This is a genomic window from Acinetobacter gyllenbergii (assembly GCF_001682515.1).
Taxonomy (GTDB): domain Bacteria; phylum Pseudomonadota; class Gammaproteobacteria; order Pseudomonadales; family Moraxellaceae; genus Acinetobacter; species Acinetobacter gyllenbergii.
This window is the reverse complement of the sequence record NZ_KV575263.1, coordinates 230687-288357: the sequence shown is the minus strand read 5'-3', so window position 1 is coordinate 288357 and position 57671 is coordinate 230687. Positions and strand designations below refer to the sequence as shown.

Below are 57671 nucleotides of genomic sequence, written 5' to 3'. Positions count from 1 at the left end.
CTGGACAAACCCACTCATTCGCAAAACCTAAAGCAGTCTCGCTAATGATCGCCAATGCACCTGCATCCAAAGCATTTTGTGCAAATTGGCGGGTTTTTTCAGGTTGGCTATAACTACTCAGTGCAATAAAAATCTGCCCTTGTTCAACCTTGCGACTGTCTAGACAAAAGCCTTGAAAAGGCTGTGTATACCAAGCCGCATCGATGTTGATCGGATGTATCTGTTGAAAACGAATCGACATAATCTACCTACGGATTGGATTTTATAGAAGTATCAAGGGGCTTATCTAAAGGTACGTTCAGTAAACGTAAGGACTCTTGCATAATACGTGCAAATACGGGTGCTGCCACCAAACCACCGTAGTAGCGACCTTGTGGATTTTCAACCACCACAATCATGGCTAAACGAGGATCACTGATCGGCGCAACCCCTGCAAATAAAGCACGATATTCGCTGTTTGAATAGCCTTTACGGTCGGCACGTAATTTATGTGCCGTCCCTGTTTTACCGCCGACACGATAACCGGGGATTACCGCTTGTTTCGCGGTTCCGCCTGGCATGGTTACTTGTTCAAGCATGGTCAGTACTTGATCCGCAATTTTAGGGGCTAAGACTTGCGTACCTTCAGGGGCTTTGTCTAACTTACGCAAGCTCAAGGGCATTTGCACACCATGATTCGCCAACATGGCATAACCTTGTGCGACCTGCAAAATGGTCGCATTCAAGCCATAACCATAGGCCATGGTCCCTAATTGAGACGGATTCAGCTTATCGCCTGAATAGAGTAAACCTGCACTTTCACCCGGGAATTTAACCGCCGAACGATGCCCAAAGCCCGCACGTCTAAAGAAAGACGGTACCGTATCTTTAGGTAAAGAGAGTGCAATCTTGGCCGAACCGACGTTCGAAGATTTAATAATCACGCCAGAAACTGTTAAGGCACCATAGTTATGCGTATCACGAATGGTATGCCAACCTAAACGCATTGAACCTGGTGACGTGTTAACGATGGTATTTGGGGTATATTTACCACTTTCCAACGCCGCAGCCACGGTAAAAGGTTTCATGGTTGAGCCTGGCTCAAACATATCAATCGCGCCACGGTTACGCATCGCATCTTTGTTGCTAAGACCATTTTTATCATTCGGGTTATACGATGGCCAACTGGTCATCGCCAAAATTTCACCCGTTTTGACATCCACCGCAATCGCCGTTGCTGAGCGGGCATTATTGGCCACACCTGCCGCAGTCAATTCACGGTACATAATATATTGCAAACGCGAGTCGATACTCAGGGTGACATTTTCACCCGACTCGACTTCTTTAATGACTTCAGAAACTTTGAGGCGGTTGCCCTTTTTATCCCGAATAATTTTTTGCTCGCCATCAACACCTGACAACTGTTTATTCAGCTGCATTTCCAAACCTTCAATCCCCACCCCTTCACTATTGGTCAACCCAATAATCTGAGCATTCGGTTGTGGCTGCGGATAGTAGCGCTTATAGCTTTTCTCTGCATAAACACCTTGGAAATTACGCTTAGTGATCAAGTCCGCTTGTTGCGGTGGAATTTCTTTTTGTAAGACCAAATAGCGTGAGCGTGGACGCGCCTGCATTTGTTTTTTCAAATCTGCACGATCAACCCCAACAGCATCTGCCAACTCATCAAGATTCAAGTTTTTATCAGGCAATTGGCGTTTTAATTTACGGTTATTCGGATCTTTTTTCAGCTCCGCGGTAATTTCATCAAATTGCTGTTTCGTGTCCCAATAATCTCTCGGGTCAATCACAATTTTCATGATCGGCGTACTAATCGCCAAAGGTACGCCGTGACGATCACTGATCACGCCACGCATCGCCTCCAATCGCTCCGTCCGCAGAATATTGGCATTGGCTTTATTTTGCAGAAAGTCTTTATTGACCACCTGCACATAGAAAGCACGCGCAATCAGCACCACAAAGCACAGCAGCACAGTGCCCCAAAGCAAGTAAAATCGCCACATATCTAAAGTAAGGGTCGGTCTTTCAGAAATGGACTGCTGTTTTTTTCGTATTGGTTTGCTTCGCTTATCTGCCATACAGCATGCCTTATTTATCTTGCTTTGAAGTCATAGGTAAAGAAATCACAACCGTCTGTGTCGCTGGTGGTGAGAACATACGGAGTTGCGTCACTGCGCGTGAACCGATCTGGGCGGTTGCCCCAAAGGTTTGCTGCTCAATCAATAAACGCCCCCATTCTGCGTTTAAATCATCTCGTTCACGCATATATGCACTCAAGTCACGATAATCATGACGATATTCAAATACCTGAAATACCACCATCATTGCACTGGTGAACACCAGTGCAACGAGTACAGCATAAACAGCAACCTTTTTCAGTCCCTTTCTGCTACTTGATATCACGTCATCATCATTGTTGTTGTTCATTCTCAGCCTTTTTGCTCTAAACGCTCTGCCACACGTAGCCACGCACTACGTGAACGAGGATTTGCTTTTACTTCTGCTTCACTCGCACGAATACGAGAGACTTTCTTTAAACGTCGAGTATCCACCTGTGCTTGAGGCATGCCCCAACCCGAATCTTCAGGTAAGCTCGATTCTTTTTGGATAAACTGCTTAATTAAACGATCTTCCAAAGAATGAAAGCTAATCACGGCCAATTGCCCCGTTGCTTTTAACAAACTGACAGCTTGCGGTAAAAAGCTCTCGATATCATCAAGTTCTTTGTTAATGGCAATACGAATCGCTTGGAAGGTTCGTGTGGCAGGATGCTTATGCTTTTCCCACTTTGGATGTGCTGTTTTGACCACCTCTGCCAGTTGTGCCGTTGTGGTCATTTCCCCTGCCAGTTTAATCGCTTTGGCAATACGGCGGCTATAACGTTCTTCACCATATTGGTAAATAATATTTGCGAGTTTTTCTTCTTCAATTTCAAGTAACCATTGTGCAGCTGTTGGGCCTTGCGAATTGTCCATACGCATATCCAGTGGCCCGTTTTGCATAAAGCTAAAACCACGTTCTGCCTGATCGAGTTGTGGTGATGAAACCCCAAGATCAGCCATGATCCCATCCACTTCAGTAATACCAATGTTGGCAAGTTCTGTTTGAATATCGGCAAAACTGGCATGAATGATTTTAAAGCGCGAGTCTTCTTGTTCTAATTGTGCTGCAACTTCAAGAGCTTGTGGATCTTTATCAAAGGCATAGACACGTGCATTGGCATCTAATTTAGACAGTAATAGCTGGGTGTGTCCGCCACGACCAAAGGTCGCATCAACAAAAATACCAGTATCGCGACCTGCCAATACGCCATCAACGGTTTCATGAAGTAAGACAGAAATATGCGACATAAGAAAAGAATCAACAGCTGAAAATGTAACTGCACATTATCACCTTGTTTTATGCCAGTACCAAACGACTTTTTGTAGAGAATTCTTAACTTTTCATAGATAAAACCGTTTTCTTATCATTTTTCAGTCAATAAAAAAGCAAATACAGTTGGTATTTGCTTTTTCAATTTTTGCAATATGTTGAGTACGGATCTGGTTTATGGTTTTTCCGCATAAATCTGATCAAATATCGCACCATTTACAAAATGGGTTTTTTGCGCCTTTGCCCACCCACCAAACACGTCATTAATTTTGAACAATTGAATCTTTGGAAATTGTTGTGCATATTTTGCCGCAACTTGAGGATTACGCGGGCGGAAATAATATTTCGCAGCCAAATCCTGCCCTAATGGTGAATAAAGGAAATTCAAGTAACCACGCGCTAGCTGACGGTTGCCATTTTTATCGACGGTTTTATCAACAATCGCAACTGAAGGCTCTGCCAAAATCGAAATTGATGGATACACAATTTCATACTTATCTTTACCTAAGCCTTGAGTTGCCAATAAAGCCTCATTTTCCCAAGACAACAGCACATCACCAATACCTCGCTCAGCAAAAGTGGTTAAGGAGCCGCGCGCACCTGAATCCAAGACTTTGACATTTTGATAGAGCTTTTTCACCAATTCACGGGCTTTCGCATCGTTACCACCCGGTTGTTTAAGTGCATAACCCCATGCCGCCAAATAAATCCAGCGTGGCGCTCCACCTGTTTTCGGGTTCGGGGTAATGATTTCAACACCTGGCTTGGTCAAGTCATTCCAATCACGAATATTCTTTGGGTTGCCTTTACGCACCAAAAACACCACTGTTGAAGTGTATGGTGCTGAGTTGTCTTTAAATTGTTTTTGCCAGTCTTTACGAATTAAACCTGCATTGGCAATTTCATCAATATCATTGGCCAAGGCCAAGGTCACCACATCCGCTTGCAAGCCATCGATGACTGAACGGGCTTGTTTACCCGAACCACCATGCGACTGCTTGAAATCAACCTCTTGCCCTGTTCTTTTTTTCCAGTACTGACCAAATGCCTGATTATATTCTTGATAAAATTCACGTGTCGGATCATAAGACACGTTTAAAAAAGTGGTTGCCGCTTGCGCCACACTATTTAGACCCAGCGCCAGCAATGCCGCTGCAATAACTGTTTTCATTTATTCTTTCTCATTTCGCCCCGTTTGTCACCACTATATTTCTTTAAAAATAATTTACAATCATATAGTTATATCAATTAATTTATTACTATTCTGTTTTTAAGATATAGCCACAGCCTGTATTTCCTGCATTAAAAAAATACTCAAGCAGTTATTTTTATGTCAAAATGAGAAAAATTATCATTCTCCACTTTTTCTACACATTTGCTTGCTAAATTCCACTTGTATACAAAGTAGTCGTTTTGCTATAAATACATGGCAGCATGTGTCAAATTTTAATATTTTTGTAAAAAGTGTGACGTAGTTATACTTTTTTATTAAGATTTATGTTTAAATCGTATTATTAAAGCAATACTATAGTTGTTTGGTTAGTCTTGTAGACTCAAAATCATGAAGGGGATGTGAGCAATGCGAGCATTAAAATTGAAAAAAGCACTGAGCCTAAGCATATTTCTAGCAGCGTCTGTTCAAATGGGACATGCAGCGGCAATTAAAGAAACGAATAACATAAAAACCATTGATAAATCTTCTTCGAGCCTGATCGTAAAAGCGCTTGATCAGCAAAAACGTAATACCAGCATGTTGCCATCGACAGATGATGAATTAAAAATGCTGAATACAATTCGTACCACACCGACACAAACCTTCTTTGCCAGCCAACATGAACGTTTTTCCCGTTTCGTTCAAACTATATTCCAACCGCATACCTCTTAAATTTTAAATATGTGCCCCTTCACATATTTAAATCAAGCCTAGTCATGCCGTGACTAGGCTTTTTCGTTATAATCATTTCAATTTAAATTTAAGCTCCGATCATTTATGAAAGTTCGTACCCGTATTGCGCCGTCTCCTACTGGTTTTCCACACGTAGGCACAGCTTATATTGCGTTATTTAATCTATGTTTTGCCAAGCAGCACGGCGGTGAGTTTATTTTACGTATTGAAGATACGGATCAACTTCGCTCAACACCTGAATCTGAAAAAATGATTTTAGATTCTTTACGCTGGTTGGGTTTGAATTGGTCAGAAGGTCCAGATGTAGGTGGTCCACATGCCCCTTATCGCCAATCTGAACGTATGGGAATTTATAAACAGTACGCTTTGGAATTGGTTGAAAAAGGTCATGCTTTCTATTGTTTTGCAACCGCAGAAGAACTTGACCAAATGCGTGCTGAACAACAAGCGCGTGGTGAAACACCGAAATACGACGGTCGTGGATTAAAACTCTCACAAGAAGAAGTACAACGCCGTCTCGCTGCTGCTGAACCGCATGTGATTCGTATGAAAGTGCCTGAAGAAGGGATTTGCAAAATCAATGACCTACTGCGTGGTGAAGTGGAAATCCCTTGGGCACAAGTGGATATGCAAGTGCTGCTCAAAACGGATGGTTTACCGACCTATCACCTTGCCAATGTGGTCGATGACCACTTAATGGAAATCACCCATGTCTTGCGTGGCGAAGAGTGGTTACCCTCTGCACCGAAGCATCAATTGCTGTATCAATATTTCGGTTGGGACATGCCAACGCTGTGTCACATGCCATTGTTGCGTAACCCAGACAAATCGAAACTGTCTAAACGTAAAAACCCAACCTCAATCAATTACTATCGTGATATCGGTGTTTTACCAGAAGCCTTGTTGAACTATCTCGGTCGTATGGGCTGGTCAATGCCTGATGAGCGTGAAGTATTCACCCTAGAAGACATGATCCAAAACTTTGATGTACAACGTGTTTCTCTGGGTGGACCAATCTTTGACGTTGAAAAACTCAACTGGCTCAATGGTCAGTGGATCAAAGGATTGACACCTGGACAGCTTTTAGATCGTTTATTGGCATGGAAAAGTGATCGCAAAACCCTTGAAGATATTGCTGCTGCGATTCAACCGCGTATCAATTTACTTTCTGAAGCCGTGAATTGGGCAGGTTTTTACTTCAACCATATGCCACAAATCAGCAAAGAACAGTTTGAAAGCAAAAAATTGACCGAAGAGCAAGTGCGCCAGAGCCTACAATTTGCGATTTGGCGTTTAGAAAGTCAGTTTAGTTGGAATAATGACACGGTTAGCCAAACCTTGATGGACTTGGCTAATCAAATGGAAATCAAATTACGTGATTTCATGCCAGCCTTCTTTATTGCGATTGCAGGTTCAACCAGTTCAACGCCTGTGATGCAAGCGATGGTCACTCTCGGCCCTGATTTGACTTTTGCACGTTTACGTCATGCCCTAGAACTTGTGGGTGGACCAAGCAAGAAAGAGCTGAAAGTTTGGGAAAAGCTAAATGAATCACTAAAATTGCCGAAAAATGATGCAAATAGTGAGACTTAATCCAGTTTAGTGATTGACGTGTGAGCGCATTCCCCCTAATATTGCGCTCACACATTCTGGGGTCATAGCTCAGTTGGTAGAGCGCTACAATGGCATTGTAGAGGTCAGCAGTTCGATCCTGCTTGGCTCCACCAGATTCTCGAAATCACAACACGTGACCGAGATGAAGTTAGACTTTTAGTCATTTGTGTGTTGCCTCATCTGTCCCTATCGTCTAGAGGCCTAGGACATCGCCCTTTCACGGCGGTAACCGGGGTTCGAATCCCCGTAGGGACGCCATATTCTTATCTAATAATTATATTTTTCTCACAATCTTTCTCAATCAGATTGCACATTTTCGAATTTTCCATAAAATAGCCGCTTCTCTATGCTTGGACAAATTGTCGTATGCAATCTTCCAACTCGAATACGCATTCAGAATCAAAAACATTAAAACGTGCCATGAGCACTCGCCATTTAGTTATGCTTTCTTTAGGCGGTGCAATCGGTACAGGTTTATTTTTAGGTTCTGGTGAAGTTATCGCTCAAACTGGCCCTGTGGGCGCAATTATCGCCTATGTGTTAGGTGGTTTAATTGCCTATATGGTCATGCTCTGCTTAGGTGAGCTTGCTGTACACATGCCTGTTGCTGGATCTTTTGGTGCATACGCTCAAAAATATATTGGTCCAGGCACAGGTTATATGATTTCTTGGGTCTATTGGCTCACGTGGACGGCAACCCTCGGCACAGAATTTACCGCTGCGGCATTGCTGATGCAGGAATGGTTTCCACATATTTCGATGTGGATTTGGACCATTATCTTTGCAGTCACCATTTTAGGACTCAACCTCACTTCAACCCGAATGTTTGCCGAATCCGAATTCTGGCTGGCACTGGTTAAAGTCGTGACCGTGATTGCCTTTATCATTTTAGGTTTGTTGGCAATTTTCGGTTTGATTTCATTCAATGGTTATGAGTCAGCACCGTTATTCCATAACTTGACCGCACACGGCTGGTTCCCGCAAGGGCTAATCCCCATCTTTACCACCATGCTGATTGTGAATTTTGCCTTTTCAGGTACAGAGTTAATTGGTGTGGCTGCAGGTGAAACCAAAGATCCAGCTGAAAATGTGCCAAAGGCCATCAATGCCGCAATCTGGCGTTTATTGATTTTCTTTGTGGGGACCATCATTGTGATCAGCGCCCTACTGCCATTCCAAGTCGCTGGCTTAGGGGGAGAAGGGGTAAGTAGCAGTCCTTTCGTCACGGTATTTAACTACATTGGTATTCCTTATGCCGATGATATTATCCGTTTCGTGATTATTACCGCACTCCTGTCTGCTGCCAATTCAGGTCTCTATGCGGCATCACGCATGATGTGGTCTTTGTCAGATCAACGCCAGCTCCCAAGTGTTTTCTCACGCTTATCAAAAAGTGGTACACCGATTATTGCATTGGTCGTGACCATGTTTGGCGCGATTCCAGGTCTGTTATCAGAGCATTTTGCGCCTGAGACGATTTTTAAGAACTTATTGGGCGTTGCGGCATTTACCATGGTCATCGTGTGGATGAGTATTTGCTGGAGTCAATTTAACTTCAGACGCCAATGGTATAAAGCGGGTCATACAGCAAAAGATTTAAAATTTGCTGCTCCCCTTTATCCGATTGTACCGATCTTAGGCTTTATCTTCTGTTTTATTACAGGTTTAAGTATGGCAGCAGACCCTGAAATGCAAGCGGGCTTTATTGGCTGCTTATTATTTATCGCAGCTTGCTATTTAAGCCATTACGTTTTTTATCGTCATCGTAAATAAGCAATACGCAAAAAAATGCAGCTTAGACTGCATTTTTTTATGTCTGTTAAAACCCCCATTTTCTCGGTATTTTTTGCTTAACTGCTTATTTTTGATTATTTATTCCGCAACATGTTTTATTTTTAGACACTTATCCGCTTTTTTTAGATTTTCTTGAGAAAAGTGTTTGACACCCTATCTAATTCACCCTAATATACGCCCACCTCTGAAACGTCCCTATCGTCTAGAGGCCTAGGACATCGCCCTTTCACGGCGGTAACCGGGGTTCGAATCCCCGTAGGGACGCCACTAAATTCGAGGAAAAGCAAAGACAAAATCTTTGCCGAGAATTTAGGCCTAGCGATCAATATGTTTTACATACGACGCTCAGGTAAATTTCCTCAGATATGTCCCTATCGTCTAGAGGCCTAGGACATCGCCCTTTCACGGCGGTAACCGGGGTTCGAATCCCCGTAGGGACGCCAAATTCAAATCTACTGTAATCCACGGTAGTACACAAACCCTTGAATTCATTAAGTTCAAGGGTTTTTTGTTGTCTATAGCTATTCACAATATTTCCCCCAAATCTACGATTCTAAGCGGTATATTTAACGGTATATCTTAATACCGTTACGATACCGTTAAGGGGAAACAGTCATGTCGAGAGCAATAAATAGACTAACAGCCTTGAAAGTAAAAAATTTAAAATTTGATGAATCTACCAGTAATAAGTATACCGATGGTGATGGTTTATATTTACAGATCAATAAAAACGGTAGCAAATATTGGCGTATGGATTACACCAATCCAATTACTAAAAAGCGCAATACACTTGCTCTAGGCGTTTATCCAACGATTGCATTAGAACAAGCTAGAAAGCGTCGTGATGAAGTAAAGCTACAACTTGCAGAAGGTAAAGACCCAGCCAGCGAAAGAGATAGCAAACGAGAACAAGCTAAATTAAGCATGGTTAATGCGTTTAAGCTTATTGCTCAAGATTGGCTTGAACTAAGAGAAAAAGAAGGCAAAAAAGATAGTGAAGTTATACGACGTTTAAACAAAGATGTTTTACCTTTTATAGGAGATATGCCCATATCTCAAATTTCACTTGAGATTATTGAAAGTGAGGTAACAAACCGTATTGTAGAGCGTGGTGCGCTTGAATTAGCCCGTAAGGTTCTCATTTCAGTTAAGCAGATACTTGAGTACGCTAGACGTAAAAAGCTCATATTGATCAATCCAGCACATGACGTGATACTCCCCAAACCCATTAGTGGAAACTTTGCAGCAATTACAGAACCTACTGCCCTTTCAGAACTCATCAAAACCGTATGGGATGAGACTGATACTCGAATGACATTCGTTACCCGATGTGCAGTCAAAATATCTTTATTTATTTTTTCACGCCCAACTGAAATTAGAACAATAAAATGGTCTGACTATAACAAGAAGGATGGAACACTCAACATTTACCCTTTAAAGCAAGATGCAAGCAAGCCTAAAAGCTATTTGATTATTCCCTTACCAACACAAGCTATTGAACTTTTAGAACAACTCAGCTCACATACTGGACACCGTGAATACATATTCTCAAGTAATCGAGGTGAAGAGCCATTCATTAGTGAAAGTACAGTGAATGAAGCAATTAAACGTATTGGATTTAAAGGTGAACAAACTGCTCATGGCTTTCGCGCTACAGCAAGAACGATACTTGAGGAAGAACTTGATATTGAACCTGTTTGGATTGAAAGACAGCTTGCACACAGAGTGAGAGATGCTAACGGAGAATCCTATAATCGCACTAAGCATGTGAAAAACAGAAAAGCTATGCTACAGATATGGGCTGATTATCTAACCCAAACATTACTTGAATAGATGGTGATAACTGTAATCAAAAAATATCCACTTTCAACTATCATTCATCGTTACGAACAACAGAAATATAAATAGAGTGACTTAAAAACAGAGTAACGCTGAATGATAGTATCCAACCGACTGCATGATATTAGGTACACAATGAAAGTAACAGAGGGCGTGGAGTATGGTTATCCATGAATACGATTTAAGCCTGAAGTGGATACTCGACCATAAATAACTCCCCCTTAAAACGGAGTATATGAGGGTATGGGGGCAAAAATCAGGTATCTCCCGTGTTCATTACTCATACACTTAGGCTATATCATACTAGGGCTTTAACCCAAAAAATATATCATACTCTATATTACTCTCATTTCACTTTAGAGCAATTTAAAAATAATGGCATGAATGATATATGAAACATTACTAAATGGCTGTATGAAGCTTATAGTACTCACAACATGCATATTAGTTACCACTCTTAGTTGATTACAAAAATTCTATCAATTTGACATCCCCACGCTACTAATATATATTAAATATTAATAAAAATAACTCCCTATGATTTCACATCTTCTATTATTCCAACATCATTATCTTAAAATACCCCATACCTCAGTTATTATAAAAACTCATTCAACACTATAAAAACCCCACCATATATGATTTTTATAGTAGTACAGCTATGACGTGTATTATATAGATATATATACTTATATCTATTCCTTCTACACCTCATCACCTTACCAACAAACTAATAATTAAGAGAAATGAAAAATGATTAATCCAAAATACTTATTAAAAACCACAACATTTAAAGGCTATGAAGTAAATCCATATTACTCACTAAGAAAGAGTTCATTAGAAACCATACACTCTTCAATGCTTTGGTCTTTAAAGAACATATCAAAGCCTAGAGCAATGCACATCACTATAGGACTTACAGATAAAGATACTTTTAGTATTGAGAAATTTAACCGTCGTCTAAAATCTAACTTTAAAGATGAAGGCTTAGTACACCTCTATAGCTTCGAACTATCAGAGAATGACAACCATCACCTACATTGCATGTTCATCTACAATGCTGAAGCACATCGTAGCTACTACACTGTTTATAAGATGATACATGAGTGTGCTATGTTGGATGGAGTAAGAAAAGAAGTAGTAGCAATAGAACGGAAAAGCTGAAGAAGTCAGATGGACTATTGCTTATCAAGAAGGTAAGAACTTTCCTGTACATTACCTCAGAACAGAAGAACAATTCATTGATGCAATGTACAGATATAGTTATCTAGCTAAGGTTGATGACAAAGAAGGCATAAGACATAAAGGTTTTGGAGTCATTAAAGTTTCAACTAAATCAAGATAAAATGGTTATTTGATTGCTTATAGTACTTATGCACTCTCTATAATTAGAAGGTGTATGCCTTATAAATCCATCTTTATTTTTTTTGTAATTTTATCCACATCATCATTAAGTTTTGTCAGATACTTTTGTGACATAAAACTAGGAATTTCTATACCATCAAGAAATAAAGTTTCATCATAAACATATCTTAATTGTACAAATCTTATTTTAAAAATATAGTTATCCATTAATTCAGAATATTTCTTCTTATTTAAATAAGCTATTAACACACCCTTAGTAAAGGCAATATAATATCATTAAGTTTAAAACAAATTTTAAAATATTCATCACTTACAGATTTAAAAGGATCATCCGTATAACCTGACACCAAATATAATGCTGTTATTTTTCTATCTAGCTCATCAAAAACTACTGTTAGGTTATCAACTTCTCTTTTAAACTCCTCTCTTCTAATGTTTAGTAGATCTTGAAAATTAACATCCTTATAAATCTTATGAAGTATCGTATAATTATTATTCAATTTCAATCTCATAATTGATCTATGCAACGCAGAAAATGAAGATCGTACTTCTATCAGTAAATCTAATGACTTCTCATGATGGGCTTGAGCTTTCCAATCAGTAAATAATATAATTGCTGCATAAGGAGCTAAGATACTCATTACTATTGAAAATACATCCTTTACGAAAGAAATATTTATGCTATTTCTCTCCCACACATAGGCAACTCCACAAATAGTAATACTTACAATCATGCAGATGACAAATGCTACTAAAATTTTATTGATTAGCTCTTTTTTCATAAAATAAAACTTGCTACAAGGATGCCCATTTGAATCTATGAGATCACACATTGAATTAGTATTGATATATCATTTTACGAATATAAAAACATAAAATCCAATAATTTAACTAATTTTCAAAACCTTATACCAAAACCACATCTTTACATTAAAGTTCAATGCCATTCATATATCGTATATCAGTAGTATTTTTTTAGTAAATACCTGCCTTCTTATCGGAAATAATCAAGCACTATTTTCAATGTACTAAACTTATTAGTTACATATAAACTATTTTTTAGTTTGATTTATTTTTGTTATTCTTATGCCGAAAATTAAAACAGGAACCATAATGACAAACCCTATTTTTCTACAAGACCTTCCTATTGAGCAATTAGAAAAGCTTTCAGAAAATGATATCCAACAGATTTCAAATGCTGAACAACTCTACTGGAACAACAAACCTCATACGATCTACTATGTAGCTGTACATGGGGCAAAATCCCAAAATGGTGGCTTAGTCAATACATCTTCTAATACAGTAAAACTTAGCGGGTTACCTATTGCTCGTGTCGGTGATGAAGTCATTTATGCAGATGGTACAATCTCCAAAATTACTTCTGGTGCTGGCACAGCATGTATTGTTGATGGATCACCAGTTGCTTTAGTTGGTAGTCACATAGAAAATGGAGATGTGATTATTGAAAGCCCAAATACTACTATTGCTATTAGAATTTACAAGGATCAACCAATACCTGAAAACTTTTTAAATCATGAATAATTTTTAAGAGCTGCTTAGAATGAAAGGTTTCGCTATTCATAATGCACCAACTAATCATGGTGGTATCATTCCAGCCACTCAAATGCAAAGTTCACAAATGGGAAACTTATTTGTGCGTGCTGGAGATGGGCATTTTTGTCCTAAATGCAAATGCTGGTCGACAGTCATTAAAAGCCATGATCATGTGATTTTTGATGGCAAGCCCGTGGCGTATGTCGGGGATAAATTGACATGTGGAGCGACTATTCAACCACAACAGTCCCATGTTGTAGGAGAAAGTGGTAGTTCTTATAGCCAATCATCAAATAATACAAATACTTCTAATTTTGCCCCCACTCTTCAATATGGTCAGAGATTCTTATTGCAAGATGAGGTAACAGGAGAACCTTTGAGTAATGTATGTTACGAAATTGAGAAAGGTGGAAATATTATTCATGGGAAAACGGATGCAAATGGCTTTACAGATTTAATTACTAGCGAGAATAAGGAAGAAATCCAGATTCATATAATATATGAGGAGCATGACCATGACTGATATTTTTAAAAATAAGTATGAAATTGATACTCGTGAAAAAATATTTTCAATGAGTGAAACCTTAGAGGAAATAAAAAAGAATGGGCCAGTGCCAACAAAAACAATAAATATTGTGGCAAGAAGAAGACTAACTGACAGAGAAATTATAATGTGTAAATCAGTCTTTAAAGATTCTATTGACTATAAAAAAATTTGGATCGTTATGGGAGGTTTCGTACAGAGTTTATCTGGTAACGCTATCACCCCTTTTGGATATTTTATTACACTACCAAGGCAGGATTATATAAAAATTAAGGACTTTACAGAAGCACGACCTGAACTAAAACACTGGTTTATGCATGAAGTTACACATGTCTGGCAGAATGTATTAGGCTTTCAAGGTATGAGTAAAGTAAAACGTGTTTGCCGTGGTGAATATTTTAAAACCGTTAAATCTCCTGATGCGAGTAGCGGTGAAGATATATCACCATATGCAACAGATTTAAGAGGTAGAGACTTATATAAAAAATTTAATGAATTTAACTATGAACAACAGGGCCGTATTATAGAGCTTTATTTTGATGCTAAGTTTTTAAAATACTCAGATCCCCACAGACCACATCATCGGCTTAGCCTTAAATTAGAACCTTATGTCTTATTTACTTTAAAGGAGTTTTTAGAAAATCCTAATGACAAATCACTATTGCCGTGGGGTTAAAAAAAATCTATGAAATTACTATATTTACTACTTTTTATTAGTAGTACTGTTAATGCATCTCCAAACTCAAAATTATATGTAAAAATTAAAGATAATGATGTATGTGTATTTACAAAAGTAGACTATGACAAAGCATATGAGAATCAGACCTTAATTTATATGGGGAAAGTAGATGGAATTAACGCCTTTCATTCTTCATATTCAAAAACTTATTTGAATCTTAAAATGCCTATTACAGAAGAAAACTGTATTAAAATTAAATCTTCTGAATTTAAAGAGCCTCTTACATATGATGTTGTCCTTGAAACAGGCCGATCATATGCTCAAAGCATTTGCGTAAGTAGGACCAGTGAAGGTAAAACTATATTATTAGAAGCTAAAGCAGATCTAGAGAAAGGTATATATTGTGGCACTAACCAATATGATTACTCTAGCAATAGCCTTTGGACTAAATTTAAAAATCTCTATTATTGGTTAGTTAGCTTATTTTAGATCTTTAAAATTCAAAGTACTTTCCATTAAATTACTTTATTTATATGGTTAAGTAGGATCACCGCTTTGCTGCACATACAAAAGCAATGGCGATAACACAGTATTGTAGAATCATCAAAGGTGGGAAGAAAACATGGGTTAAAGTCCATAAACAGGCTAAAGGAGCAACTATCCATCTCCCACCTGATCCAGAAGCAACAATGATACTAAAGATGAGGACTTGATAAAAAAGAACTCCTCCACCAATAATAAAAAGAGTAAAAACTGCAAACATCTACTAGCCTTATATTCATATTTACTGAAGTTAGTTGAATTGATGGAACCCATTTAATTCCATCAACCATTCTTATAATTGGAATTATGGATTTTCATTTACTACAAATAATGCTGCTTTTTCTTTACCTTCAAATTCAGCATTATCTAAATAAGGATATTCTTCATTTTGAGCTTCACTCAAATTTCCATAATCCACATAAGTATTTTCTTTTAGTACTTTCCTTAGATTTTTAATAGTAGTATCAAAAACAACTATTGTATCACCAGCATAGCCACATCTATCTTCACCGCTAATATTACATACACCACGTTTTATCCCAATAACATCTAAACCAAAAAGTTTTACCCCTTTCACCTTCCATGTAAAAAATTCGTCAGTCTTCTTAGCTGGTGTATAAAAACGTATCCCTCGTCCTAACCAATAGTCGATGTTTCTACGTGTAAAATTCTCTATTGATTTATAAGGTATAGGGACATAACCATTATTATTAAATGTAGAAAAGTGGCTTACATAGCCATTGTAATTTGATGACTCTGAAAAACTATTTGGTTTTTCAGATACTAATGCATAGGTGTTTCCATCGAATTGATACGTTTTTCGAATATTGTAAGGAACAACTTTTGAGGAGTTACTGTGTGATTTTCTTGTATAATTTTCACCCTCATAAAAGACTTCTAAATCATATACACCTTTATTTTCACTATTCTTATTTAGATGATAGAATGAATTAAAAATATATTTAGGAGTAATATCACCCCAACTTTCAGCAGAAAATACAATTTCATCATTTAAGTTTATATTTTTAATTTTTTTATCTTCTTCATCTATCAAAATAATATTAGGAATATGTGCTTCATCACCTCCTCCACCATATGGAAGATCTATAATAAATCCTTTAAATTTATTCCCCATATCTAGAGGTTCAGTATCCATAATATTTTTATAGGTTTGAGCAAATATCTCTCTCATTCCATTCCCCAACCCATCTTTTTCAGTCTGTGCTATAAGTTCATACTCCTCCTCAGACTTTTTAAATAAAAATAAATCTAGAGAACTCGACTGGTCAGAAAGATCAGAAATCGTAGCATCTTGATGTGAAAAAGCGACTAAATAGCGCTCTTCACCATTACTTTTATAAGTTTTAATACCTTTGTACTGGTATGCCGAAAGCACATCATCTAAATAAGCAATAAACTTAAACTCGCTGTTCTTTGCTTTATTGAAATTTTCTAACTCTTCTTTATTCTTTATGCTATTTTTATCGACAGGTTTATATAAAATATTAAATAAAGCTTGAGCATCATTCAAATTCTTAACTCGAACTTTATTATTTTCATGCTCAAAAGTGGTAGGAGCTGTTTGAGTCACAACGCCTGTAGCAGCTTGTGGACTTTTTCCAGCATACAATTGATAAGTGTATATAGATACGCCTAGCGTACAGGCAACAATGCCTAAAGTTATTTTATTAAATTTCACTATGAAGTCCCTTCGTTATTTATGGTGGCAGAACGAGAAAGGGTTAGCAGACTAGTAATAACTCAAACTAGCACACCCGAAGGTGTCCCTCTCCCGTCCTACCGCAACGGGAAAGGGACGAGTAGTCACCACACAAGGCTATTCCTCAGAAGAAAAAGCTCTGATGCGGGAGTCATTAAACGGTCTGCTAAAACCGACTGACAATGTGGTCAGCGAACTGATAATAATTGCGAATGATTGTAAACGTCAATAGTTTATTTTATGAAGTAAAAACTAATTATTCTATATGAGTATTTTTAGTTTAAATTTATGAATGACCTTTCAAATATTTCTTTAGCATACTTATCATGATCATATGTACTTTCCACACAAAAAGGTTCGCTCTTGGTCTCCTCCATATTTGATAATAATTTACTCCCTGACCAACCCAAAACTATTGATCTAATATCATTAGAGAGATCATTCCATTTAATATTTATTTTTCCAAAAGAAATAAATAAATTTGCTTCATTGTTTTTAAGAAGTGCTTTTTTAAATTCTTTATCTTCTTCTGGAAATGGTTCCGTATTAAGTTTCAAGTATTCATAATGTTTATCCACTAATTCCTCAAATTCAATTACATTATTTTTTCCCTTATTTGAACAAATAAAATCTATTTCCTTGGTCTTTTCCAATAAAGTTTCTAATTTTTTCAATTCAAAAATTAATTGTATATTTGAACTAGATATCTCATTTTTATACTTTTCACTATCATTAATTACTGTAGATATATGAATAGGTTTAAAATAATCTTTTGCAGCAACATCTACTCTATCTAGTTGATCTAATACTCTAACAATAATTGCTTCTTGTTGATTAATAATGTGTTGCTTTTTCCAACCATCATACGCTGCAACTGCTAATATAGGAGTTAAGACCGTTGCAATAAGAGTAATAATAGAGTTAAACCACTTAAAAGGAGGTATGGTTCCACATTTAACCCTATAAAACATAGATCCAAAAATCAAAATAATAGCTATTAAAATAAAATAAGCAAAAAAACATATAAAAAACTATACACTATTCAACCTTAGAAGACATTAAATTTAAAAAATAAAAATATACTTAATTATGAATAATGTTCTCTTAGCAAATTATACACTTCTTTTGATGTATGAGTTTTTACTAACAAGCTTTTCAAATCATTATTAATCTCTACAGACTCAAACAATTTATAGTACTTCATAAACCACACTTTATCTCTCCTATAGTCCCAACTAATTTCATTTTTATTATCATCTATATATCTATGTATCAATGAATTAAAAGCAAAATCATTGAATGTCTTCACAGAATTCAAGCAAATAAAACTTGCTTCTTGTAAGAAGCTTAAGTTTAAAATAATCGGTTTTTCAAAAAATGATTTATGCTTATCTATACCTAATTTAATAGCATTCTTCGAACCCAACAAACCTGCCCGATGTACAATACAATGTCTTAGATGACATAGTTGCTCAAACATTTCTAAACACTGTATTAGTTCACGCTGCTCTGGTTTTTGCTTATTAATACCAATATTAATATAAGTATTCACAGTGTTCTTAATATTCTCATATGATATAAACGAACATCCTTCTAGTAGAGCTTCTGGTAACAAATCTATATTGTGATGCAATGCCGCAGCATATGTCAGTTGTTCTTCCATAGAAGAGTTATAGGACCTTTCATCAATCAAAATAACTTTCCGTATAACTCTACGGTAATAAGATTCCACATTAGATACTAGACCCAGTAAAAAAAGGTTATAAATATCTATATCATCAATATTAGATGGATCGATTAAATGATCTCTTTCCAATGCACCTAATTTTATTAAGTAATATTTATTTTTCTTAATAAAAATATCAATAGGTGATACTGAGTTTTCTACTGAGTTGCTTCCAAATAAACTTGTTGTATCTAAAGCAGCTGCACGTGTATCACCGTTAATTTTTAAATAAGGCGGAGAAGGTCTTTTAGCCATTAGTACAAAAACTCCTCCATTCCTTTAGTAGCTTCTTCTATAATCCTCATTGCTCTTTTTTCTCCTACTCCTTTTGCTTTACGCAACTCCTGAGAGGGATTAGTAGATGAAATTATATCTTCAACGGTTTCAATACGTGTTTCTTCAATTATTTTTCTCTTTAACCATGCCGACAAAGGTAGATCATTAACCTTTCTTGAAATTAGCTCTTCAAAAGTAGACTTATTTATAAGCTCCGATCCACAATGCATGCAAAATTTTTGATCTATATCACTTCTAGGATTTCCACATTTCCCACATTTAGGTAAATCCAATTTTAGATTAGCTAATTGATCATTTTCTATAAATTCTGCTAAAGAATTTTTTCTTAATGGGTGCTTTTCTTTTGGATAACTAAGTAATTCAGAAAAATTAAAAATCGCACCTGCGCGACCAGTTTGATATGCCCCTTCTTTAATTAAAATAGTAAAGTGTGGTATGAATCGATCATATACACGTGGTTTTCCTGAAGAGCTAGAACCGTGTTTCACTTCAGCTACTCTAGCTAAAAGCCCTGTTTCTTCTAGCAATCGAATAATAATCAATAAATCTTTTGCTAATTTACTATCTTTTTCATAATCTTGAAGTATACCTAGATATATTTGCTGTTTATTTTCAGATAAAGATTTTTTATTCTCAGCCACCATTGAATATATAATTTTTAAAAAGACATCATAACCTATTTGAACATAATTTTTATATTGTGGTTGTTTCGTTGCCAGTGTTTTAAACTCTTGAAGTATAATATCCGCCTGATCACCAATTACACTATTAAGTTTATTTTGGATACTACTACCTGTGCTATTATTATATTGATTGACTAAGTTTATAAAAGCTCTTGGCACACCAAAAGCAGCGTACATAAAACATTTTTTTAAGTCATCCTTTAGCTCAGATGAATAACGTTTATTATAAATATCTTCAAATAGTTTCTCATATTCACTATCTGTAATTGAAGGCCAACAAGAAATACTTTCTGCATCTTGTCCCACATGGAATCTAGGGCCAAATTCTGTATTAGGGTACACAGAAGCTTTAGGGGATACTTTTGCAGATTTCAATGCTCTAAAAATATCAAAAAATTCAATCATATAGTCTTTTGTTAAAACTAATGCAGCATCATCACAAAGCAGAATAGAATGCTTTCTTCCGCTTTCATATAAAACTTTTTCTATATAGTCAGACACCATTTGAACTGAGATCTTTTCCAAGAGATCATTTTGCCAATCTCTTATTTGCTGCTTCTCAATCTGGTCACAAAATAATTTAATATCGTCCCATTTGATATCATATAAATTATCTTCTATCGCTAGTCCTATAGCTTCAATTGCTTCTTTTACACCCAATAAAACTTTAGACAAAACCCAACAATGGAAATATTGAATCGCAATGGTAGACTTATTCTTGAGAGGTTCAAGTCGTAAATACTTTGAAAAACTTACATAAATTGGTAAGGGTTTCGTTGAGTTTACTAAAGATTGCTTATAAGCAATCTTCATATGATGTGTTTTACCAACGCCTCTAGGGCCAACAATCAGCTTTGCTCCCCTAGCCAATAATTTATTAACAACATTTTGATAGAATTTTGTCTCTGCTGTTATTCTTTCTAGCTCTTCGAGCGTCATATGATCCGCTCTGTACTCTAATTCGTCTTCAACAGTCATTACATATCCTCAGAAAATGCTGGTACCATGGCTTGCATTTAGCTATCATTCTACCCTAGATGTATGAGCTTAATTGGGTTATGAACAAAAAAATTGCGTTAGGACAATTTTATACGCCACCTTCTATTGCAAGACCAATGATAGAAATGGCTATAAGTTTACTGAATCCAACTCCTAAAAATGCAATTGAATTAGCCGCTGGTCAAGGTGATTTAATTATTCCGCTTAATGAAATTGTTCCAAGTTGTCAAATAACGGCTGTTGATCTTGATTTTGATAATACTGAATTTCTTAAAAAAAATTTTAATCATTTAAAAATTCATTGTCATGACTCAACTCAATCTCTTTCCTTTTTGAAGAATGAAAAGTTCGATTTAGCACTTGGTAATCCACCTTTTTTATCTAAAGTGGAGCTAAATGATTCACTCAAATGCCTTTTGAAAGATTATTTAGATTTAGATTTTAAAAAGGAAAAATTTATAAGAGCTGAATTAATATTCATCTGTCAATACTTATCTCTACTTTCTAAAAATGGAATATTAGCAATTATTCTACCAGAATCTCTAATCTCAGGTCAGCGGTTCGTAAAATTTAGAGATGCTATTTTAAAAAAATGGAAAATTGAAAGAATTATTGAAATTACAGGAAAACCATTTTCTTTCACTGAAGCTAAAACACATATTTTATTCATTCGTAAAATTGAAAAAGCAAACAGAAATATTCCAGTTAGTAGAATTACAGAATATGGAGAAATAATTCATCTAAAAGCTATTCCTAGCCATATTCTTAAAGATAGAATGGACTTTTCTTACTTAGAGCAATTTCATTCAAACTCAAAATTGAAGCGTTTAGGAGATGTTGCAGTTATTCAACGTGGGAAAAAAACTCACCAAGATTTAGTGAAACAAGGCTTACCTTATTTGCACACAACAAATATTTCTTCAGTTTCAAAGCCATCCATGGAAAAAGATAAAGAATATTCTAAAAACTTAGAAATTCTAGTCTGTCGAGTTGGTACTCGCGTTATGGGGAAATCCACAATTTATGAAGGTGAGCCAATAGAAATATCAGATTGTTTATACAAAATACAATTTCAGGATAAATCCCTTGGTTTATTTTTTTATGAATATATAAATTCTGAGATTGGGCAAAAGAAATTAAAATCATTAGCTCGTGGTGTCTGCTCACGTTATATTACTAAGAGTGACTTACAAGACTTTATGTTTTAATTTAGCAATGTATCAAGCCTAAATAAATCATAAAAATTATTTTATAAATTTTCAAAAAATAAAAAAAGTAGCCTATAAAAGCTAATGCTGTTTACTTAAAGATTGAATTCAATTAAATGACCTCAGAAAATCCAATTAAGCATTCTTAATCGGATTTCTTTGTCTACTCAACAGGGCTTTGTTGCACAAAGTTTTTCTTAAAGGCTTCTTCAGCAATATAATTTCCAAATGAAGAAGCCTGCACTTAAAATCTACCTTACAACCAACTGGTCCTCGTACAACCAAGCTCTAATTAAGCGAGGAAATATTTCAGTTTGGTTCGATCCTCAGACTAAATGGTATGCTCAGCCACAAGCTAAGCATGGAAGAAATCAAACTTATTCTGATACAGCAATTCAGTGCTGTTGATGATCAAATCTACCTTTCGACTTTCTTTGCGTATGGTCACAGGCTTTGTGCCAAGCCTAATTCAACTCAGTTGGTTAAGTTGGACAGCACCAGATTATTCCACATTTTGCAGTCGACAAAAGCAGATTGATATTGCGATTAGCTATCAAAAAAGTCATGAAGGATTACATCTATTGATAGATTCAACTGGCCTTAAGTTCTTAGGCGAAGGTGAATGGAAACGCAAGAAACATCAGCCTGAATATCGTCAGCAATGGCGTAAACTGCATATTGGTATAGATGCTAAAACCTTGCAAATACGAGCTGTACAGCTCACAACAAATAATGTCAGTGATTCACAAGTCTTGGATAATCTGCTGAATCGAATCCCATCTGATGAACACATTGATTTTGTCTATACGGATGGAGCATATGACACGAAACTGTGCATACAAGTGATTTCAGATCGTCATGCACATGCCGTAATTCCTCCAAAAAAAAATGCAAGACCATGGAAAGATAAGAAATTGGGATCTTTAGAGAGAAATGAATTATTGAAAACAGTCAAACGCCTAGGAAGAAGGCTTTGGAAAAAGTGGTCTGGTTATCATCGAAGTAGTTTGGTCGAAACCAAGATGCATTGCATCAAGTTATTAGGCGATAAACTCAGTGCAAGGAGTTTTGACAGTCAGGTCAATGAAATCCATGCACGTATAGCCGTATTAAATAAATTTACAGAATTAGGCTGACCTCATACCCAAGTTGTCACTTAAATACTTGCGCATGAGGATTAGCTTCGCTACAACTCCTTGCCAAGAGTGGTGTATCCCATACAAGACAGCGTCTTAAGGAGCTAAAAGGGATATGTAATTTATTTTTTTGGAACGAAAGAAAGCGAGACCTAGTAGGCCCCGCGTAGTAAGGCAATCAAGGACACGTATCCTTTATATCAGAGCACCGATGTACTTGAGTGAACAACATTAGCCTATAAAGGCTGCTTCTCTTTGAGTAAGTGGATTATTCCCTCATAAATTCGATGCTCAGTTGGTGTCAGATTAATCGAATCCAATGTTGTAAATAGATAACCACTACTACCATCAACATTTTTATCGACCACTGGCACACCAGTTTCAGCATTAAATGCCCGCGTAATAAGTCGAGATGTAATTGGCACTCCAGCAAGCTTAAGCTTTTCCTGAAACCGTTCCAATTCGATAGAGCGGATACCTCTTCGTAGATCATCAGATGTTACTAGATAATCTCCACAGGCTTTGACAAATACTTTAGTAGGTACGTTCCCCCATGTAGTTTTATCTTTCACATCAAATGCTACAAGCTCATCAGGAATATGCTTTTCACGTGGGATAGGATACTCAACCTTAGTAAAATCAATACTTGCAATTTCCAAAATTTTATCTTTCACCAAACCAGACTGAAACATAAAGTTTGTGACATCGTTGTAAACATCTTCACCTAATAAGATAGAAATTTTTAGTAAGTCCTCCCACACATCACCTAAACGATCATCAATATACTCAATTAAAGGCACATTTAATGTTTGAATGAACTCTAAAATTTCATCGTAATAATCTTTGATCACTTCATCCATTGCATGTGAAAGGCTGACTAAATCCGCTGTTTCGACATATTTGTACTTCTTGAGATTTACCCCATTAGGCACTTTCTGCATTTCAATGACAATACAACGTGAGACTGTTGCTACTTCTAGCTTTTCAACAATATTGATTCCTGAAACACATTTAAAACCAAAGACACTTTTAGAGGCTTTAGCACGAGCAGTAACTGGTCCATCTCGCTCAAAACCGCTATTAAAGTACTCTGTAAAGTCTTTGACATTTTTCAGTACATCTACTTCATCAGCAAATACAGGGTGACCTCTTGATGATGAAGTCATCCGTACTAATCCAGCAGGAGTAGCATTAGCCACACGTTCATTAGCATTAACACCATTCACCCAAGCTAGAAACATTTGAAGTGTACTCTTGCCATATCCTGGTCCTGAAGCATTGATCATCAAGATAGGAGCAAAATACAAATCTTTAGCGTTAATTTCATCGTAAAGGGATAAAAATCGAGTTAAGACAGACCAGCAAAAGAGCACTGAAAAAGTTTGTTCTGTCAAAAACAAGAATTCTCCTCCTCGCACCTTAAATAAATGGTGAAGCCCTCGCAATTCTTTTTGGATAACCCTTGGTTGAGGAATATCTTGTTCAGCATTTTTTACAATTTCAGTTGTATCGCCAATACAAGTAAGGATGTCAACTTGATTTTCCCCTCCTGCAATGGCTAGATCATTTGTTTTACAATCTTCTTTCGCACCTCCTTTATCCACAATGCTAAGATGTAATGCTGATTGACTCTCAATTTGATCAGATTCTGAATGAACAGAACTGCAATTCTGCTCATCAGGTGAATGGGCTATCTTTTGATAGCCTTTTTCATTATTGAACTCTTCCATCGTCATACTCCCGTACCTCCATATTGGTTCAACCAACTGTGAATGACCTCACAGCGCCAACGAGTCAGTGTATAAATTTTCACTGGTACAGGAAAACGACCATCTTTAGCCCATTTCCAAACGGTTGAACGTTTGATAGGTAGATGTGGAAGCATATCGTTTAGGCTGATATAGCCTGTTTTAGGTAGCATAGCAGTAGTCGAATCCTCCACTACGCTATCATTTTGTCGAACACTAGCTTGCATTCAAAAGTCCTCTGTAGCTGCCGTTATTGGCCGAGGACTTCATCTTCTATGATTAGATCAATGTTATCTACGTTGATCCTGATTGCAAAACAACCAAATGTAAGGATCAAGGTTCAACCTATGTATTTGCTTATATCTTCCTCAAAAATTTCATCCAAAATACTTTTACCTTGATCTAAGTTCACACCATTTATTATTAACCGCCAATTGTTCGCAAAATTTTTGTCAAGAAATTGCAATGATTCATCATTCTTAAGATAGTCTTTAACTGCTTTTTTCAAACCTGCGACGCCATCATCTTGCCGAGGTTTATCTACAATTTTGTCCCTTAATCGAATATAACGAATAGCAGTAGGAACAATCATCTTAAACAGATCTTTACCACTATATGATTTGTTTCTCTTGTTATCCTCTAACTGTATTTCAATTTCTTTGTAATTTTCAATAAGTTGACCAATATCCTCTTTCAAAAACTTACAGTCTTCGACTTTTAGCTCTTGGTTGGGCGAATCTGTATAAATCGTATAAATCTCATCATTATTCAATTCTTTTTTACAAGACCTTATTTTTTTAGAAAGCTTCTGTTTATGATCTAAGAGAGTAACAACTGAATCACGTGTAAGATCATCAATTACATATATGTCATTAATACAGAGCTTTTTCGATGTCCCACTTTTCAATAACTCCACTACGAAATATTCTGCACCTGTAATAGATATGTATCCTTCGAAATTAACATAACCATCAAGGGTGAGTTTTTCTGTACTTATAGAAATATCCTCCCATTCCTCTATTGAACAAGTTTTCAGTTTTTTGCTATCAAATAATCGAGCGTACTCAAGTAAACTTATGGTCATTTGAGTTTCAAGATATCCAGACCAATGAAATTTTGGCTCTAGTGAATTTTGTATGATCAAATCAGCAAACTCAGATTTTGAGATTCTCAAATACTCAATACAATCATTGATACCTAAGTACTTATCTTTTTCACTGTTTGGCAATATTTCAGCTTTCGATTCAACATCATTCATTTTTATTCCAAGATTTTTAGAGATAAGCTGTTTAAGATTACAAAAGATAACATTCCTGTTACAATCAAAATCCTAGAAAAAGGGATAATTTTTAAAGTGAATCCCAACCATACTAAAAATTACAGCTCGTTTTTTTGACGGTATATATAACGGTATCAAATACATTTAAAATATTTTATTTTTATTAAAATCAATTCACTAACAACCCAATAAGGATTCCCGTAGGGACGCCAAATTCTGAAAAAGCCACTGCATTGACAGTGGCTTTTTTATTGCCTATTCAGTTCCAATCCCGACCTGAACTTCTAGTCGTCCAGACTGTACCCGTAGGCCACGGATCTCGAATTGATCAACCAGTTGTTGTACCAATTCACGGCTTTCTTGCAAGATATTTAACCCTGGTAAAATACTAAAATCGGTCAGGTTTAATAACTTATCTACCATCCACGAACGGTTATTAATGAAATCAATAAAGCCCGCTTCTTCCAAGTCGATATACCATAAGCGATGCCCTTCTTTTTGAATACCAGGCACATCACGAATCAGATGATTGATTAAGAATGGAATCGGCAAAGAATTAATTAACTCGAAGCTCACATTCCCAACACGACGTGCCGCCCAATTAGTTAAAGTGCCGCCATGACGAATTTGTAGATCAAGATGTTCATCGACTTGGCGCAAACGTAAATACTTTTCCTGCCCAATACGACACTCTAAGACATTAAATTCGAGTGAAAGACGATACAGAAAACGCCGATAGTGCCCATCCAGTTCGATATGGAAGCGGTCATTACCACACTCAATTTTAATATCGTCAATTTCGCTACGATCCATGCGTTTGCGAATCTGATTATTCAGCAACATCTCAGGTAAATATAAGGTCAGACTGCTTTTTCCCAAAGAAGCTCTGGCCATGGCTAAAGCAACCTGACGTGCCGCTTCACTGGTCTCCGAAACCATATCACGTACAGTATTGCGCACCCCTTCGACACCGCGTTTGGTGTGATGCGTGACATGATCCAAGGCATCTAGTGCTGCATCTGCCACCCCCGCAATATTACGTGAAGTATCGCTGGCAAATTCCACCGCATCCTGTGCATGCTGCAATGTTTTATTAATCAGTCGACGTGATAATGATGGTTTCTCAGCAGAGACTTCCGCATCCGCTGGCATAATATCAAACATCGCCTTTTTATCATCTTGTCGATTCAAGATGCTCTCCCTCTTCCCTTTCTTACCAGCTCATTTCTTATGAGCATCAATCTGCTTTCTGAACTTATTAGATGTTTTTCTGTAGATTAGCATGCTCTGCACTGCGATTTGCGTCTTTTTGTTGCATCGCTTCAAATTATTTGCTACTTCAGAGCAACATCACTTTTACATACAATTCTATGGCTCATCAGCTTCACTAGGTATTGATCGATCTTCAGCACTCAGCGTCTGCATCTGACTCAAACGCAGCGCTTTATAGTGTGCTAATGCTGATTCAAGCTGCTGTACTTTCTCTTGTCCAATACCAAAATTAGGGAGTTCATGTAATGCCACCCATGCGGCTTGCATCTGCTCAAACTCACTGCCTTTAACCAGTTTTAGCGCCATCCAATCAGCGAGATCCTGCACGCGTTTTTGCATTTCAAACTGCAAGGCAAATAATCCACTGCTTAAGGCCGATACATCCAATAATCTTAATCCATTCCGCACTTGCTCAAACTGCTGGCTTTGTTGTTGCAAATATGCAGCTAAAACCTCTTGATTGAACCAGACGGCAAAAGCAATCATATCCTGAACAACCACATCACGTTGCGCATAGAGTGCATTCCGTTCAGGATGCTGTTTATTCAAACGGATATCACCTAAATATGCCATCAAGCCTTGTTGCAAGATGATCTGAATATGGCCCAGATCAAAATCATAGTTTGACTTCGATTCAATTGGAGTCAGTTGAGTAAGTAACACCTCATACTGAACAGGTTGCTGTAATAAGCACAAAATCTCTGCATTCTGTTGGATGGCTTGCCATAAACAAGTCAGCGGTAGATCAACTTGCTCTGTACTGCTCGTACCCTGTTCCAGAAAACGCTGCCATGCGGTTTGCATCGTGTTCTGTTGAACTAAACTTGTGAGTACACGCTGTGCTGTTAAAAGCTGTGGTGCAGTTGCAATCACGTCCCGACTATAAGGAATATGCGATGGCTTAGCGCCAAAAATGCCATTTAAGGATTTCCCCAGCGAATTTAGACCACGTCCCATATCTGCCAATAAATTGGTATTTGAAGCTCGTGTCCGCAGTATCGACTCGGGTAACAACAAACTGACCGCACGCTGTAATCGCTGGGCCTGATTTTTCTGGTCAATCGGTTTCAGATGATGGAGCAACAGATGCAGCGCATATTCAACATCACTCAGCTGCGACAGATATTCAGGCTGATTGCGACTCAACAGACAATCAATATAAGCATAAAAAGCAGTTTCATTGCGTTGCGGTGATTGTTGTGCCGCCCATTCATAGTATTCAATTGCTTGGCTATATTGTGCAGCCCCTGCGTAGGCTTTGGCCAGTGCAATCGCATGTTGCACACTTGGATAATGTCGTTGGAAATAATGCAAAAGGTCAATTTTCGGTTGTTGATCGAGACAGCGATCCAACTGACGTAGATAGCCATTGATATGTTGTTGATTCGGCTGAGTCTCAATAAAATTCAGACGATAAACCAAACACTGCTCATACCATGCATATTTACGCGCATGCGACTCATAAGCACTCAGTAGCTCACCTTCAATCAACTCAATTAATTGGCTGGCATAGAGCAGGTCTTCATCATTCTCATGCCTGAATTGCCATTGCTTGGGTAAAGTCACCTTAAATAAACGCAGCAGGAAATGTGCACTGAGATCAGGACTTTGCATCGTCACCAACATCAACTTATCTTGGCTGGAGAGATGTTCTTTGCCCTTCTGAATGCGAGATAAACGCAATTTTAGAATTTTGGTGCTTAACATGCGTTTCCTTTCGCATTATTCAACCCACTCATGTTGCAACTTAGCAGACTGCCCCGAGTTTTGCGAATGGCTTTAGACGAGCTGTCGCAAGGTTTTTAGGCAAATCTAAACGTCGGCTTGGGGGACAGGATAAACAATAAAATAAGTAAATTTATGTATTTGAAAGGCTCAAGATTTTTGCTTTTGCATAATTTTCGCTAAAATAGTCAAAACAGAATAGGAATCCTTTATGCAATACCGTTGCCCTAAATGTCAAAGCGTGAAAATTATGCCTGCCAGTCAGGGTGCTAACAGCCCTCGTCCGAATGTACCTAAAAGTTTAGTGCTTCTGGTTCCTGCCATTTTTATTTTATTAATTTTGGTCTTGATTAGTGTTGCAATGTGGATTTTTGGTAATGGTGCGGGTCAAGGTCTGCAAATTGCAACCGTTGTGGTGTTTGCAATCTGTGTGATTGCAGGTGTTCTGTTCTGGCGTGATCTACCTGATTTTAAAATTTCAATGCAAGCCTTTATGCAGGCACAAAAACATTGGAAATGCCGTGACTGCAATAACGAATGGCAGAATTAATTATTATTCCAAAGCAAATCTTCACATCAGCTTAATGCTGATGTGAAGGATCTTGTTCAGCTTTCTCATCATGTTGATGAGTATGCTGACAATTCATTTCTTCATCATCTTCAATTTGCAAGGTCACCTCAGCAATGCCATGCTCATGCGATAACATTTCAATCGCAGCACGGTGCAATTGATTACGATCAACCTTCGGTGCAAACAGATGCACAGTCAAATGAATATTCTTCGAGGTAATTGCCCAGACCTTTAACTGATGGATACTCTCAACACCATCTAATCCGAGTAAATCATTGCGCAGCTTTTCAATATCCACTTCTTCTGGAACACCTTCCAGCAAGATATTGATACTTTGCTTGAGCAGAATCCATGTTCTCGGCAATACCCAGAAACCAATCGCAACCGCAAGAATAGTATCAACCCAATACCAATTGGTGAAATAGATCACCACAGCGCCCACGATGACGGCCACTGAACCGAGTGCATCACTCAACACTTCTAAGTATGCACCTTTCATATTCAGGCTTTCAGCAGCACTGGACATTAACAGCTTCATGGAAATGAGATTAATAATCAGACCCAAGCTCGCCACAATCAGCATGCCAACACTCTGAATTTCAGGTGGCTGAGTGAAACGTTGGTAGGCTTCATACAAAATATACATGGCCACAAAAAACAGCATCGAGGCATTAAATAAGGCGGCTAGAATTTCAAAACGCTGATAACCAAAAGTCCGTTTGTTATCTGCTGGACGTTTGGCAATTTTAATCGCCACTAAAGCAATCGCCAATGCAGCAGCATCGGTAAACATATGCGCTGCATCAGACAGTAACGCTAAACTCTGGGTGATTAAACCCGCAACCACTTCGACCACTAAGAAGGTTGAAGTCAGTATCAGCGCAATGGTGAGTTTTTTGATATTACCTTCAGTGACCGCTGCATGACTATGGTCATGCCCTTGATGTCCACCCATGTTGGACTCCTTATCATCATTAAATAAGACCTGTTGCAGTCTTAAAGTCAGCCAAAGCGAATATCGCTTTGGCTGGTTCAGATTCTTCTTAATAAAGTGCTTCATTAAGAAGATAGCATAAACAGATTAAATTGCACTTTCCTGACGTTTGCTTTGTTTCGCTTCATTCATCCAACGATACACCACTGGCAAAATCAGCAAGGTCAGTAAGGTGGATGAAATAATCCCGCCAATCACCACAGTGGCCAGTGGGCGCTGTACTTCTGCCCCTGTACCCGTGGCAATCGCCATTGGGATAAAGCCGAGCGATGCGACAAAAGCGGTCATTAAGACAGGGCGCAAACGTAATACCGCACCATGCCATGTGGCGTAATGGATATCATATTGCTCTCGCAATTCTTTAATGAAGCTCAGCATCACCAGACCATTCAGCACTGCAACACCAGAGAGCGCAATAAAACCGACACCTGCTGACATCGACAATGGAATATCGCGTAACCACAGCGCTACCAAACCGCCTGATAGGGCAAATGGCACGCCACTAAACACCAGCAAGCTTTCTTTAAAGTTATTAAACACCGCCATCAACAGAATGAAGATCATCAGCAATGCCAATGGCACCACAATCTGCATTCTGGCTTTTGCCGAGGCCAGATTTTCAAACTGACCGCCATAACCGAGCCAATAACCACTTGGTAATTTTTGCTGAGATAATTTCTGCTGCATCTCCCCCACAAATGAACCTAAATCACGGTCGCGTACGTTGGTGGTGACCACAACACGGCGCTTGCCATTTTCACGACTGACTTGTGCCAAGCCTAAAATATTCTCCACTTTTGCCACATCTTGCAGTTTAATCAAACCACCATTTGGCAGTTGAATTGGCAGCATGGCCAATTGCTGCGGCGTACGCATCACATCATCCAAACGCACCACAAAATCAAAACGACGGTCACCTTGCAAAATCTGTCCAACACTTTGTCCACCAATACTGGCAGCGACCAAGTCCTGAATGGATTTCACTGATAAACCGTATTGAGCCGCCAAAGCATGATCGATATCCACATTGAGTAAAGGTAAGCCATCGGTCTGCTCGACTTTGACTTCACTTGCACCCGTGATGGTTCTCAGGGTTTGAGCAACTTTTTCAGCCTCTTGGTTCAGAACCTGCATATCGTCACCAAAGATCTTGACCCCAATATCACTACGGACACCTGAAATCAGTTCGTTAAAACGCAATTCAATCGGTTGTGAAAACTCACTATTGTTGCCTGGGATTTTCTCTACATAGGCCAACATTCGAGTCCGAAGTTCATCGATGGTTTCCGACTTATCTGGCCATTGATCACGCGGTTTTAATAACACCACGGCATCTGAAATATTGGGTGGCATCACATCTGTTGCCACTTCGGCTGTACCCGTACGTGCAAAGATTGCTTTGATTTCAGGGAACTCTGCTAACAATTGTTTTTCAACACTTTCCTGAATTTTCAGTGACTCTTCAATTCCGGTACTTGGAGCACGCATTAACTGTAAAGCAAAGTCGCCTTCACTCAGTTGTGGCGCAAACTCACTACCGACACGCGAACCAATCGCAGCCGTTAAGACCAGAATGGTAATTGCACCGGCCACGACCACATAACGGAATGCATAAGCTTTATCCAGTAGGCTTTCATAACTGCTTTTTAACGTCGCCATCCAGCGACTTTCTTTCTCTTTGACCTCACCAGTAACAAATAGCGCCACTGCTGCTGGAACGAAAGTCACCGATAAAATAATGGCACCGATTAAGGCCAAGACCACCGTCATCGCCATTGGATGGAACATTTTCGCTTCCACACCCGCTAAGGCAAAGATAGGCAAATACACCACCATAATGATGATTTGACCAAAAATCAGTGGACGTCGTGCTTGCTTGGCCGCCAAGAAGACTTCGGTAAAACGTTCTGAACGGGTCAGGAGTCGACCTTTATGGTGCTGTGCCTCTGCCAGCCGTCGGATACAGTTTTCGACAATCACGACCGCACCATCGACGATAATCCCGAAGTCCAATGCCCCTAAACTCATCAGGTTGGCACTGATTTTCTGCTCCGCCATACCAGTTAAAGTGAACAACATGGATAAGGGAATAATACAGGCGGTAATCAATGCCGCACGGAAGTTCCCTAAGAATACAAACAGGATCACAATCACCAAGATTGCGCCTTCAATCAGGTTCTTCGCCACCGTTTTAATGGCTTTGTCGACCAAATTACTACGGTTATATACCGTTTCGACCACCACCCCTTCAGGCAATGAACGTTTGATTTCCTGCATTTTGCTGTCGAGTGCTTGAGCGATGGATTTACTGTTCTCACCCATCATCATCATGGCAATACCCAGTACGGTTTCTTCACCGTTATAGGTGGCACCGCCTGTTCTCAGATCATGTCCAATCGAAACCGTTGCAACGTCGGCAACACGGATTGGCAAACCATTCTTGGTGCTGACCGTGACATTCTCAATATCTTGTACAGTTTTCAACATCCCCGGAATACGCACCGTAAGTTGCTGACCATTTTCTTCAATAAAACCCGCACCGCGGTTTTCATTATTTTCAGTGAGTACGGTTTGTAAATCGGTTAACGGAATTTGCAGTTGTTGCAAACGTTTCAGATCAGGAGAAACCACGTAGGTCTTGTTATAACCGCCAATGGTATTGATTTCTGCAACACCTGGCACACGTTGTAATTGAGGACGAACAATCCAGTCCTGAATTTCACGTAGGTCCATGGCCTGATAAGGCGTACCATCTGCTTTTTTGGCATTCGGTTCAGCCTTGATCACCCATTGATAGATCTCGCCTAGACCAGTTGAAATCGGTGACATTTGTGGATCAATATCATCAGGCAAGGCACTCTTGGCTTCCTGTAAGCGCTGGTTAATCAACTGACGCGCCCAGTAGATATCAGTCCCATCTTTAAAAATCACCGTGACTTGCGATAAGCCATAACGGGAGATCGAGCGGGTTTGCTCCAAATTTGGAATACCCGACATGGCATTTTCAATCGGATAGGTAATCCGTTGTTCAACTTCAGGCGCGGTGAATCCACCCGCTTGGCTGTTAATTTGTACCTGTACGTTGGTAATGTCAGGCACTGCATCAATCGACAATTTTTGGTAGCTATAAATCCCGACCCCGATCCATGCCACTACAAACAGCATGACCCAAATCGCATTGCGGATTGAAAACTGAATAATCCGATCAAACAGACCTTCCGCGGGAGGAAGCTGCAACTTATCGTTAGTGTCCATGCTCAGCCTCTCCCTTCTCGATCTCAGATTTCAAAAGGAAACTACCTTGACTGACATATTGTTGCTTTTCAGTCAGACCCGATTGGATTTCAACCCATAACCCATCACTTGAGTAATTACCCAGTTGTACTGGCGTTGGCGTGAAATGCATTTGGTCTTTTTCTTGCTTAGCAACAAAAACTGTGGCTTTGCCCTCGATCTGCTGAATCGCCGCTTTGGCAACACGGAGTACAGGCTTCTTGTCCGTGCCATCTAATAGTACATTCACCATCAAATTCGGTCGTAATTCTTTGGCTGGGGTTAACACTTTGGCACGTACCTGTAAACGACCCGTTTGTGTATCTGCTGCTGTGGTTAAAGTCTGGATTTGTGCTTTAAAGCTATTATTGGTTTGCAACGACTTAAACTCGATCTGTTGATCGGGTTGGACATTGATGTTATTCACACTTGGTAAAATAAATTCAATCCAAAGTTGATCTAGCTGATCAATCACAAATAACTGCTTATCTGCCGTAATTTGCTCACCCACCACAATATCTTTCAGACTCACCACACCGCTTAAAGGCGCGGTCAAAACATAGCGGCCCTGACTACCATTGGATGCACCCAAGGCAGATAAACGGCTACGCGCAGCTTGTACCTGAATCTGCGCCTGACGATAGGCATTGTAAGCACGTTGATAATCCTGACGTGCAGAAACCCCTTGCTCCCAAAGTTGCTTTTCACGTTGATAATCTTGCTGAGCGAGGGTTAACGCTTCCTGAGCAATACTTAAATTGGCTTGCTGATCCACCAAATCAGGAATAAATAGCGTGGCTAACACTTGCCCCTTCTTGACTTGTTGACCGAGTACCGCATTGACACTTTCCACACGTCCAGCAAAGGTCGCTGAAACATGCGCTTGCTGATCGGTATTGGTGACCAACTTGGCAGGATAGGCGAATTGCTGTCCGACTTCGCCCACACCGACCTGAGCCAGTTTAACCCCGTATTCAGTCATCTGTTTTGGACTAAGATTTAAACTGCCTTCCTCACTTTCCTCAGCATGCCCTGCTTCACCCTCAGCATGCCCTGACTCACCTTCGCCATGGCTATCAGCCGTAGCAGCATCACTACTGGTTTTGTTCTTGCCTGTGAAAAATAATAATGCGCTGAGGACTAAGCCAACAGCAACAACCAGAATGACCCAAAACCACTGCTTTTTAGATTTATTTGTCGACATTATTCTGCTCCTACTACAGCGGGAAGGCTATTGGTATCTTTCCAAAGGGTTTGATTAATCTGATTTAATGCGTCACTTGAGCTCACCATGCTCGGCTCAATGCCCAGTGCTAAACTCTCTGCATCAATTTGTTTTTGCCAAGCACTCTTGAGTAACTGCACTTTATTTAAACGTTGATCTTGCAATTGCATGGTGGCTTGCTGCACATCGGTAATGGCATATTTACCAACTTTGAAACCAAGCAGCATTTTCTCTTGTACCGTTTCGGACAGTGGAATTTGTCGTTGATTGACTAAATCGAACTGCTGTTTTAACCCTGCTAACTCTGCCGTTAAGGTCTGAATCGCATTCAAGTTTTGCTGTTTGTAAAACTGTTGCTGCTTGACCAATAAATCTTGTTTGGCATTGGCAATTCGCAATGAATACTGTTGACGATTAAAAATATTCAAAGGGATATCGATGCCCACCCTGAACTTGTTATCGGTCGAATTGGTTTCGGCGCTTTTACTTTGCACCATGCCTAAATTCACGGTTGGATTCGGTCGATTAGATACTTTTAAATAATCGATATTGGCTTTTTGACGCACGATATCGAGTTGAATAGCACGCTCAAATAAGTTGTTCTGCAAATAATCTTGCAAATCTTTTTGTTGTGGCCAGACATTGCTTGCCTGAGTAGAGAAGCGATTATCGGTACTGCCCCACAGATTTGCCAACTGACGCTTTGCCGTGGCTAAAGCCAGCTCGGTCTGCTGAAATAAACGCTGATTTTCAATATGCGCCATCAAAGTACGATCTAAATCGACTTGCGCAATACTGCCCGCTTTGAGTCTTAAACGTGTCGCGTCTAAAGTGGCTTGACTGGTTTTTAACTGCGCCTGAACCACATCATGTTCCAGCTCTAACACAACTACCTGCGACCACAGATATTTCACTGCCAACTCAAGTTGCGCATTGTATAGCTCTTGGTTGAGACCGACCTGAGAGGCTTGTACATTGGCAAGCTTCACCGCAGCACGGCGTTCCCCAAAAATATCAAGCTTCTGCGAAACACCAAACTCCAATTCCTTGTCTTTACCTGACCTGAAATCAGTTTGCTGAATCGAGATACTTGGATTCGCCCATAAACCCGCCTGTTTGACATTGGCCTCAGCAATTCCTTGCTGTGTTTGCCACACCCCCGTGCCAGCCTGATATCGTTTCACATCCTGCAAGATTTGCTCAAAATTCACATTGCGTTGTGCAGCCTGAGTTACAGGCTGCTGATTGGCATCCAGTAAAGATTCTGCGGCAATGGATGGACTCAAAATAGCAGTGCTCAAGGCAAGTGCCAAGACTGACCACGGCAATGACAATTGAGTAGGATTTTTTCGCGTACGCTGCTCAACCGCATGGATACGCTGATTTAAACTAGAAGACATATAAAGCCCCGCAAAGTAATAAGATTGCGGTGGGCTATTTTTCGGCTACCCCACCTATAGCGGGGTCAATACAGGGGGCGGATTGAGTCCTGTGAGATGTGGTGACTGGTAGGAATTAGACCAGTAATATTTTTGTTCTATGTCTTGGCTATGCAACATCGGTTCATTCACACGTTGCTGAACTTCAGCCACCACCACATGAAAACAAGATGGCAGATGATCATGATGATCTTGCAAACTTAAAGGCATCGGTAAATCTGCTGCCACTTTATCAAATGCTGCACGATGTTCCGCTATTGGTTTCTTTTCAGAAGCATGATGCCCAAAATGATTCAAACTACTGTACTCACTGACCGTTTCATGCGCACAAAAAGCTGCCGCCACATTCCAGAAACTTTGGAACATGAACAAACTCAGCAAGACGGTCACGAAAACAGTTGAGCGTTGCAACAGCACACCCTTACAGTAAATTGCACAAAGGCACTATAGCAGGCTATGCCAATGTAATAAAATTACAAAACAATTTTCAGTGAGGTTCTCACTGATTTAAAACGTTTTTTGATTTTGATTCATGACAATAATGTTCTCTTTTACGGGTATCTTATGTATAAAACCTTCTCCCTTCTGGTCTTAGCCATTGCTTTAAGTGGATGCGCAACCACGCTACTTTCCACAGCCCTGCCCAATGAAAGTACTCAGGTTCAAACCACCACACTAAAAACCGATCAAATTCTGGCGCTGGGACAAGCCATTCATAATGAGAAAAACCAAGGGTTGGTCTTTATAGGCCAAGATTTTAACTATTTAATGACTGATGGTAGCACCGAACTCCTCAAACTTTTACATGCCATTCCAACGGAACAACGCAGTTTAACCAGCCCTTCACCCTTGGTGTTGACCATGGATGACCCAAATCATTTTCACGGCGTATTACAAATTCGCTACCACACCCGTATGGTGGATCTCAATCCAAAGCAAAAAGAATTATTAAAATCTCTAGGTTTTAGACAAAATTTTGATTTGATTCAAAATCAAGAAACTGCGCCATATCCTTATATGAATGTGTTTTTTAAAGGACAACTCTATCAAGCGCTTGATCAACAAAAAATCCAACAGAAATTGGCACACCCCTATCCAATTACCCTACAACAAGAAACCACCATCACCACCAAACATCCAGTCAAACGAGCAACCCGCATGGTACTCTACCCTTTAGCGATGGTCTTCGATGTGGTCACTGTTACACCACTCCTAATGTGGTCTGATTTACGGGGTGACTTTAATAAATAGATTCATCTTTAAAGCAGACGAGCACTCTGGAATAGTTAACTTTGTAAATCATCATTTAATCTTTATTCATTCTTATTACATAGCGCCTTGGTTATTTAAATCGCCCCGAAAAGGCCAAACGATATGAATAGAATAGAGGTTAAATACCTAAATTCATTTAAAATCTGATATACAAATAAAATCTTTACATAAATTACATTTAAATCTGATTTTATCTATAAATAAATCAACACAAGCTAATAAAAAAGATTTATATTCAAATCACAATAAAGAAAAAGCTTAAATGAAAGGAGACGGCTATGAACATCAATATCGTAAAACAACAATTGCGCTCATGTTTCCTGAGTTTTAGGAATAATGACCTTCTTTCTGAATCAAAACAAGAAATTAGTAAAGCTCAATTTTTTGAAAATTTGGCTATTAATGAACATATTAAAGAGGATCATTACACCATTTCCTCAAATGACCGCAATGCTGTTTGGTATTTTCTACGTGCAGCCCTACGTGGTAATGCAGACGCAGCCTTTAAACTAGGCGAGAGCTATTTACATGGCGAGTTTGGTTTAGATAAAAATTATGGTAAAGCACAATATTGGCTAGAACGCGCAGCCCATTTAGGACATCCTGAAGCCAAAGGCTATTTATATAGCGCCTTTAGTGAATTAGCGTTTTCATAAGCATAAAAAAACCAGCTCGAAAGCTGGTTTTTTTATATCAGGACTTAACCTGTAATTTTTTTGTACTTGGTACGTTTTTGAGCCGCATCATCACCTAGACGTGATTGGCGGTAAGCTTCGTATTCTGCATAGTTACCTGTGTAGAATTCTGGCTGTTCGTTCTCAAAAGACAAAATGTGCGTTGCAATACGATCCAGGAACCAACGGTCATGCGATACCACCATGACCGTACCTGGGAAGACAAGAATTGCATCTTCAAGTGCACGCAAAGTCTCGATATCCAAGTCGTTCGATGGCTCATCCAGCAAGATCACGTTTGCACCCAACTGTAAGATCTTGGCAAGCTGTAAGCGGTTACGCTCACCACCAGACAATTCACCTACACGTTTTTGCTGATCTTGGCCTTTAAAGTTAAAGCGACCAATATAAGCACGTGATGCAATTTCGTAATCACCAATTTTTAAGATATCCAAACCACCAGAAACTTCTTCCCAAACGGTTTTATTGTTATCTAAGGTGTCACGGATCTGACCGACGTAAGCCACTTTAACTGATTCACCCAACGTCACCGTACCTGTATCTGGTTGTTGTTCGCCAGTCATCATACGGAATAACGTGGTTTTACCTGCACCGTTTGGCCCTACGATACCAACAATCGCTGTAGGCGGTACAGTAAACGTTAAGTTTTCGTAAAGTAAGCGACCATCAAATGATTTGCTGATGCCTTCAACTTCTACAACTTTATTTCCTAGGCGTGGACCAGGTGGAATGTAGATTTCAGAGGTTTCATTACGCTGTTGGAACTCACGAGAGTTAAGCTCTTCAAAACGCTCCATACGCGCTTTGTTTTTCTTTTGCTGACCTTTGGCATTTGAACGAACCCATTCAAGTTCTTTTTTCAATGCTTTGGCAAAAGATTCTTCTTGTTTGTTCTCTTGCTCTAGGCGGGCATTCTTTTGTTCCAACCAAGAAGAATAGTTACCTTGATAAGGAATCCCCATGCCACGGTCAAGTTCAAGAATCCACTCAGCCACGTTATCCAAGAAATAACGGTCATGCGTAATCGCAACGATCGTACCCGGGAAATCTTTCAAGAAACGCTCTAACCAAGACACTGATTCAGCATCTAAATGGTTCGTTGGTTCATCAAGAAGTAACATGTCTGGCTTAGACAGCAATAAACGGCACAATGCAACACGGCGACGTTCACCACCTGAAAGCAATGATACATCCGCATCCCAAGCTGGGAGGTTCAATGCATCAGCAGCAATTTCAAGCTGGTTATTCAGGTTGTGTGCATCCCATGCATGGATGATTGATTCTAATTTTTCTTGCTCTTTCGCAAGTGCATCAAAATCTGCATCTGGTTCAGCATATTCAGCAAAAACTTGATCAAGGCGCTCTAAAGCATCCAGTGCTTCGCGTACACCATCTTCAACGTTACCACGAACGTCTTTGCTTGGATCAAGTGGCGGCTCTTGTTCTAAATAGCCGATTTTGATTCCTGGTTGTGCACGAGCTTCACCTGAGAAATCTTTATCTACGCCAGCCATAATACGGAGTAAGGTTGACTTACCTGCACCGTTCAAACCAAGCACACCAATTTTTGCGCCTGGGAAAAATGATAAAGAGATGTCTTTTAAGATTTCGCGCTTCGGCGGAACCATTTTCGACACTCGGTTCATCGTATAAATATATTGGGCCACGCAGGACTCCTCAATTGAAAAACCAATACATCGCAAATAAGCGAATAAAATAATCGGGCGTATTATACGCTGAAAACCCAATTGACTTGAAGTTATGTTGGGATTTGTTTGCCTCGAACAAAGGAATTTCTTTTTCAAGACATTACAAGCTTGAATGATTTCACTTTTCCTAAAACCGCGACCAGAGCGAAAGCATGATCTATATCAACAAAAATGCTATGCAGCGCAAAAAATATGCACCATTTTGAATAAAATATGCGCTAGACTCGATCAGTATTTAACTCACGTAGATGATGTAATCATGACCTATAAAGATGAAACTTTAGCCATTCATGCGGGATATTCACCAGAAGCAACCACCAAAGCCGTGGCGGTACCCATTTACCAAACCACGTCTTATGCCTTTGATAATACCCAACATGGTGCAGACTTATTTGACCTCAAAGTGCAAGGTAATATCTATACACGGATCATGAACCCGACCACAGCCGTACTTGAACAACGTATTGCGGCACTTGAAGGTGGAATTGGTGCATTGGCTTTAGCCTCTGGTATGGCTGCAATCACTTACGCGATTCAAACCATTGCTGAAGCGGGCGACAATATTGCCTCAGTTTCGACCTTATATGGCGGAACGTATAATCTGTTTGCTCACACTTTACCAAAGCAAGGCATTGAAGTGCGTTTCTTTGATTATCAAAATCCAGAAGCACTGCGTCAGATTATTGATGACAAAACCAAATTGGTGTTTGTTGAATCCATTGGTAATCCGCTTGGCAATATTATCGATTTAGAAGTGATCGCCAAAATTGCGCATGAATATGGTGTGCCTGTGATCGTGGATAATACCGTAGCAACCCCTGCACTGCTGAAACCTTTTGAATTTGGTGCCGACATTGTGATTCACTCACTCACCAAGTATATCGGCGGACATGGCAATAGCATCGGTGGCGTGATTGTCGACAGCGGCAAGTTTCCTTGGGGCAAATATCCTGAACGCTTTAAAGCGTTAAATACACCTGACCCAAGCTATCATGGCGTGAATTATGTCGAAGTATTGGGTGAAGCCGCTTTTATTGCGCGTGCGCGCGTGGTGCCATTACGTAATACTGGTGCAGCAATTAGTCCATTAAGCGTATTCTTGATCCTACAAGGACTGGAAACCTTGAATCTGCGAATGGAGCGTCATACCGAAAATGCCATCAAAATTGCTGAATATTTAAAACAACATGCAAAAGTAAAATGGGTCAATTACGCAGGTCTATCTGATCATCCACAGCATCATTTGGCACAAAAATATGTGAAAGGTAAACCTTCTGCCATCCTTTCTTTTGGTGTTCAGGACGGTTTAGCCGGCGGAACACGGTTTATTGATGCATTACAGCTATTTACCCGTTTAGTAAATATTGGGGATGCCAAAAGTTTGGCTTGTCACCCTGCCACCACCACACACCGCCAACTCAATGCCGAAGAGCTGAAATCAGCAGGCGTCAGTGAAGACTTAGTGCGCTTGTCGATTGGCATTGAGCATGTCGATGACTTAATTGCGGACCTTGAACAGGCCCTTGCACACGTTTAATTTAAATGAAATCAATAAGCCCCTCTTTAGGGGCTTATTTTTTGTGCAAAAGCTAAAAAATATAATTGCTTTTTCAACTATTACAAGATCTTGTTTTAGAGCTTTTACTCTAAAAAAGACATTATTTTTCAAATATTTACACTGGACAAACAAAAAATATCGGTTAATATTACACCAAAATAAAGTGCAGTGTTTAATCGTAATAAGAAGGCATTGCAAACAACAGCGTGATTAATGTAGGACACTTACATGAATGCAAAACTCAAAAAACTTTTTCAGCAAAAAGTCGACGGTAAAACGATCATTGTCACTGGTGCGTCAAGTGGTATTGGTTTAACGGTTTCAAAATACCTCGCACAAGCAGGTGCTCATGTGCTCTTGCTTGCTCGTACCAAGGAGAAGTTAGATGAGGTAAAAGCAGAGATCGAAGCGGAAGGTGGAACAGCCTCTGTTTTCCCATGCGATCTCAACGATATGGAATCAATCGATGCGGTTTCAAAAGAAATCTTAGCGGCGGTTGATCACATTGATATTCTTGTAAATAATGCAGGACGTTCAATTCGTCGTGCGGTACATGAGTCGGTTGATCGTTTCCATGACTTCGAACGTACCATGCAGTTAAATTACTTTGGTGCAGTACGTTTAGTCTTGAATGTTTTACCACACATGATGCAGCGCAAAGACGGGCAAATTATTAACATCAGCTCGATTGGTGTACTTGCCAATGCAACGCGCTTCTCAGCTTATGTGGCCTCTAAAGCTGCGTTGGATGCATTTAGCCGCTGTTTGTCTGCTGAGGTTCATTCACACAAGATTGCGATTACCTCTATTTATATGCCTTTGGTCCGTACGCCAATGATCGCGCCGACCAAGATTTATAAATATGTACCAACACTTTCTCCTGAAGAAGCGGCAGACCTAATTGCTTATGCAATCGTGAAGCGTCCGAAAAAGATTGCGACGAACTTAGGTCGTCTTGCTTCGATTACTTATGCCATTGCACCAGACATCAACAATATTTTAATGTCGATTGGTTTCAACTTGTTCCCAAGCTCTACCGCCTCTGTCGGTGAACAAGAGAAGTTGAATCTGATTCAACGTGCTTATGCGCGTTTGTTCCCAGGTGAACACTGGTAATCTTGTAGATTCAGAAAAGCAGCCCATCTTTTGATGGGCTGCTTTTTTATTTGAAATCGGTTCTAGCTGGTTTGATTGATCCAGTCAGTGCTTTTCCGAATCGCTGCATCAAGATCGCCCATTGAGATCTGCCAGCGCTGTTGAAATTGCGTCAATCGTTCTCGATCCAACTGTTCTGTTCTTAGAAAGCTCAGCATTTCCGTAGACATTTCTAATTTTTTCGCCAACCATTGCCATTTTAAAATAAACCTCAATACAGCAAGTGGCACATGTCGTGTAGGCGCTTTGACCTGCAATTGATCTGCAATCATACGGGTTAGTTGATGCAAAGCCAGATTGTCTTCACTCATAACCAACATTGCTTGATTCGACAAAGCCATATCAGCAGAAGCACTGACCATTATCCGACATAGGTCATCGACACGCACTAAAGGTAGATAGTGCTGAGCCGTTGCAGGGATTGCACTCATTTTTCTCCGTTTGAGCACATCAATCATTTGCGCGATCGGTTGATTGATTGGAATTTCACCAGATTCCTCATCGCCAACAACTGTTGCAGGATGAATAATAGTCCAATCGACTGATAGCTGTTGTGCCTGTTGTATCCATGCAAAATGCGCTTCTATTTTCGATGCCTCATAAGCACCTAAATGTTGGTATACAGCTGGCCAGTCGGTATTGTCCGGCTGCTCAAGGCAGACTCCCGCTTGCTGTAAATGACTTAAAATCGTCAACATATAACCCGAAACGTGCACAGCGCGTTTTAAATCACACCGCCGATGCACACAATCTAATAAATTCAATGCACCTTCAACATTGACTGCCCGTGCTTGCTGCAAACTCAGGTTCCATGCAAATAATGCACTGCTATTATATAAAGTGTTGACGGACTTTAATTTTTCCCAATCCCCACTGCTAATAGCTAAATTAGCTTGTGTTACATCTGCTTGAATAAACGTCAGTTGATTCAAGGCAACACCCTTTTGACTGAGCCAATCACTGAGCATTACTTGTTGTTTCGCTTGATTCCGAACCAAGGCAAAGACCGCGTGGCCCTGCCTCAAGAGTTCTAAAATTAAATAACGACCAATAAATCCCGTTGCACCTGCAACCAATGCGACTGGTTGATCTGGCTGTGTTTTTAAGTTGTTATGCTCCATCTGATACGCCCTTTTTAATGAATGTAGGCAGAGGCTAAAGGATGGAGTACACTCAATGGTCAAGTGATTTATGCACCACTTTTTTATAAAATAATAAAGGATACCGACCATGTTGATTGGACAATTAGCAAAACAGGCCGATCTGAGCCGAGACACCATTCGCTTTTATGAAAAAATGCAGTTGATCCAATCCATCACCTGTAATAATGGCTATAAAGATTACCCAGAACAGACGCTGCAACAATTGCAATTGATTCGTACTGCCAAAAATCTAGGTTTTGCCTTGAGTGAGATTAAGCAGATTTTAGCAATGACAGCACAGGATGAAATTCCCGCACCACAAGTCCAAACCATCCTCCAAGAAAAGCTCAACATGATCGATGAAAAAATTGCACAGCTTCATCAAATCAGAACAATGCTGAACAAGCTCACGCAAGGAGAAGCATGTCCATTAAGAGCAGACTGCCCTATTCCAGTATTCAATTAATTACTTTGAAAACAGGCATAAATCGCAACAACTGCTCATGTGTATAAACTAAAACTTATCCACAGCTTTGCTGCATTAATCATCAGTATCGTCTGTTGATTTCTCCTCTAGCATATTTTCTGGATTACATCTTTTCAGTGTCATTGCAACACTCATCTTCCAATACATGCACTCCATGTCTTGAATTAAAATAAAAGAGGAAAATCCCACAAATGCCTTCATTACAATCTATTGACACAACACGAGATGACTCACTCAATAAAATTGTCTCTTAATAGAACTCAATTAATTGCTTTTAATCATATTAAATTCTCAACATTGACTATTTTGACATGCTTTATCTGTCAAAGGGTTAGCAAAAAATAAGGGGTTTTCTCCCAATCTAAAAATGCATTCATAAAAAACATACAAAATAGTGTCATTTTCATGCTTCTTTAGCGGTATATAACATTCTGTAAAGATTCAGTTACAGAATCTTGCTTGGTTGAAAAGGAACATATATGAGTCAGACATATAGCAAGGAAGAAAAAAGAAGTCGCATCAAAGGTATTGTGGGTGCGGCATCAGGGAATTTAGTTGAGTGGTTTGATTTCTATATTTATGCTGTGTTTGCTGCCTATTTTACGCATGCATTAACTGCCCCAGATATGGAACCAACCACGAAAGCCATTTATGTGTGGGGTGTATTTGGTGCCAGCTTTTTCATGCGCCCAATCGGTAGTTGGCTATTCGGGCGTATTGCTGACCGTCAGGGCCGTAAGCAATCGATGGTCATTTCGATTTGCTTAATGGCACTCAGTTCATTCCTCTTTGCTGCCTTACCCACTTATGATCAAGTCGGCATGTGGGCACCCTTTTTACTGCTCATGGTACGTTTACTACAAGGTCTTTCCGTTGGTGGTGAATATGGTGCCGTTGCCACCTACATGAGTGAACTGGGTCTAAAAGGACAACGAGGCTTCTTTGCCTCCTTCCAATACGTCACCTTATCAGGCGGGCAACTACTTGCCAGTTTACTTGGGGTGATCTTGCTGGGCTTTATGAGCGAACAACAACTGAATGATGGTGGATGGCGTATTCCATTTGTGATCGGTGGTGTTGCTGCATTATTGTCTTTACTCGCACGTAGTCGTTTAGAAGAAACTTTGTCACATGAAGATGCTGAGCGTGAAGAATCAGGCAGCTTAATTGCCTTACTGAAGCAGCACTGGAAAACCTTCTTATTGGTGGTGGGCTATACCTCAGCAGGTTCACTCACCTTCTATGTAGTGACCGTTTATTCAAAAACCTATCTCACCAACATCGGTATGGATGGTAAAACCGTTGGCTTTATCATGACCACGGCGCTATTTGTCTTTATGCTGGCACAACCGTTGTTCGGTATGCTTTCCGATCGGATTGGTCGTCGTGCGTCCATGTTGGCATTCAGTTTACTCAGCGCCATCTTTATTTATCCTGTCATGGTCACAGGCATGCGTAGCTTTGCTGACTCCCCTGTCATCATCACCCTGTTACTGATCTTCTTGATGATGTTGCTGAGCTTCTATACCTCGATCAGTGGTCTAGTTAAAGCTGAAATGTTCCCACCGCATGTCCGTGCTTTAGGTGTCGGCTTTTCTTATGCTGTGGGTAATGCCTTATTTGGGGGTTCCGCGCCATCGGTAGCGTTATTATTTAAAGATGCAGGCATTGAAAATACCTTCTTCGTATACGTCATTATCATGCTGTTAATCTGTTTCATGTGTAGTTGGGCCTTACCGAAAAAGCCTGAATATCTGGAACATGACCACTAAATAAATTGTGTCCTAAATCTAAACCACTTTTGTAAAAGCAAAGGTGGTTTTTTTATTTTGAGCGTTATTGCAAATAAGGATTGAAGTGCACCAACTGCTTAAGTCCACTCTGTACCAGCATGGCGGTACGGGAGCGAGGACGCTGCTGTGCTTCTTGTTGAATAAATTCAATCATACTTTGGCTGAAATCCAGACGGGGATATTGCTGCTGTAATTGCTGTCTAAACTGTTTAGAAAACTCAAAACCTCGACTGCCGATCACATCACAACTGGCCGCTTGTTGCAGCAAATGCGCTTCTACTCCCTGATCGAGTCCAACATAAGGATTCATATGCAGACTGATCACATCAAACAGTTGATCTGCACGAGGCAATTGCCACCCCTGTTCAAGCGACCAATCTCTTGCCGCATAAGCGCCTTGACCAGCAAAGCAGCGGCACTGTGCATGATGCTGATAATGTTGTTCTGTCATGCCTAAATCATGCAATAAACAGGAAACCGCTAATAATTCATCATCTGGTTTTAAATGCTGCATTTGGGCAAATGCTGTGGCATAGCACCATGTTCTGAGACAATGATTCTGTAAAGTCTGCGAACTGCAATCCTGCATTTTCTCCAAGGCCTGTCGCACATCTGAACTGTCTGGCAGGCTCAGATCATCCACCTCAAGTTCATGCTGCGTAGCAGGTTTATCCCGATAAGCCAAACTGTACATTTTGATGCTTTGCTTAAGTACAGGTAAAAGACTATCGCTCAAGAGTGCCATACGATCTTTTAAGGATAAATCCCCCGAAGTCTGCGCCATCCAAGCTTGTCGACCAATTTGCATTTTTATTCAACCTCAAAATTAGAGTAATTACTCTAATTTATCTTTTACTGCAAAAAAACACAGAAGTCAAAATCAAGTCACGTCCTTCGGACTGTTCTCGGTACAGCATTTTTAGAAAGATGGTGATTAAATCTACCGCGCTCATCTTCAGATATCACTCCAAAATCTGGCTACTTTGTCGGCAATTCATTATTTCGCTCTGACCTATTTTCCGAAAAAATTAAACAGAATGTTCATTTATTAGTCTAATCGTTTAGTTTTTCTTCTTAAATTTAAGAACAAATTAAGTTTTTATGCATAATGGTCGGCGCTTTATTTTTTATTTTTGGTGTATTTTTAACACTTTTTTTATGGCAAGAGGTTACAACTTTAGGGAGTAAATAATGCTGACGCTGATAGGTATTCTAATTATTGTGACAATTGTTGCGCTACTGATGTCTGGTAAAACCAGTCCAATTGTTGCAATGTCGATTGTTCCTCTTATTGGCGCGCTCATTGCTGGTTTTTCGATTAGCGAGATTTCTGGTTTCTTTGAAGCCGGTCTAGCCAAAGTGACCAAAGTGGCGACCATGTTTTTATTCGCCATTTTGTTTTTTAGCATTTTAAAAGAATTACATGTCTTTGACCCCATGATTAAACGCATGGTGCAAATGACCCGTGGCAATGTCGTGATCGTTGCCGTGATGACCACCCTGATTGCTGCGATTGTACATTTAGATGGATCAGGCGCTGCCACTTTTTTAATTATTATTCCAGCCTTATTACCACTTTACCGTAAATTGGGTATGAGTCCCTATCTGATGCTATTACTGATGGCAGGCAGTATGGGCGTAATGAATATGGTGCCATGGGGCGGACCTTTGGGACGTGCTTCAGCCGCAACAGGTTTAGATGCTGCCACACTCTGGCATAGTCTGATTCCCGTTCAAGTGGTGGGTGTTGCAGGGATGATGGTATTTGCCGTATTCATGGGATTACGTGAGAAAAAACGTATTCTCGCGGCCCAAGCCCTTGGCACTACACCATTTGAACAAGACTGTATGGCCAAAGATCTGGCAGAAGACCTGCAAGAAGATGCCAAACCAAAAAATCTATGGTTTAACTTGGGGCTAATCGTTGCTGCCATTGTATGTTTGGCTTTTGGTCTGTTCTCTGCCCCTTACGTATTTATGATTGCCCTTGCCTTGGTCTTGATCGTCAATTTCCCACAGCCGAAAACACAGATTGAAGTGATTGGTCGTCATGCACCGCAAGCATTGAGCATGGTTGCCATTATTTTTGCGGCAGGTGCTTTCCTTGGGATCTTGTCTGAATCTGGTATGCTGCAATCGATTGCTTTGGACCTCATTAAAATTCTGCCAAGTACATGGATTGCGAGTCTGCACATTCTGGTCGGAATTTTGGGTGTCCCGATGGACATCTTTACCAGTACGGATGCCTATTACTTTGCCTTACTACCCATTGTGCAGGAAGTCACTGCCACAGCTGGGGTCAATGCAGATTCGGTGGTATATGCCATGGCGATTGGCAACAATGCAGGTACCTTTGTCAGCCCATTCTCACCTGCAACTTGGCTTGCAGTCGGACTGACTGGCACCGACATGGGGCGCCATCTACGCTATTCGTTTGGCTGGATCTGGTTATTCAGCTTCTTTACCTTAGGGGCTGGTTTCTTGCTGGGCCTCTACTGATCTTTAAAATAGGAAAAAGCATACTCAGGTATGCTTTTTTTATTGACTATTTGCTTTGCCCACATACATGAGGTCTTTCCCTTCCCATTACAATTTGGTTTTTAATAGCCTATCTAACCAGTCAACAAAGTCCTGAAAATATTGGGGACGGTACTGACGATCTGTCAGTAAAAGACTCACAGCTAATTGCAAACATGGTGTATCGGTAAATAAACGTTGTAACCGTCCTTGCTCAACATAAGGCGCTGCATCAAATTCAGGAATCTGAATGATACCAAGACCTGCTAAACCTGCCTGAATATAGGCCTCAGTATTCTCAACCAATAAACGATACGGCATTTTAATCCGATGCGCTTGGAATTCCAGCTCACTCCATTCCCGATAATGTTTGGCCACATGATAATCCACCGCAAAATGCTGTTGTAATTGATCAAACTGTGTCGGTTCTCCAAATTCAGCCAGATAATGGGGCGCCACTACTGTCCAGATTTCGGTCTGGCAAATCGGTCGAATGAGTAGATATTCATCCTGCACCTGCCCAACACGCACGACACAATCCAATTGTTGTTCAATCAAATTAGAAAAATCATCACTGCCATTGATCAATACTTTGACCTTGGGATAGCGTTGATAAAAGGAGGATAAATGTGGAATCAGAACTTGAGTCGCTAAGCGTTTTGGCAGACCAATACTGATCTTGCCTTCTTGACTGCGTACTTGGCTTTTAAAACGATTGAGTTCTTTAAGCTGAGTAACCAAGCGCGTGGCTTCCTGGTAAAACAAGCTGCCCTCATGAGTTAAAGCCACTTTACGTGTAGTGCGATAAAACAATAATACTTCATATTCTTTTTCAAGCATTTGGATCGCATAAGTGACATTGGAACGTGGTAGCCCCAATTGCAATGCAGCTTGGGCAAAAGATTGTTTCTCTGCGACCAAGCAAAAGATTCTTAAACGATCGATCTTGTCCATTTTATTGTTCAACTTTTTTGTACAATCAATTCAATACTAACAACTATTTCAAACAAATAAATTCCACTAGGATGATTTTTATGCCAAACAACTCAAGGGAAATCCCATGTCACAGCATAATCTCAATGGAAAAACCGTATTGATCACGGGTGGTGCAAAAAACTTAGGTGGTCTAATTTCACGTAAATTTGCAGAACAAGGCGCAAATCTACTCATTCATTACAATAGTGCTGCCACGCAAGCCGATGCTGAACAAACCTTAAAGGATGTACAGGCACTCGGAGCAAAAGCGATCTTGGTACAAGCCGATTTATCCGATATTCAAAATATCGAGCAACTGTTTCTCACTGCCAAAGAAAACTTTGGTGGTGTCGATATTGCGATTAACACGGTAGGCCGTGTCCTGAAAAAACCCTATTTAGACACCACCGAACAAGAGTTCGATGGTATGAATGACATCAACAATAAAATTGCCTATTTCTTTATTCAATCAGCAGGTCGTCATCTGAATGACAATGGCAAGATCTGCACCATCGTAACCAGTTTACTTGCAGCGTATACGGGACTTTATTCAACCTATGAAGGCTTAAAAGCACCCGTCGAACATTATACCCGTGCCGCATCTAAAGAATTTGGTGAACGTGGTATTTCGGTCACTGCCGTTGCACCAGGCCCAATGGATACCCCATTTTTCTACGGTCAGGAGGCACCTGAAGCGGTGGCCTATCATAAATCAGCATCTGCTTTAGGTGGCTTAACCAAAATCGAAGATATTGAACCTTTGGTTCGCTTCTTGGTAACTGATGGTTGGTGGATTACAGGGCAAACCATTTTTGCCAATGGCGGTTATACCACCCGTTAATATTTGATACCTCATCAACTTGGGATACAACGGCTTATCCCGAGTTGACTAATTTAATCCATAAACCAAAGCATAAAAACAAAGCAAACTCAAAATAATGGTCAGCAAGGTATGTTTGACCTTATATGCAATCACAATGGTTAAAATCGTGGCCAAAAAATACGGATTCAATAAAGTCGAACGAAATGCACCATGTTCATCCATAAACACAATCGGCGTTGCAATCGCTGTAAGCAAACATGGTGCAGAATACTGTAAGGATTGTTGAAACCATTTCGGTAAGCGCAACGGAATATTCGGTTCTAGCAAAATATAGCGATTCATAAACACCACCACAGCCAGAATAATCAAAAGGAACCACGTCATGCCACACGCTCCCGCAGATTCTGCAAACAAGTGGCGGTTAACATACCGATCACCCCTGCCAAAATGGCGGCACTTTTAATGCCTAGACTTAAAAAAACCAGCGTGAGCAGCACGGAAACCAATACCCCAACGAGCGTATTTAAGTTCTTAATAAAAGGAATCACAATCGCAATAAAAGTTGCAACAATGGAAAAGTCCAAATGATACTGATCGAGATTCGGTACTGAAGAGGCAAGTAATATCCCACACACACTAAACAAGACCCAACACAGATAAAAACAACTGCCCGCACCCAATAAATAATAAATATAGTGCTGCTGCTTTTTAATGCTCACTGCAAATAATTCATCCGTGAGCAAGAAACCCAACATCAGCCGATGTTTGAGAGGTTGCTTGGAAATATCTTCACGTAAATACAGTGCATATAAATAATGCTGCGTGGTAATCAAGAAGACTGAAATAATAATGGTCAGTGCTGGCGTACCTGCCATCACCAAGCCCAAGGTCATCAACTGTGCGGCACCAGCAAAGACTAAGGCTGACATAGCAATCGCCTGCCCAGTGCTCAACCCAGCTTGCACAGCCATAGAACCCGCCAATAATCCCCACGGTAATACAGCGAAACAGAGCGGCAGTATTTTGACGACCCCATTGAGAAATGCCCGCGATATGCTCATTGGCGTATCATCGGTTATGGCTTCGCTTAACATCGACATCACAATTTTTCATACAAGATTGGCTCACTATGCCAAACTTTACTCAGCCTGAATTGTACAAAATTGCTATTTTATTTGAGATAAGCCACATAGCCGCCTGGGGTAATCCCAAAAGTCTGACGAAAATGTCGACTGAAATGGCTCTGATCCGAAAAACCACATTGTTGCGACACTTCAGATAACAGCAGCCCCTGTCTTAACAATTTTTGTGATTTTTGCAGTCGTGCTTGCACCAGCCATGCATGCGGTGAAAGCCCCACATGTTTTTTAAATTGACGTAAAAAATGCCATTGGCTGAAATTGGCCATTGCTGCAAGTTCAGCCAAGGAAAACTCTTGCTCTGGCATACTCGCCATCAGCTCCTTGATATTAAGGATACGTTGTTTGGCATTACTCAGATCGGCAATCTGCGGTTTCACCTGACTGTATTTCGAGACCAGCCAAGCAATGGTCGACAGAAACAAGGTCTGTTTTAATAAGGTATTATTGGGTTGTTCCAATAAATCGAATAACAGACGGAATTGCTGTGCCAACCCTTCATCATGCAATACCGCCTCTCTAAACCAGGGTGCTGTCCCATGTACGGTGGTCAAATCACGGGTCAATTCATAAAAGACTTCAGGAGTTGGGTACATAGCACGATAACGCCAACCTGTTTCGACTGCCGCAGAACCGGTATGTACTTCATCGGCATTGACCAAAATAATATCGCCTTGTGGTGCAACATGGTTGCCCCCTGTGCGATAGAAGCGTTGCGCCCCTTCTTCAATCACGCCAATGCAAAATCCTTCATGAACATGTCGTGAAAATTCCTGCTGATAATAACTTGCTTTTAGCATTTCCAAACCACCCAGCTCTGCTAGGTGTAAGTAATCGACTTGCTCACGAGGTCTACGCGACATCACGACCTCCTTTGAAGTTTTTGCATTGTGTCAGATTAACGCGATTCAGAGAGATGTATAGAACAAAATTGCTATTTGTTCAAAACAAAGATGAATCTTAGTTGTGCAGTCAAAATAGATGAATAAGCTTTTATTCAACCATTTAAATGATTAATTAAAATAAAGAATATTTTTTATCTACTCTGATGCAAAGAAAATAAAAAAGATAATCATCTAGACATATTTAATTTTTATTTAAAATCTTTTAAAATCCGCACATAATTTATGCAATAAATTGTAATAAAACCAAAAGCAAAAAAATTGAGAGAACACTATGTTAAATCCACTGCACCCTAAAAAATTAATCCCTTTAAGTTATGCAATCGCACTCAGTCTTTCTGTATTAGGAACCACCACAATTCCAAGTTATGTACATGCATCGGCATCTACGGAAGAAACTGCAGCCAATAATACGACCACTCAAAATGCTGCAGAAAACCCAATGGCAACATTAGATTGGCATTTAGGGCCGAAAAAAGAAAATGTCGCCAATGTGGCAACTTTAAATACCCTCAAAGATGAAGGATTTTTAGACCCAAAGAATGCTGATAAATTTCTAGAACTCACGGGAAATTTAACCACAGGCACGACCAATATTTTAGTCGCTCCAGATGATTCATGGTGGGCAACCTTTGATTTTGATCCCTCGGGCTATGTTAAAGATGATGAGAAAATCGATGCTGATGCCCTATTAAAACAACTCAAAGAGTCTGATGAACCATCTAATGAAGAACGCGCACGTTTAGGTTATCCAAAATTGTATACCGTTGGCTGGGCCGTTCCGCCACATTATGACAATCAAACCAAACGTTTAGAGTGGGCACTTAAAATCCGTGATGAAGAAAATAATGAAGCCATTAACTATACCATTCGTATTTTAGGGCGTACTGGCGTCACCAGTGCAACCCTAGTATCTGACGAAGAACATTTAACTCAGAATATTAATGCATTTAAAACCAGTTTAAAGGGCTTTGATTATAATTTTGGTGAGAAATACGCAGAATACCGTGAAGGCGATAAAGTCGCTGAATACGGCCTAGCTGCCTTAATTGCAGGGGGCGCAGCAGTCGTTGCAACCAAAAAGGGTTTCTGGGCTGCGATTGCCGCATTCTTCGCAGCAGCATGGAAATTCATTGCTGTAGGTGTGATTGCCGTAGGCGGGTGGCTTCGCTCCCTATTTAATAAAAATAAGTCATAAATGTCGTTATCCTTCGACATACTGATCATACTAGGCATAGTCGGGTTCTATATTTATGACTCGGCTCATCTCTATTTTTATAATGAATTTAATATTCAAAAAGGGTTGGGCTCTACCTTTAAATCGCAATTGATTTCCAGACAACTAAATGTCTTCCGTAAATATTTATTTATTCCAAACCTATGCTTGTCTCATCAACTACTTTTTAAATGTGCATGGAAAATCAAAGATCCTGACCCCACGATTCACCACCATGATATTATCCATCTCAAAAATATCAGCCAAACCCTAAAACCTCTGCAATGGCTTAATATTTTGGTCTTTGTGCTGACCTTAGTGGTTTTACCCTTTTTAATTGTATTTAAAGCAGGCTATCTTGCTGTTGCAATCATCTTAGTCATTATTTATAGCTTAAATCTTATTTCAATCTTATTTGTGATCGTCAAAAGGAAAAAACTCCAGCTTTCTTGGCTTAAAATCATGCAGCTGTTATTAGATGCATTCCTCTGCCCACCTTTTGCATTAAATCTATTACGAAAAATTAGTTTAAATTATCAGGCTAAAACGGATGGTATTTTACTGGCCGCTCAAATACTCGATCCACAACAATATCAACGCCTATTGGAGAACATTTTGCTGGATATCCAAGCCTTAAAAATGGCTTCTACTGAGCAGAACATCGCTCAGCTCGAATTAAGAGAGCAACAACTCCTTACTTTAAAAATAGCAATTGAGTCTAAATAGCGGCCCCCAAAGGAGGCGATTAAAACCTTGATCAGTTTAATGACATTGGAATATCCATACGTCTGATGGCTTGACCATATTTAAGCCCTGCGTCTTTTTCCATGCGATAACAGACTTTGACATTATCATAGGCATCTCGATAAGCATAGACACTGCCCTGAATACACAATTGCGGCTGTTTAAGTGAAAATTGAATCAAGGCAGGCTGACCATTTAATCCACCTTTCTCATCTTTAAAGCCTAAGATTTCATCACGTAATGGAAACACAACCCCAGTTTCAGTATCAATCACCACATAACGAATCGCTTGAGCCGATCCGACATTGAGCAAAATTTTTGTTGCATCATAGTTTGGCAATTGTTTTGCCAATGCCGCTTTATATTGAGCAATACTCTGTTTGGAGCAAAAGTCAAAATCATCATAATCAAAACGACAATCTGCTGTTGCGCTATAAGGAACTTTCGCCAGCGCAGCAAAACTTAAACTTGAAATCGCCAATAGAAACAGTATTTTTTTCATTCTTTCATCCTTGATCTTTTTATGGGTATTGTCATCTCTAAGCTCAAAAATCTAGATTATATGACTTAAAATAAAAGCCTCCGAAGAGGCTTTTATTTAATTTCTCAATTACTTAGAACCTTTAATCCCAGCTTGTAATAACAACGCACCTAAACCACCAATTTTTTGCTCTTGTGGTTTTTCAGATTTTGGTTTGTGATGTTGCGGACGTTTATCACCATCTTTACGTGGTGGACGTTGACCTTGAGGTTTACGCTCAGAACGTTCGGCACGATCTTGTTGTGGACGTTGTTGAGAACGTGCCGCTTTGGCTGGCGCAGAACCTTCTGCACGCATACTCAAATTCACACGATTTCGCTCTACATCCACTTGCATCACACGCACTTGTACGATTTGGCCTGGTTTCACCACTTTATGTGGATCAGACACAAATTCATTAGCAAGTTCAGAAATATGTACTAAACCATCTTGGTGTACACCCACATCGACGAAGGCACCAAAGTTGGTCACATTGGTCACAACACCTTCAAGCTGCATGCCTTCGGTGAGTTGAGCAACCTCAGTAATGTCTTCACGGAATTTTGCAGTGCGGAACTCAGGACGTGGATCACGACCTGGCTTTTCCAATTCAGCGAGCACGTCTTGAATGGTGGGTAGACCAAATTTATCGTCCACAAATTCATCGGCTTTGACTTGGCGAATAATTTCGGTGTTGCCGATAATGTCTTTTACTGTTGTCGCTTTTGCTGCAACAATTTTTTCTACCAAACCATAACTTTCTGGGTGAACAGCAGAAGCATCTAATGGCTCTGAACCATTTTGTACACGCAAGAAGCCCGCAGACTGTTCAAAAGTACGCTCGCCTAAACGTGGCACTTTTTTCAATGATTGACGGTTGTCGAAACGACCATTTTCTTTACGGTATTCCACAATTTGCTGTGCAATCGACTTATTCAGACCCGCAATATAGGCCAAGATCGCTGGTGACGCTGTATTTACATCAACACCCACCGCGTTCACACAGTCTTCCACCACGGCATCCAGTGTTTTTGCTAAGCCCGTTTGGTTGACGTCGTGTTGATATTGACCTACACCAATCGATTTTGGATCGATTTTCACCAGTTCAGCCAATGGATCTTGTAAACGGCGTGCAATTGATACTGCACCACGAATTGAGACATCAAGTTCAGGAAGCTCTTGTGAAGCCAATTCACTTGCCGAGTAAACTGATGCACCTGCTTCACTGACAGTAATACGGGTCAGTTTTAAGTCAGTATTTTCTGCCATCATTTCAGCAACAACCGCTTCTGTTTCACGGCTTGCTGTTCCGTTGCCAATCGCAATAAGTTCCACGTGGAACTCCCGGCATAAACGCGCAAGTTCAGCAATCGAGCCTGCTTTGTCTTCTTTCGGTGCAAATGGATAAATGGTGCTATGTGCCAATACATCACCTGCATCACTGACCACAGCAAGCTTCACACCGGTACGGATACCAGGGTCAACCCCTAATGTGGTACGGCTGCCTGCAGGTGCAGAAAGCAATAAATGACGTAGATTTTCAGCAAATACATCCATTGCTTCAGCTTCAGCAGCCAAACGCTTGTCTGTTAATAATGAATGTTCGATCTGCGGACGAATCTTGCCTAACCAGAACAATTTAGCCGTTTGCTTTAAATAATCCTGACGGCTTTGTGGTTGAATTTGTTCAAGATTGTATTCTGTCTCAATACGAGCTAAGGGCGCATCATCTTCGCCATCTACTTTCAAGCCCAATACATTTTCTTGACGACCACGTAGCATCGCCAATAAACGATGTGATGGTACCTTATTGAGATTTTCAGAAAACTCAAAATAATCACGGAACTTTTTGCCAACTTCTTTTTTCTCATCAGAAGCAACCGCACTTTTCAATACGGCAGTTTTAGCAAAAGTTTGTTTTAATTCAGTGGTTAATCCGATATTTTGTGCCCAGTCATCAATCAAGATATGCTGAATCGCATCCAGCTGGCTTTCTACATCTGGGTAGTCTTCATGACTAAAGCCCGCTAAAGCTTCAGTTGGGTCCACTTGATCTGCAATAATTTTTTCAGCAACAACCCCGAGGCCTGCTTCTTTTGCTTTAAATGATTTGCTGGTCCGTTTTGGACGGTATGGCGCGTAAATTTCTTCTAATGCATTCTTGGTGTCTGCTGCATTAACGCGTGCTAATAAATCATCGCTTAATTTATCTTGTTCTTGTAAAGATTGGATCACCTTCTCACGACGCTCGTATAAATCACGTAAATAAGTTAAACGTGTATCGAGTTGACGTAATTGCGTATCGTCTAAGCCTTGCGTGACTTCTTTACGGTAACGTGCAATAAAAGGAACGCTAGCACCTTCATCAATTAAACGAATAGCAGCTTCTACTTGGTTTGGACGTACGGCAAGTTCATTTGCCAACTGCTGAACTAAGTCAGTCATCGTGATTGATTCCACAAGGGTTAAGTCTAAAAGCACTGATTATAAAGTTCATGGCTATAAAATCCACCATTGTT

General features: G+C 39.8%; 50 protein-coding genes, 4 tRNA genes and 2 pseudogenes (1 of these 56 cut by a window edge). 26 read left to right on the top strand and 30 right to left on the bottom strand.

Annotation, left to right across the window (positions count from 1 at the left end; all coding sequences use genetic code 11):
* The 5 genes and pseudogenes from NG55_RS10490 to NG55_RS10470 form a co-directional block, all read right to left on the bottom strand.
* Positions 1-241, bottom strand: partial view of a UDP-N-acetylmuramoyl-L-alanyl-D-glutamate--2,6-diaminopimelate ligase gene (locus NG55_RS10490; protein WP_065343211.1) — the start only. 1259 nt of this gene lie to the left of the window's left edge; 241 of the gene's 1500 nt are visible here — the first part of the coding sequence; its start codon is at positions 239-241; the stop codon falls past the left edge of the window.
* A 3-nt stretch (positions 242-244) separates the two neighbouring features.
* Positions 245-2078 (bottom strand): annotated as a pseudogene (gene ftsI / locus NG55_RS10485) (penicillin-binding protein PBP3).
* Between the two features lie 10 nt (positions 2079-2088).
* A complete protein-coding gene (ftsL, locus tag NG55_RS10480) occupies positions 2089-2427 on the bottom strand; it encodes a cell division protein FtsL (RefSeq protein ID WP_004657403.1) in 339 nt (112 codons plus the stop codon).
* A gap of 2 nt (positions 2428-2429) precedes the next feature.
* Positions 2430-3350, bottom strand: a complete 921-nt coding sequence (gene rsmH, locus NG55_RS10475) for a 16S rRNA (cytosine(1402)-N(4))-methyltransferase RsmH (protein WP_016542714.1) — start codon at positions 3348-3350, stop codon at positions 2430-2432.
* A gap of 197 nt (positions 3351-3547) precedes the next feature.
* Positions 3548-4543, bottom strand: a complete 996-nt coding sequence (locus NG55_RS10470) for a sulfate ABC transporter substrate-binding protein (protein ID WP_016542713.1) — start codon at positions 4541-4543, stop codon at positions 3548-3550.
* Positions 4544-4951: 408 nt separating this feature from the next.
* Here NG55_RS10470 and NG55_RS10465 point away from each other — a divergent pair, with 408 nt between their 5' ends.
* From NG55_RS10465 to NG55_RS10425, 9 genes are all read left to right on the top strand, one after another.
* Positions 4952-5257: a hypothetical protein gene (locus tag NG55_RS10465; protein WP_016660116.1), complete on the top strand. Its 306-nt coding sequence runs from the start codon at positions 4952-4954 to the stop codon at positions 5255-5257.
* A gap of 105 nt (positions 5258-5362) precedes the next feature.
* Positions 5363-6871 carry a glutamate--tRNA ligase gene (gene gltX, locus NG55_RS10460; RefSeq protein ID WP_065343210.1) on the top strand — a complete coding sequence of 503 codons (1509 nt, stop codon included), beginning with the start codon at positions 5363-5365 and terminating at the stop codon, positions 6869-6871.
* Positions 6872-6929: 58 nt separating this feature from the next.
* Positions 6930-7005: transfer RNA gene (locus tag NG55_RS10455), tRNA-Ala, on the top strand.
* Between the two features lie 69 nt (positions 7006-7074).
* A tRNA-Glu gene (locus NG55_RS10450) sits at positions 7075-7150 on the top strand.
* Between the two features lie 108 nt (positions 7151-7258).
* On the top strand, positions 7259-8665 hold the full coding sequence (locus NG55_RS10445) for an amino acid permease (protein WP_016542710.1): 1407 nt from the start codon (positions 7259-7261) through the stop codon (positions 8663-8665).
* A 212-nt stretch (positions 8666-8877) separates the two neighbouring features.
* A tRNA-Glu gene (locus tag NG55_RS10440) sits at positions 8878-8953 on the top strand.
* A 100-nt stretch (positions 8954-9053) separates the two neighbouring features.
* Positions 9054-9129 (top strand) — tRNA-Glu (locus tag NG55_RS10435).
* A 172-nt stretch (positions 9130-9301) separates the two neighbouring features.
* Positions 9302-10519, top strand: a complete 1218-nt coding sequence (locus tag NG55_RS10430; protein ID WP_065343209.1) for a tyrosine-type recombinase/integrase — start codon at positions 9302-9304, stop codon at positions 10517-10519.
* A gap of 759 nt (positions 10520-11278) precedes the next feature.
* A complete protein-coding gene (locus tag NG55_RS10425) occupies positions 11279-11689 on the top strand; it encodes a hypothetical protein (RefSeq protein WP_065343208.1) in 411 nt (136 codons plus the stop codon).
* A 443-nt stretch (positions 11690-12132) separates the two neighbouring features.
* Here the strand turns inward: NG55_RS10425 and NG55_RS10415 are convergent, their stop codons facing one another.
* On the bottom strand, positions 12133-12672 hold the full coding sequence (locus NG55_RS10415; protein ID WP_141669895.1) for a hypothetical protein: 540 nt from the start codon (positions 12670-12672) through the stop codon (positions 12133-12135).
* A 331-nt stretch (positions 12673-13003) separates the two neighbouring features.
* Between NG55_RS10415 and NG55_RS10410 the strand changes: the two genes are divergently transcribed.
* Genes NG55_RS10410 through NG55_RS10395 form a run of 4 tightly spaced genes read left to right on the top strand, consistent with a single transcriptional unit; the run spans position 13004 to position 15156 of the window.
* The gene (locus tag NG55_RS10410; RefSeq protein WP_009513186.1) at positions 13004-13432 is read left to right on the top strand and encodes a PAAR domain-containing protein; all 429 of its coding nucleotides are present in this window, start codon (positions 13004-13006) and stop codon (positions 13430-13432) included.
* Between the two features lie 19 nt (positions 13433-13451).
* A complete protein-coding gene (locus NG55_RS10405) occupies positions 13452-13967 on the top strand; it encodes a PAAR domain-containing protein (RefSeq protein ID WP_065343205.1) in 516 nt (171 codons plus the stop codon).
* Complete coding sequence (locus tag NG55_RS10400; RefSeq protein WP_065343204.1) at positions 13960-14664, top strand: hypothetical protein; 705 nt, start codon at positions 13960-13962, stop codon at positions 14662-14664. Before NG55_RS10405 ends, NG55_RS10400 begins: the two co-directional genes overlap by 8 nt.
* Before the next feature lie 9 nt (positions 14665-14673).
* The gene (locus NG55_RS10395; protein WP_065343203.1) at positions 14674-15156 is read left to right on the top strand and encodes an NF045616 family extracytoplasmic (lipo)protein; all 483 of its coding nucleotides are present in this window, start codon (positions 14674-14676) and stop codon (positions 15154-15156) included.
* A 58-nt stretch (positions 15157-15214) separates the two neighbouring features.
* Here NG55_RS10395 and NG55_RS20580 read toward each other — a convergent pair whose 3' ends face one another.
* The 5 genes from NG55_RS20580 to NG55_RS10375 all read right to left on the bottom strand — a co-directional run bounded on the left by NG55_RS20580 (position 15215) and on the right by NG55_RS10375 (position 20614).
* Positions 15215-15430: a hypothetical protein gene (locus tag NG55_RS20580; protein WP_081408990.1), complete on the bottom strand. Its 216-nt coding sequence runs from the start codon at positions 15428-15430 to the stop codon at positions 15215-15217.
* A gap of 84 nt (positions 15431-15514) precedes the next feature.
* On the bottom strand, positions 15515-16909 hold the full coding sequence (locus NG55_RS10390; protein WP_065343202.1) for a hypothetical protein: 1395 nt from the start codon (positions 16907-16909) through the stop codon (positions 15515-15517).
* Between the two features lie 296 nt (positions 16910-17205).
* A complete protein-coding gene (locus tag NG55_RS10385) occupies positions 17206-17901 on the bottom strand; it encodes a hypothetical protein (RefSeq protein WP_065343201.1) in 696 nt (231 codons plus the stop codon).
* 116 nt (positions 17902-18017) lie between these two features.
* Entirely contained in the window at positions 18018-18911 is an 894-nt protein-coding gene (locus NG55_RS10380) for a hypothetical protein (RefSeq protein ID WP_065343200.1), read from the bottom strand.
* Positions 18911-20614: a helix-hairpin-helix domain-containing protein gene (locus NG55_RS10375; RefSeq protein WP_065343199.1), complete on the bottom strand. Its 1704-nt coding sequence runs from the start codon at positions 20612-20614 to the stop codon at positions 18911-18913. Before NG55_RS10375 ends, NG55_RS10380 begins: the two co-directional genes overlap by 1 nt.
* An 80-nt stretch (positions 20615-20694) precedes the next feature.
* Here NG55_RS10375 and NG55_RS10370 point away from each other — a divergent pair, with 80 nt between their 5' ends.
* Positions 20695-21843, top strand: coding sequence for an N-6 DNA methylase (locus NG55_RS10370; RefSeq protein ID WP_171257956.1), 1149 nt, complete (start codon positions 20695-20697; stop codon positions 21841-21843).
* A 228-nt stretch (positions 21844-22071) separates the two neighbouring features.
* Positions 22072-22979: pseudogene (locus tag NG55_RS10365) on the top strand (IS5 family transposase).
* 236 nt (positions 22980-23215) lie between these two features.
* Here NG55_RS10365 and NG55_RS10360 read toward each other — a convergent pair.
* The 5 genes from NG55_RS10360 to NG55_RS10340 all read right to left on the bottom strand — a co-directional run bounded on the left by NG55_RS10360 (position 23216) and on the right by NG55_RS10340 (position 28985).
* Positions 23216-24709 carry a hypothetical protein gene (locus NG55_RS10360; protein ID WP_228704175.1) on the bottom strand — a complete coding sequence of 498 codons (1494 nt, stop codon included), beginning with the start codon at positions 24707-24709 and terminating at the stop codon, positions 23216-23218.
* A gap of 2 nt (positions 24710-24711) precedes the next feature.
* A complete protein-coding gene (locus NG55_RS10355; protein WP_228704174.1) occupies positions 24712-24954 on the bottom strand; it encodes a helix-turn-helix transcriptional regulator in 243 nt (80 codons plus the stop codon).
* Between the two features lie 113 nt (positions 24955-25067).
* The gene (locus NG55_RS10350; protein WP_065343196.1) at positions 25068-25985 is read right to left on the bottom strand and encodes a hypothetical protein; all 918 of its coding nucleotides are present in this window, start codon (positions 25983-25985) and stop codon (positions 25068-25070) included.
* A gap of 276 nt (positions 25986-26261) precedes the next feature.
* The gene (locus tag NG55_RS10345; RefSeq protein ID WP_004657391.1) at positions 26262-27197 is read right to left on the bottom strand and encodes a hypothetical protein; all 936 of its coding nucleotides are present in this window, start codon (positions 27195-27197) and stop codon (positions 26262-26264) included.
* 177 nt (positions 27198-27374) lie between these two features.
* On the bottom strand, positions 27375-28985 hold the full coding sequence (locus NG55_RS10340) for a hypothetical protein (RefSeq protein ID WP_065343195.1): 1611 nt from the start codon (positions 28983-28985) through the stop codon (positions 27375-27377).
* A 229-nt stretch (positions 28986-29214) separates the two neighbouring features.
* Here NG55_RS10340 and NG55_RS10335 point away from each other — a divergent pair, with 229 nt between their 5' ends.
* Complete coding sequence (locus NG55_RS10335) at positions 29215-29553, top strand: hypothetical protein (protein WP_005317624.1); 339 nt, start codon at positions 29215-29217, stop codon at positions 29551-29553.
* 31 nt (positions 29554-29584) lie between these two features.
* Here the strand turns inward: NG55_RS10335 and NG55_RS10330 are convergent, their stop codons facing one another.
* The 5 genes from NG55_RS10330 to NG55_RS10310 form a co-directional block, all read right to left on the bottom strand.
* Positions 29585-30529, bottom strand: a complete 945-nt coding sequence (locus NG55_RS10330; RefSeq protein WP_016542707.1) for a cation diffusion facilitator family transporter — start codon at positions 30527-30529, stop codon at positions 29585-29587.
* A gap of 126 nt (positions 30530-30655) precedes the next feature.
* Positions 30656-33823, bottom strand: coding sequence for an efflux RND transporter permease subunit (locus tag NG55_RS10325; protein ID WP_065343194.1), 3168 nt, complete (start codon positions 33821-33823; stop codon positions 30656-30658).
* Complete coding sequence (locus tag NG55_RS10320; RefSeq protein WP_065343193.1) at positions 33813-35045, bottom strand: efflux RND transporter periplasmic adaptor subunit; 1233 nt, start codon at positions 35043-35045, stop codon at positions 33813-33815. The genes NG55_RS10325 and NG55_RS10320 overlap by 11 nt, the downstream gene beginning before the upstream one ends.
* Positions 35045-36466, bottom strand: coding sequence for a TolC family protein (locus NG55_RS10315; RefSeq protein ID WP_023271192.1), 1422 nt, complete (start codon positions 36464-36466; stop codon positions 35045-35047). Before NG55_RS10315 ends, NG55_RS10320 begins: the two co-directional genes overlap by 1 nt.
* Positions 36467-36520: 54 nt before the next feature.
* Positions 36521-36916 carry a cation efflux protein, CzcI-like gene (locus tag NG55_RS10310; RefSeq protein ID WP_212749890.1) on the bottom strand — a complete coding sequence of 132 codons (396 nt, stop codon included), beginning with the start codon at positions 36914-36916 and terminating at the stop codon, positions 36521-36523.
* Positions 36917-37069: 153 nt separating this feature from the next.
* Between NG55_RS10310 and NG55_RS10305 the strand changes: the two genes are divergently transcribed.
* Positions 37070-37756: a YidX family protein gene (locus tag NG55_RS10305; protein WP_065343192.1), complete on the top strand. Its 687-nt coding sequence runs from the start codon at positions 37070-37072 to the stop codon at positions 37754-37756.
* A 299-nt stretch (positions 37757-38055) separates the two neighbouring features.
* Complete coding sequence (locus NG55_RS10300; protein WP_016542701.1) at positions 38056-38433, top strand: tetratricopeptide repeat protein; 378 nt, start codon at positions 38056-38058, stop codon at positions 38431-38433.
* 44 nt (positions 38434-38477) lie between these two features.
* On the opposite strand, the gene ettA is transcribed toward NG55_RS10300, so the two are convergent.
* Positions 38478-40139 carry an energy-dependent translational throttle protein EttA gene (gene ettA, locus NG55_RS10295; RefSeq protein WP_016660115.1) on the bottom strand — a complete coding sequence of 554 codons (1662 nt, stop codon included), beginning with the start codon at positions 40137-40139 and terminating at the stop codon, positions 38478-38480.
* A gap of 301 nt (positions 40140-40440) precedes the next feature.
* Between ettA and NG55_RS10290 the strand changes: the two genes are divergently transcribed.
* Complete coding sequence (locus tag NG55_RS10290; protein ID WP_016542699.1) at positions 40441-41718, top strand: O-acetylhomoserine aminocarboxypropyltransferase/cysteine synthase family protein; 1278 nt, start codon at positions 40441-40443, stop codon at positions 41716-41718.
* A 249-nt stretch (positions 41719-41967) separates the two neighbouring features.
* Positions 41968-42855 carry an SDR family NAD(P)-dependent oxidoreductase gene (locus NG55_RS10285; RefSeq protein WP_004657366.1) on the top strand — a complete coding sequence of 296 codons (888 nt, stop codon included), beginning with the start codon at positions 41968-41970 and terminating at the stop codon, positions 42853-42855.
* A 62-nt stretch (positions 42856-42917) separates the two neighbouring features.
* Here NG55_RS10285 and NG55_RS10280 read toward each other — a convergent pair whose 3' ends face one another.
* Positions 42918-44015, bottom strand: a complete 1098-nt coding sequence (locus NG55_RS10280; protein ID WP_065343191.1) for an SDR family oxidoreductase — start codon at positions 44013-44015, stop codon at positions 42918-42920.
* A gap of 109 nt (positions 44016-44124) precedes the next feature.
* On the opposite strand from NG55_RS10280, the gene NG55_RS10275 reads away from it, so the two are divergent.
* A complete protein-coding gene (locus tag NG55_RS10275; RefSeq protein ID WP_016542697.1) occupies positions 44125-44502 on the top strand; it encodes a MerR family DNA-binding protein in 378 nt (125 codons plus the stop codon).
* Positions 44503-45002: 500 nt separating this feature from the next.
* Positions 45003-46295 (top strand): MFS transporter, encoded by a 1293-nt coding sequence (locus tag NG55_RS10270; RefSeq protein ID WP_016542696.1) that lies wholly within the window; start codon positions 45003-45005, stop codon positions 46293-46295.
* Positions 46296-46359: 64 nt separating this feature from the next.
* Here NG55_RS10270 and NG55_RS10265 read toward each other — a convergent pair whose 3' ends face one another.
* Positions 46360-47124 carry an HD domain-containing protein gene (locus NG55_RS10265; RefSeq protein ID WP_065343190.1) on the bottom strand — a complete coding sequence of 255 codons (765 nt, stop codon included), beginning with the start codon at positions 47122-47124 and terminating at the stop codon, positions 46360-46362.
* A 383-nt stretch (positions 47125-47507) separates the two neighbouring features.
* Between NG55_RS10265 and NG55_RS10260 the strand changes: the two genes are divergently transcribed.
* Entirely contained in the window at positions 47508-48815 is a 1308-nt protein-coding gene (locus NG55_RS10260) for a CitMHS family transporter (RefSeq protein WP_065343189.1), read from the top strand.
* A gap of 87 nt (positions 48816-48902) precedes the next feature.
* Here NG55_RS10260 and NG55_RS10255 read toward each other — a convergent pair whose 3' ends face one another.
* Positions 48903-49787, bottom strand: a complete 885-nt coding sequence (locus NG55_RS10255; protein WP_065343188.1) for a LysR family transcriptional regulator — start codon at positions 49785-49787, stop codon at positions 48903-48905.
* 106 nt (positions 49788-49893) lie between these two features.
* Between NG55_RS10255 and NG55_RS10250 the strand changes: the two genes are divergently transcribed.
* Positions 49894-50649 carry an SDR family oxidoreductase gene (locus NG55_RS10250; protein WP_065343187.1) on the top strand — a complete coding sequence of 252 codons (756 nt, stop codon included), beginning with the start codon at positions 49894-49896 and terminating at the stop codon, positions 50647-50649.
* 48 nt (positions 50650-50697) lie between these two features.
* Here NG55_RS10250 and NG55_RS10245 read toward each other — a convergent pair whose 3' ends face one another.
* The 3 genes from NG55_RS10245 to NG55_RS10235 form a co-directional block, all read right to left on the bottom strand.
* Positions 50698-51015 carry an AzlD domain-containing protein gene (locus NG55_RS10245; RefSeq protein ID WP_065343186.1) on the bottom strand — a complete coding sequence of 106 codons (318 nt, stop codon included), beginning with the start codon at positions 51013-51015 and terminating at the stop codon, positions 50698-50700.
* A complete protein-coding gene (locus tag NG55_RS10240) occupies positions 51012-51725 on the bottom strand; it encodes an AzlC family ABC transporter permease (RefSeq protein ID WP_032865923.1) in 714 nt (237 codons plus the stop codon). Before NG55_RS10240 ends, NG55_RS10245 begins: the two co-directional genes overlap by 4 nt.
* A 77-nt stretch (positions 51726-51802) precedes the next feature.
* Complete coding sequence (locus tag NG55_RS10235; RefSeq protein WP_016542689.1) at positions 51803-52633, bottom strand: AraC family transcriptional regulator; 831 nt, start codon at positions 52631-52633, stop codon at positions 51803-51805.
* Positions 52634-52946: 313 nt separating this feature from the next.
* On the opposite strand from NG55_RS10235, the gene NG55_RS10230 reads away from it, so the two are divergent.
* Entirely contained in the window at positions 52947-53870 is a 924-nt protein-coding gene (locus NG55_RS10230; protein WP_065343185.1) for a DUF2167 domain-containing protein, read from the top strand.
* Positions 53871-54614, top strand: coding sequence for a hypothetical protein (locus NG55_RS10225; RefSeq protein WP_065343184.1), 744 nt, complete (start codon positions 53871-53873; stop codon positions 54612-54614). It abuts the gene before it with no gap.
* A 31-nt stretch (positions 54615-54645) separates the two neighbouring features.
* Here the strand turns inward: NG55_RS10225 and NG55_RS10220 are convergent, their stop codons facing one another.
* Both NG55_RS10220 and NG55_RS10215 read right to left on the bottom strand, forming a co-directional pair.
* Positions 54646-55134, bottom strand: a complete 489-nt coding sequence (locus tag NG55_RS10220; RefSeq protein ID WP_023271184.1) for a hypothetical protein — start codon at positions 55132-55134, stop codon at positions 54646-54648.
* Between the two features lie 108 nt (positions 55135-55242).
* Positions 55243-57597, bottom strand: coding sequence for a Tex family protein (locus NG55_RS10215; protein ID WP_065343183.1), 2355 nt, complete (start codon positions 57595-57597; stop codon positions 55243-55245).
* Positions 57598-57671: the final 74 nt, after the last annotated feature.

Excerpts from the sequence above, each read along its gene's own strand:
- ftsL (WP_004657403.1), bottom strand. The coding sequence starts at position 2,427 with ATGAACAACAACAATGATGATGACGTGATATCAAGTAGCAGAAAGGGA.
- rsmH (WP_016542714.1), bottom strand. The coding sequence starts at position 3,350 with ATGTCGCATATTTCTGTCTTACTTCATGAAACCGTTGATGGCGTATTG.
- NG55_RS10470 (WP_016542713.1), bottom strand. The coding sequence starts at position 4,543 with ATGAAAACAGTTATTGCAGCGGCATTGCTGGCGCTGGGTCTAAATAGT.
- NG55_RS10465 (WP_016660116.1), top strand. The coding sequence starts at position 4,952 with ATGCGAGCATTAAAATTGAAAAAAGCACTGAGCCTAAGCATATTTCTA.
- gltX (WP_065343210.1), top strand. The coding sequence starts at position 5,363 with ATGAAAGTTCGTACCCGTATTGCGCCGTCTCCTACTGGTTTTCCACAC.
- NG55_RS10445 (WP_016542710.1), top strand. The coding sequence starts at position 7,259 with ATGCAATCTTCCAACTCGAATACGCATTCAGAATCAAAAACATTAAAA.
- NG55_RS10430 (WP_065343209.1), top strand. The coding sequence starts at position 9,302 with ATGTCGAGAGCAATAAATAGACTAACAGCCTTGAAAGTAAAAAATTTA.
- NG55_RS10425 (WP_065343208.1), top strand. The coding sequence starts at position 11,279 with ATGATTAATCCAAAATACTTATTAAAAACCACAACATTTAAAGGCTAT.
- NG55_RS10415 (WP_141669895.1), bottom strand. The coding sequence starts at position 12,672 with ATGAAAAAAGAGCTAATCAATAAAATTTTAGTAGCATTTGTCATCTGC.
- NG55_RS10410 (WP_009513186.1), top strand. The coding sequence starts at position 13,004 with ATGACAAACCCTATTTTTCTACAAGACCTTCCTATTGAGCAATTAGAA.
- NG55_RS10405 (WP_065343205.1), top strand. The coding sequence starts at position 13,452 with ATGAAAGGTTTCGCTATTCATAATGCACCAACTAATCATGGTGGTATC.
- NG55_RS10400 (WP_065343204.1), top strand. The coding sequence starts at position 13,960 with ATGACTGATATTTTTAAAAATAAGTATGAAATTGATACTCGTGAAAAA.
- NG55_RS10395 (WP_065343203.1), top strand. The coding sequence starts at position 14,674 with ATGAAATTACTATATTTACTACTTTTTATTAGTAGTACTGTTAATGCA.
- NG55_RS20580 (WP_081408990.1), bottom strand. The coding sequence starts at position 15,430 with ATGTTTGCAGTTTTTACTCTTTTTATTATTGGTGGAGGAGTTCTTTTT.
- NG55_RS10385 (WP_065343201.1), bottom strand. The coding sequence starts at position 17,901 with ATGTTTTATAGGGTTAAATGTGGAACCATACCTCCTTTTAAGTGGTTT.
- NG55_RS10380 (WP_065343200.1), bottom strand. The coding sequence starts at position 18,911 with ATGGCTAAAAGACCTTCTCCGCCTTATTTAAAAATTAACGGTGATACA.
- NG55_RS10375 (WP_065343199.1), bottom strand. The coding sequence starts at position 20,614 with ATGACTGTTGAAGACGAATTAGAGTACAGAGCGGATCATATGACGCTC.
- NG55_RS10370 (WP_171257956.1), top strand. The coding sequence starts at position 20,695 with ATGAACAAAAAAATTGCGTTAGGACAATTTTATACGCCACCTTCTATT.
- NG55_RS10360 (WP_228704175.1), bottom strand. The coding sequence starts at position 24,709 with ATGGAAGAGTTCAATAATGAAAAAGGCTATCAAAAGATAGCCCATTCA.
- NG55_RS10355 (WP_228704174.1), bottom strand. The coding sequence starts at position 24,954 with ATGCAAGCTAGTGTTCGACAAAATGATAGCGTAGTGGAGGATTCGACT.
- NG55_RS10350 (WP_065343196.1), bottom strand. The coding sequence starts at position 25,985 with ATGAATGATGTTGAATCGAAAGCTGAAATATTGCCAAACAGTGAAAAA.
- NG55_RS10340 (WP_065343195.1), bottom strand. The coding sequence starts at position 28,985 with ATGTTAAGCACCAAAATTCTAAAATTGCGTTTATCTCGCATTCAGAAG.
- NG55_RS10335 (WP_005317624.1), top strand. The coding sequence starts at position 29,215 with ATGCAATACCGTTGCCCTAAATGTCAAAGCGTGAAAATTATGCCTGCC.
- NG55_RS10330 (WP_016542707.1), bottom strand. The coding sequence starts at position 30,529 with ATGGGTGGACATCAAGGGCATGACCATAGTCATGCAGCGGTCACTGAA.
- NG55_RS10325 (WP_065343194.1), bottom strand. The coding sequence starts at position 33,823 with ATGGACACTAACGATAAGTTGCAGCTTCCTCCCGCGGAAGGTCTGTTT.
- NG55_RS10320 (WP_065343193.1), bottom strand. The coding sequence starts at position 35,045 with ATGTCGACAAATAAATCTAAAAAGCAGTGGTTTTGGGTCATTCTGGTT.
- NG55_RS10315 (WP_023271192.1), bottom strand. The coding sequence starts at position 36,466 with ATGTCTTCTAGTTTAAATCAGCGTATCCATGCGGTTGAGCAGCGTACG.
- NG55_RS10305 (WP_065343192.1), top strand. The coding sequence starts at position 37,070 with ATGTATAAAACCTTCTCCCTTCTGGTCTTAGCCATTGCTTTAAGTGGA.
- NG55_RS10300 (WP_016542701.1), top strand. The coding sequence starts at position 38,056 with ATGAACATCAATATCGTAAAACAACAATTGCGCTCATGTTTCCTGAGT.
- NG55_RS10290 (WP_016542699.1), top strand. The coding sequence starts at position 40,441 with ATGACCTATAAAGATGAAACTTTAGCCATTCATGCGGGATATTCACCA.
- NG55_RS10285 (WP_004657366.1), top strand. The coding sequence starts at position 41,968 with ATGAATGCAAAACTCAAAAAACTTTTTCAGCAAAAAGTCGACGGTAAA.
- NG55_RS10280 (WP_065343191.1), bottom strand. The coding sequence starts at position 44,015 with ATGGAGCATAACAACTTAAAAACACAGCCAGATCAACCAGTCGCATTG.
- NG55_RS10275 (WP_016542697.1), top strand. The coding sequence starts at position 44,125 with ATGTTGATTGGACAATTAGCAAAACAGGCCGATCTGAGCCGAGACACC.
- NG55_RS10270 (WP_016542696.1), top strand. The coding sequence starts at position 45,003 with ATGAGTCAGACATATAGCAAGGAAGAAAAAAGAAGTCGCATCAAAGGT.
- NG55_RS10265 (WP_065343190.1), bottom strand. The coding sequence starts at position 47,124 with ATGCAAATTGGTCGACAAGCTTGGATGGCGCAGACTTCGGGGGATTTA.
- NG55_RS10260 (WP_065343189.1), top strand. The coding sequence starts at position 47,508 with ATGCTGACGCTGATAGGTATTCTAATTATTGTGACAATTGTTGCGCTA.
- NG55_RS10255 (WP_065343188.1), bottom strand. The coding sequence starts at position 49,787 with ATGGACAAGATCGATCGTTTAAGAATCTTTTGCTTGGTCGCAGAGAAA.
- NG55_RS10250 (WP_065343187.1), top strand. The coding sequence starts at position 49,894 with ATGTCACAGCATAATCTCAATGGAAAAACCGTATTGATCACGGGTGGT.
- NG55_RS10245 (WP_065343186.1), bottom strand. The coding sequence starts at position 51,015 with ATGACGTGGTTCCTTTTGATTATTCTGGCTGTGGTGGTGTTTATGAAT.
- NG55_RS10240 (WP_032865923.1), bottom strand. The coding sequence starts at position 51,725 with ATGTTAAGCGAAGCCATAACCGATGATACGCCAATGAGCATATCGCGG.
- NG55_RS10235 (WP_016542689.1), bottom strand. The coding sequence starts at position 52,633 with ATGTCGCGTAGACCTCGTGAGCAAGTCGATTACTTACACCTAGCAGAG.
- NG55_RS10230 (WP_065343185.1), top strand. The coding sequence starts at position 52,947 with ATGTTAAATCCACTGCACCCTAAAAAATTAATCCCTTTAAGTTATGCA.
- NG55_RS10225 (WP_065343184.1), top strand. The coding sequence starts at position 53,871 with ATGTCGTTATCCTTCGACATACTGATCATACTAGGCATAGTCGGGTTC.
- NG55_RS10220 (WP_023271184.1), bottom strand. The coding sequence starts at position 55,134 with ATGAAAAAAATACTGTTTCTATTGGCGATTTCAAGTTTAAGTTTTGCT.
- NG55_RS10215 (WP_065343183.1), bottom strand. The coding sequence starts at position 57,597 with ATGACTGACTTAGTTCAGCAGTTGGCAAATGAACTTGCCGTACGTCCA.